Source organism: Saccharothrix stipae (genome assembly GCF_054781895.1).
In genome coordinates this window covers 403,701-461,371 of the sequence record NZ_BAAGTN010000002.1, presented here as the reverse complement: position 1 = coordinate 461,371, position 57,671 = coordinate 403,701, and the positions used below count along the sequence as shown (strand labels likewise).

Genomic DNA, 57,671 nt, shown 5'->3' with positions numbered 1-57,671 from the left:
GTCCGCTACCTCCGCCGTCTCACCGTCGAGATCGTCGATGACCTCGACGTGCCCTGCCGCATCGACCCCGCCACCAACACGATCATGCTCAGCCTCGGACGCGACGACGACTTCGACCAGTACCTCCGAGCGGCGATACATCAGCTGCTCGACGGCCGGACCGTGGTCGAGTACCCGGACGGCACGATCGGCCTCTCGCCCGGCAGGGTCACCGCGGACGGAGTGGGCATCGTGGACGTGACGACGCCGCCGCGGCTGCGGGTGGTGTGATCCACTCGACTCGGGGAAATAACGAGCACAGCGCAACCCGGTATACTGGCAAAACCAGAGGTCGCACAGCGCATGACACGGGCTGAATGGACCATTCATCCGCCTTGGGGGCGGGGATGGCGTCATCGGGTGTTCGTCCGGGGTTAGGGTTCCGGTGTGGCCATCGCACGTGCCGAACGGCTCGTCAACCTGGTGCTGTGCCTGCTGTCGACCCGGCAGTACCTGACCGCCGAGCGCATCCGCGCCATCGTCCCCGGCTATGCCGACGCACCGACGGACGAGGCGTTCTTCCGCATGTTCGAACGCGACAAGACCGAGCTGCGCGACCTCGGCGTGCCGCTGGAGACCGGCCGCAGCGCGGGCTTCGACGCGATCGACGGGTACCGCATCGCCCGCCGGGACTACGAGCTCGGCGACATCGACCTGGAACCGGACGAGGCCGCCGCCGTGGCGCTGGCCGCCCGGCTGTGGGACTCGCCGCAGTTCACCGGCGCCGCGCACGGAGCCCTGATCAAGCTCCGCGCCGCGGGCGTCGACGTCGACCAGGACGTGCACGTGCCGGTCGAGCCCAAGGTCCGCACCAGCGAACCCGCGTTCCCGCCGCTGCTGGGCGCCGTGCAGGAAGGGCGCGTGGTCGAGTTCGACTATCGCCGCCCGGTGCCGGTCGAGGTGCGCACTCGCACCGTGGAGCCGTGGGGCGTGGTCGCCTGGCGCGGCCGGTGGTACCTCGTCGGGCACGACCGGGACCGCGACGCGCCGCGCTGCTTCCGGCTGTCGCGGATCGTCGGCGACGTCCGCGTGCTCGGCAAGCCCGGCGCGGTGCAGCGGCCCGACCAGGTCGACCTGCTGTCGTTCGTGGCCCGCACCCAACCCGACGCCGACCAGGTGCCGGCCACGGCCAGGCTGTGGGTCGCCCGGGGCCGGGCGCAGGGCGTGCGCAGGCGGGCGAGGGTCGTCGGCGCGCGGGACTTCGACGGCGAGCCGGGCGACGTGCTGGAGATCGAGTTGAGGTTCCCCGACTCGGCCGCGGCGTGGATCGCCGGTTTCGGCCCGGACGTCGCGGTGCTGGAGCCGGAGTTGCTGGCCAAGACCGTGCGGGAGAAGCTGCTGGGCGCGCTGCGCGGCGCGGGGGTGCGCGCGTGAACGCCGCCACCGACCGGCTGCCCCGGCTGCTCGCCCTGGTGCCCTACCTGCTGGCCCGCCCCGGCATCCCGATCGACGAGGTCGCCGAGGACTTCGAGGTCACGCCCAAGCAGGTGCGCAAGGACCTGGAACTGCTGTGGATGTGCGGGCTGCCCGGCTACGGACCGGGCGACCTGATCGACCTGTCGTTCGAGGGCGACACGGTCACCGTCACGTTCGACGCGGGCATGAGCCGCCCGTTGCGGCTGACCGCGGCGGAGGCGACGTCGCTGCTGGTGGCGCTGCGCGCGCTGGCCGAGACGCCCGGCGTGGTCGACCAGGACGCGGTGCAGCGCGCCGTGGCCAAGATCGAGGTCGCGGTCGGGCAGGCCCAACCCGCGGGCGTGGCCGTCGGCTTGGCCCTGCGCGAGGCGCCGGAGACCGCACGCGTGCGTGACGCGGTGTCCGACGGGGTGCTGCGCGGGCGTGCGCTGAACCTGCGCTACTACACCCCGTCACGGGACGAGATCACCGAACGGGTCGTCGACCCGATGCGGATGCTGCTGGTGGAGGGCCGCGGCTACCTGGAGGCGTGGTGCCGCGCGGCGGACGGCGTGCGGCTGTTCCGGCTCGACCGGATCGACGCCGTCGACGTGCTGGCCGAGCCCGCCGCCCCGCCGCCGCACGCCACCCCCACCGATACGTCGGAGGGGTTGTTCCAGCCCGACCCGTCGCAGCGGACGGCCGTGCTGGTCCTCGAACCGGACGCCCGCTGGGTGGCCGAGTACTACCCGACCGACGGCCTGGTCGAGCTGGGCGAGGGGCGGGCCAGGGTGCTCATGAGGTACGCCGACACCGCGTGGATGGTGCGGCTGCTGCTCGGGTTGGGCGGTGAGGTGCACGTCGAGCAACCGCCCGACCTGGTGTCCGAGGTCGCCCGGCAGGCGGAGGCGGCGTTGCGCCGGGCGGATCACCTCCCGTCAACCTAGGGCAAGTACGGTGGTGGCGTGCCGTACTTGCCGATCCTGGCGCTGATCGTCCTCGGGGTGGTCGTGCTCGTCGTGACCGTGCTCCGAGTCATCGGACCCTTGCGCCGCTTCCGCGCCGCAAGCACTCTGGTGGGTGACAGGGTCGGCGATGGCGTCGGTCTGCTGCGGGCGCGGTACGCCGCGCTGGCGGTGGCCGTGGCCGAACGGCGTCCGGACCACGCCCGTGAGGGCAAGCCCCGCGTACCATCGGTGGACCGGGGGAGACAGGAGGACAACGGTGCCTAACCTCGGACCAACCGAGCTGATCATCATCGCCGTGGTGATCATCCTGCTCTTCGGAGCGAAGAAGCTGCCCGACATGGCCCGTTCCATCGGCCGCTCCGCGAAGATCCTCAAGGCGGAGACCAAGGGGCTGCGCAGCGAGGACGACCCGCAGCAGCAGGCCCAGCCGGGCACCACGGCCCAGCAGGTGCCGGCGCCGCAGCAGCTGCCGCCCGCCCAGCCGCAGGTGGTCCAGCCGCCCCAGGTCGTGCAGCCCGTGGCCCAGCCCGTCGCGCCGCCGCAGCCGGTGCAGCCGCAGGTCGCGCCGCCCATCGAGCAGTCCGCGCAGAACCTGCAGAACAAGCAGAACACCAACTAGAGCCGCGTCAACGAGAGCCGAAGGACGGTCCGCACGGTGGGGGCAAGTCCGGTCCGGTGGTGGTCCCAGCGCCGGGAGCGCCGCAAGGTCACGAGTCGTCGGGGCAACCCCGACGGCACCATGTCGTTGAAGGACCACCTCTACGACCTCCGGCACCGGCTGGGGTTGGCGTTGCTGTTCATCGCGTGCGGCGCGATCTTCGGCTTCATCTGGTGGGGTTGGCGCATCTTCGGCCTGCCCAGCCTCGGTGACATCGTCATCGCCCCCTACTGCGGCATCCCGGAGACCCAGCGGCTCACCCAGCAGGGGCAGGGTTGCCAGCTGTTGCAGACCAAGCCGTTCGAGGTCTTCATGATCCGGCTGAAGGTCGGCACCGGCGCGGGCATGGCGTTGACCGCGCCGCTGTGGCTCTACCAGGTGTGGCGGTTCATCTCGCCCGGCCTGTACGCCAAGGAGCGGCGCTTCGCCGTGGTCTTCGTGGCCTGCGCGTCGGTGCTGTTCGCCGCGGGCGCCACCCTGGCGTTCTACGTCGTGCCGCAGGGCCTGTCGGTGCTGGTGGGCTTCGGCGACGAGCAGTTCATCACCGCGTTGACCGCCGGCGAGTACGTCAGCTTCGTGCTGGCGCTGCTGCTCATCTTCGGGGTGAGCTTCGAGCTGCCGCTCATCGTGGTGATGCTCAACCAGGTCGGCGTGGTCAGCTACGAGAAGCTGCACAAGTGGCGGCGCGGCATCGTGTTCGGCCTGTTCATCTTCGCCGCGATCGCGACACCGGGCACCGACCCGATCTCGATGGTCGCGCTGGCCGTGGCGCTCGTGCTGCTGTTCGAGCTGGCCATCCAGCTCGCCCGGGTGCACGACCGGCGGGTCGAGCGCAAACGCAAGGCCGAGGGCCTGGACGAGATACCGGACGACGAGGCCGCACCGTTCGAGTACACGCCGACGCCGGTCGAGCAACCGTCACCCGACCCGGTGCCCACGCCGGACCCGACGCCCACGCCCGACTCGCCCGGCCGGGTCCGCTACGACGACGTGACCTGAGCGAGACCACTCGATCGGGTGGAATCTTTGTAGGCTTGCCGACCATGTCGACGTCAACGCGGGCGGCCCTGCTGGTGTGCCCCGCCTCGGGCAAGGGCAGGGCCGCGCGCATGGCGGGCACCGTGGCCGAACGGCTGCGCGCCGTCGTCGACCACCTCGACCTGCACGTGGCGCGCACCGCCGAGGGCACGGCGCAAGCCGCACGCCGGGCGGTCGACGCGGGCGTGGACGTGCTCGTGGTCCTCGGCGGCGACGGCGGCGCGCACCTGGCCGTGCAGGCGTGCGCCGAGTCCGGGACCGCGCTCGCCGTGGTGCCCGCCGGCACCGGGAACGACCTGGCCACCGCGCTGGGCGTCGCCTCGGTGGACGACGTGGTCACCGCGTTGCGCGAGGGCACCCGCGCCCGGTTCGACCTCGGGCGCGTGGAGCACGGCCCGTGGTTCGCCACCGTGCTGTGCGCCGGGTTCGACTCCGCGGTCAACGAACGGGCCAACGCCATGCGCTGGCCCGCCGGACCCCGGCGCTACGACCTGGCGATCCTGGCCGAACTGGCCGTGCTGCGACCGCGGCGGCTGGTCGTGGAGACCGAGGACGACGTGCTGGAGCTGGACGCGCTGCTGGTCGCGGTCGGCAACACGACCAGCTACGGCGGCGGCATCCCGGTGTGCCCGGACGCCTCGCCGACCGACGGCCTGTTCGACCTGACCGTGGTGCGGGCCGCGCCGCGGCGGACCCTGCTGCGGATGCTGCCCACGCTGCGCACCGGGCGGCACGTCGACCACCCGGCGGTGCGCACGTTGCGGGCGCGTTCCGCGCGGCTGTCCGGGCCTTCCTGGGTGGCCTACGCCGACGGTGAGCGGCTGAGCGACGTGCCGTTGACGACGACCTGCGTGCCCGGCGCCCTCACCGCCGTCACCGCGGCCGGGGTCACCGGGGCGGCCGTCACCGGTGCCGGCTGAGCACGTCGCGCCTGCGCCACGAGCCGTGCGGCTCGGTCGTGCCCCGCTCGAACAGCCACCCGGCGAACGCCAGCACCCCGTTGGCGGCGTCCAACGGGGTGTCGTGCGCCGACTCGACGGTCTCGATCTCGTGCCTGCCGCAGTCCTGGATCGCGTCGCAGCGGACCGAGATCTCGCCCTCCACCTGCCACGGCGGTGGCGGCGTGAGCACGTGGCGGTGCGGATCGCGCGGCAGCGACACGTGCACGCGGAACGCGACCTCCTCCACCTCGGCGAGGGCGGAGAGCCCCGCGTAGGGCGCGCCGGGCAGGTGGTCGAACACCAGGCCGGTGCCCGGTCCGCCCAGGTGACCGGCCAGCCGCTCGACCCGCGCGGCGGCCAGCCGCAGCACGTCGAGCACCGGGCCCACGTCGACCAGGTCCGGGAACACCCACCGGAGGTCGCCCTCCACCAACGGAATCGCCTCCACGGCACACGAGTGTGCCGCACGGACCACTGTTGGTGGTCTTTATAACTTCAGTGTTGATTAAATGCGGTGTTCCGGGGTCCGCTGCGGATCTGAAGCGATTTTGTCGGTGGCGTGTGACAGCCTGGACAGGTGTCAAGCACTTCGCGGTCCCCGGCCGACTCCTACGCGGACTTCCGCCGCCGCTCCTCCCGGCCCAAGCTCGCCGACTTCCTGGGGGTCATCTCGTTCGAACTCGACCCGTTCCAGGAACGCGCCTGCGAGGCGCTGGAGGACGGGCACGGCGTGCTGGTCTGCGCCCCCACCGGCGCGGGCAAGACCGTCGTCGGCGAGTTCGCCGTGCACCTGGCCCTGTCCGAGGGCCGCAAGTGCTTCTACACCACGCCGATCAAGGCCCTGTCGAACCAGAAGTACGCCGACCTCGTCGCCCGCTACGGCGCGCGGAAGGTCGGCCTGCTCACCGGCGACACCTCGGTCAACGGCGACGCGCCCATCGTCGTGATGACCACCGAAGTGCTGCGCAACATGCTGTACGCGGGCTCCTCGACGCTGACCAGCCTGGCCTACGTGGTGATGGACGAGATCCACTACCTGGCCGACCGGTTCCGCGGCCCGGTGTGGGAGGAGGTGATCCTCCACCTGCCCGAATCCGTGCGGCTGGTCGGCCTGTCCGCCACGGTCAGCAACGCCGAGGAGTTCGGCGAGTGGCTGGTCGAGGTGCGCGGCGACACCACCGTCGTGGTCGACGAGCACCGACCGGTGCCGCTGTGGCAGCACATGATGGCGGGCGGCCGGATGCTCGACCTGTTCGCGGGCGACGGCCCCGACGGGCACGCCCGGATCAACCCGCAGCTCCTGCGGCACACCGACGACCTGGCCCGCTTCCACGTGCCGTGGAGCCGCAACCGCAACAACAAGGACCAGCGGGGCAGGCCACCGCGGGCGTCGGGGTTCAAGCCGCCGTCACGGGTGGACATCGTGCAACGGCTGGACGGCGCCGGCCTGCTGCCCGCGATCGACTTCGTGTTCAGCCGCGCCGGCTGCGACGCGGCCGTGCTCCAGTGCGTGCGGGCCGGGCTGCGGCTCAACTCGCAGGACGAGGTCGAGCAGATCCGCGAGGTCATCGAGGCCAAGACCAAGGACCTGCCGCAGGGCGACCTGATGGTGCTGGGCTACTGGGAGTGGCGCGAGGCGCTGGAGCGCGGCATCGCCAGCCACCACGCCGGCCTGCTGCCCGCGTTCAAGGAAACCGTGGAGGAGCTGTTCGTCCGCGGCCTGGTGAAGGTCGTCTTCGCCACCGAGACGCTGGCGCTGGGCATCAACATGCCCGCCCGCACCGTCGTGCTGGAGAAACTGGTCAAGTACAACGGCGAGGCGCACGTCGACCTCACCCCCGGCGAGTACACGCAGCTCACCGGACGCGCCGGGCGGCGCGGCATCGACGTCGAGGGCCACGCCGTGGTGGTGTGGCAGCCCGGCGTCGACCCGAAGGCCGTCGGCGGCCTCGCGTCCACCCGCACCTACCCGCTGCGGTCCTCGTTCCGGCCCGGCTACAACATGGCCGTCAACCTGGTCAACCAGCTGGGCGCGGCGGCGGCACGCGAGATCCTGGAGCAGTCGTTCGCCCAGTTCCAGGCCGACCGGTCGGTCGTCGGGCTGGCCCGGCGCATCGAGCGCAACCGGGAGGCGCTCGGCGGTTACGCCGAGGCGATGACCTGCCACCTCGGCGACTTCACCGAGTACGCGTCGCTGCGCCGCCGGGTCGCCGAGCGGGAGAAGGCGTTGGCGCGGCAGAACACCTCGGCGAAGCGGGCCGAGGCGGCGCAGTCGTTGGAACGCCTGCGCAAGGGCGACGTCATCGCGGTGCCGTCCGGACGGCGGTCCGGGCTGGCCGTGGTGATCGACCCGGGCCTGGAACCGCTCGGCGAGGCGCGCCCGTTCGTGGTCACCGAAGACCGGTGGGCGGGCCGGCTGTCGTCCGCGGACTTCCCCATGCCGGTCGAGGTGCTGGGCAAGATGCGGCTGCCCAAGCAGGTCGACACCCGCTCGCCGAAGTCACGCCGCGACCTGGCGGCGTCGTTGCGCGCCACCGGGATCGTCGCGCCCGCGATGCGCAAGCGCCGCTCGAACGCCGACGACGACGCGGAACTGGCCACGTTGCGGCGGGCGTTGCGCGCGCACCCGTGCCACGGCTGCGAGAAGCGCGAGGAGCACGCCCGCTGGGGCGAGCGGTACCACCGGCTGCTGGCCGAGACCGACCAGGTCGAGCGCAAGGTCGCCGCGACCACGCACTCGTTGGCGCGCGAGTTCGACCGGATCCGCGGCCTGCTGCGCGAACGCGGATACCTGCACGCCGAGGAGAACGGGCCCGGCGAGGAGGTCACCGAGCACGGCAAGCGGTTGACCAGGCTCTACAGCGAATCCGACCTGCTGGCCGCGGAATGCCTCCGGCACGGCGTGTGGCGCGACCTCGACCACGCGGAACTGGCCGCGGTCGTGTCGGCGCTGGTGTACGAGGCGCGCCGGGACGGCCCGCTGGAGGCGCGGCTGCCACCGGGCAAGGTCTCCGACGCGTTGACCGCCACCGCCCGGCTGTGGGCCGAGTTGGAGGACGACGAGCGCAGGCACCGGCTCGACCGCACCCGCCAGCCCGATCCCGGGTTCGCGTGGGCGGTGTACCGGTGGGCGCGCGGCGAGTCGCTGGAGAAGGTGCTGTCGGCGGCCGAGGAGAACGGCGCCGAACTGGGCGCGGGCGACTTCGTCCGGTGGTGCCGCCAGGTGATCGACTTCCTGGACCAGATCCGCGACGTCGTCGGCGGCGGCGACCCGGTGGGAGCGGCCGCCCGAAAGGCCGTGGACGCGTTGCGCCGCGGGGTGGTGGCGATGGCCACCGTTTGACAAAGCTTTGCGGGGTGGGTGGGTACCCTCCGCACAGCTGTGGTTTGATCGCGCCCGCAAGCCTTGAACAGCTTCACCACCACCGTTCCAGACCTACCGTCGGAGGCCGAGCATGACCAGTCCGTACGGACCGTCCGGAGGGAACGACCCGCAGCCGCAGTGGGGCCAGCAGCAACAGCCCTACGGTGGTGGGTACCCCGGCACGCCGTCGGGTGGTTTCCCCGCTCAGCAGCCCAACCCCTACGGGCAGCCGGACCCGTCGCAGCAGCCCAACCCGTACGGGCAGCCGGACCCCTCGCAGCAGCAGTGGGGCCAGCCGCAGCAGCCCCAGCAGCCGTACACCCAGCAGTACCCCGCCGGGTACGACCCGAACAACCCGCAGTCGAACCCGTACGGGCAGCCGCAGCAGGGTCAGTACGGGCAGCCCGGCCAGTACGGCCAGCCGGGTCAGCCCGGCCAGTACGGGCAGCAGCCGGGCCAGTACGGCCAGCCGGGCCAGTACGGGCAGCCCGGGCAGCAGCCGCCGAAGAAGTCCAGCGCGGTGCTGTGGGTCGTGGTGGCGCTGGTCGTGCTGGTGGTCGCGGCCGTCGGCATCACCGGATTCGTGACGCCGGGCTTCTTCAACACCAAGGTCTTCGACCAGGCGGCCGTGCAGAACGGCGTCGTGGGTGTGCTGAAGGACGACTACAAGATCTCCGACGTGGAGAGCGCGACCTGCCCGGCCGAGCAGGAGGTCAAGCCGAACACGACCTTCGAGTGCAAGGTGAAGGTCGGCGGCAAGGACAAGACGGTCAAGATCACGGTCAAGACGGAAGACGGCGAGTACGAGGTCGGCCAGCCCGCCGGCTGATCGCGCTTCGCTGTTCGCTCGCCCGGGGCCACTTCCGCGTTCGTCGCGGGAGTGGCCCCGGTGCTTGTGGCCTGCGGCCTGTGACTTGTAGCTCGTGGTCTGTGGCTAGTGGCCGGCCCCACGGTGAAAGTCGTTAGCGTTGCGAGCGACTCCTCCGGCACCATGCGGTGGTGACCGACCACGACGTCCGCGTGCTGGACGACTCCCAGTACCGAACCGCGCACTCCCTGTTCCGCGGCACGCTGCACCACACGCCCGCGCCGGACGACCAGTGGAAGTTCGCGCAGGAGTCGTACCAGCCCGGCCGCGCGCTCGGGGCGTTCGCCGACGGGGAGATGATCGGCACGGTCCAGTCGTTCCCGTCGCGGCTCGCCGTGCCGGGAGGGGCCGTGCTGCCGCACGGGGCCGTCAGCCGGGTCGGGGTGCGGGCGGACTGGACGCGCCGGGGTGTGCTGAGCGCGTTGCAGCGGGCGCAGCTGCGGGCGATGCGGGCGGAAGGTGACGTCGTCGCGACGCTGCGTGCGTCGGAAACCGCGATCTACGGCCAGTACGGCTACGGCGTGGCGACGCGGTACCGGTTCCTGCGGATCGACCGGCGGCGGGCCGCGCCGCGCACGCGCCCGGTCGGTCGGGTGCGGCTGGTCGAGGGTGAGGCGGGGGAGCGGATCGCGCACGGGTTGTTCGAGGAGCTGTCGCCGCGGCGTGCGGGCACGATCTCCCGGTGGCCCGCGTGGTGGGGGCTGAACGTCCGGCGCGTGGCGGCCGAGGAGAACATCAAGATCGCGGTCCGGTCCGGCGCCTCCTGTGGTTCCAGTGGCTCAGGTGGTTCCGGTGCCTCCGGTGACGACGGCTACGTGGTGTTCAAGGTGGTGCCCGGCGGGCACGGCTCCGACGACGAGAAGCCGACCACGCTCACCGTCCTGGACCTGTGGGCGCGGGACGCGGAGGCGTGGGCCGACCTGTGGCTGTTCGTGCTCGGCGTCGACCTCGTCGCCGAGGTGGCGGCGTTCGGCAGGCCGGTGGACGAGCCGGTGCAGTGGTTGCTGGGTGACCGGCGCGCGTGCCGGGTGGCGGACGAGGACGACGAGACGTGGCTGCGCCTGCTCGACGTCCAGGCCGCCCTGTCGGCGCGGACGTACCGGTCGGGCGAGCCGGTGGTGATCGGTGTGCGCGACACGTACCTGCCGGACAACTCCGGGTCGTACCGGGTTGCGGCGGACGGCGTGACGCGGGTCGACGACGAGCCCGAGTTGGTGCTGGACGTGGACGCGCTTGCCTCCACCTACCTGGGTGACGTGTCGTTCTCGACCCTGGCGGCGACGCGCCGGTTGGACGTGGTCGAGTCGGGTGCGCTCGCGCGTGCCGACGCGCTGTTCGCAACGTCCGAGATTCCTTGGTGCGGCTCGTACTTCTGACCGCACCGGGTTCTCACCTCCTCACCTGATCTTCACCTCTTCACCTGATCGGGCGAAGCCGCTGCACCTTCGACAGGTCACCGCGCAGGAGGTCGTCACGCGCGAGGACGAAGTCACCGTTGGGCGCGGGTTCGTGCGCGACGCGCATCCCGATCACCCGATCAGGCAGGAACTCGCGCAGCTTGTGACGCATCCTGCTGCCGTGCTCGACCGGGTGGCCCCAATCCGGGCTCACCTCGCCCGTCCCGCCGCCGCCGATGCCGTAGACCAACCAGTGATCCGGACGGACCCACGCATCGAGATCCGGAACCGCGCCGGTGTGGCTGTCCAACGCGGGCAGCACCAAGCGCTCCGGGTCGGTCGGGCGGTACCAGAGCAGCAGCGGCTTGGCCCACCGCGCTTCGGCGTTGTCGAAGCAGCACAACACGATCGTGTGACCAGGAAACACATCGGCGTAGAACTGGAACAACTCCGGCCGCAGCCGAGGGCGCTTGTGCGGCGGCACCTGTTCGAGCGCTTGCGGGACGCGCGTCGGGTCCGCCGCCAACAAGACGGTGTAGACGTCGTGCTCGAACACCTCCACGTCGTCGCCCGTCCAGTCCATCGTCGCCGGCCCGTCGCCCGCCGCGGCGTACGCGCCGACGGCGTCCACCATCCGGGTGAGCACGGCACCGTCGCGCCCCGCGGCCAGGAAGTTCCCGCGCGTGACGCCGACCGCGGGCACGTGCAAGATCATCGAGTTCGGCCCGTCGGCCAGGTTCACCACGCTGTTCTGGTACCCGAGCACCTCGACGCGCCCGTGCAACCGATGATCACACCGGCCCGCGTAGAGGATCGTGCCGCGAAACTCGGCGTCGTCCGTCGAGACACACATGCGGCGCACGCTACAACTCGCCACCGCAACGCCACTCCCGCCGATCGCGCGGTCGGCACCGCGCCACCCTGGCCGTTGCTCGACGCCCCGCCCCGCTCGACGCGACGGCCCAGCCCGTCTTGACGCGTCCACCAAGCCCGGTTGGACGCGGCGGCCAAGCTCTACTCGACGGCCCAGCCCTTCTCGGCGCATCCGCCAAGCTCTGCAGGCCGCGTCCGCCAAGGCCTGCTCGACGCGTCGGCGGCGCGGGGCTCGACCCGTGGGAACGGCCCTGCTCGACGCGTCGGCAACGCGCCCCATGCGGGCTCGTCTGCTGCGGGCTCTAGCGGGCTCTAGTGGATTCGTCGATGGGCCTCCCCGTCGGGCAGAACTAGCGGCGTTCGAGGGCGGTCAGGAGTCGGGGTAGGGAGCTGCCCAGGCCCCAGCGCCGGGTCAGCTCGGCTACGCGGTCCGGGTCGACCGGCGCGGCGGGCACGGGGTCCGGGCGGTCCATGACGATCTTCGCGTCGGTCGCCACGTCGACCACGGTCGGTGCGACGGCGAGGTAGTCCTGGGCGTTGAGCAACGCGGTGCGGGCGCGGGTGGTGAGTTTGCGGTCGCGGCCGTCGTGCACGGCGTCGAGCACGGCTTGCAGCGAGCCGAACTCGCTGATCAGCTTCGCCGCCGTCTTCTCGCCGATGCCCGCGACGCCGGGCAGGCCGTCCGACGGGTCACCGCGCAGCACGGCCATGCCGGCGTACGCGCGCCCGGCGTCGTGCACCGGCAGCGCGTACTTGGCGGCCAGCTCCTCCGGCCCGAGCAGCTCCGCCTTCGCCCACCCGCGGCCGAGGTAGAGGACTCGCACCGGGGTCGGCTCGTCGCGCACGACCTGGAACAGGTCGCGGTCGCCGGTGATCACCTCGACCGGGTCGGTGGTCTCGCGCGCGGCCAGGGTGCCGATCACGTCGTCGGCCTCGTAGCCGGCGGCCTCGGCGGTCGCGATGCCGACCGCGTCCAGCACGTCGAGGATGATCGGCACCTGCGGGGTGAGGGTGTCGGGCACCTCCTCCTCGCCGTCGACGGCGCTCTCGGCGACGCGGTGGGCCTTGTACGACGGGAGCGCGGCGACGCGGAACTCCGGCCGCCAGTCGGCGTCCAGGCAGGCCACCAGGCGGCTCGCCTTCCGCTCGGTGATGACCTTGGCGATCGTGTCGACGAACCCGCGCACCGCGTTGACCGGTGTGCCGTCCGGTGCGGTCATCGACTCGGGCAGCGCGTAGAACGCCCGGAAGTACAGGCTGGCGGCGTCCATCAGGACCAGCGGGTTGCTCACCCGGGACAGCTTGCCAGAGAGCACCGACATCGTTGATCGCCCCGCTCATCCCTGTGGATAACTCCATCCCCATCCCGTGGGGGTGGGTCGGGCTGCCGGCAGATGGTGGGCGGTGAGTGAGTGGGAGAGAGGAGAGGTGGGTGAGTGGGAGGGGAGGGGCGGGGAGTGAGGGCGGGGAGCGGAGGGGCGGGTTTGCGGTCGGGAGGTGGTTGGCGCGGCCTCGTTGTTCCAACCGACGTTCGAGGTTGCGGATAACGCCGTTTCGGTTCATGGTTTTTTGTCGAACTCGTGAGGATCACCCGATCGTGGAGCAGGCGAGGGCGGTTCCGCGCTCGGCGGGCCGGGTGGCGCGGGCGGCTTGTTGGCGTGCGCACGGCCGCGCACCACTAGGCTCCTTCCCATGTCGACCCAAGTTGGGCCCGTCGACGTCGACGCCCTGCGCGCGCGCCTCGACCGGGCAACTGCCGCGGCTTCCATCGCGGGCGTGGACGGGTTGCTCGTCTCGCCCGGCTCGGACCTGCGCTACCTCATCGGCGCCGGCGGGGAGTCGTTCGAGCGGTTGACCTGCCTCGTGCTGCCGGTCGGTGGGACACCGGTGCTGGTGGTGCCCAAGCTGGAACAGCCCGGCTACGCCGACGTGCCCACGGGCGAACTGGGCGTCGAGGTGGCCACCTGGGTCGACGGCGAGGACCCGTACGCCCTGGTCAAGCGGGCGTTGAAGGGTGACCGGACGGCGGTCTCCGACATGATGCCCGCCCTGCACGTGCTGCGGTTGCGCGATGTCGTCGGCGGCGAGCAGGTGCCGGCCGGCCCGGTGATGCGCGAGCTGCGGATGCGCAAGGACGCCGCCGAGGTGGCCGCGTTGCGCCAGGCCGGCGCGGCGATCGACCGGGTCCACGCGCGGATGGCCGAGTGGGTCCGCCCCGGCCGCACCGAGGCCGAGGTGGGCGCCGACATCGCCGCGGCGATCGTCGCCGAGGGCCACTCGCTGGCCGAGTTCGTCATCGTCGGCTCCGGGCCGAACAGCGCCTCGCCGCACCACGACGTGTCCGACCGGGTGATCGAGGCCGGTGACGTGGTCCTGGTCGACATCGGCGGCCCGGTGGCCGAGGGCTACAACTCCGACTCCACCCGCACCTACGTGCTGGGCGAGCCGCGTGACGCCGACGTGTGGGAGACCTACGCGGTGCTCCAGGCCGCGCAGCGGGCGGCCGTCGAGGCGGTCCGGCCGGGCGTCACGTGCGAGGAGGTCGACGCGGCGGCGCGCGGCATCATCGCCGACGCCGGCTTCGGCGAGCACTTCGTGCACCGCACCGGCCACGGCATCGGGCTGGACGTGCACGAGGACCCCTACATCGTCACCGGCAACGACCTGCCGCTGGAGCCGGGCATGGCGTTCAGCGTCGAACCCGGCATCTACCTGCCCGGACGGTGGGGCGCGCGGATCGAGGACATCGTCATCGTCACCGCCGACGGCGCGGAGAGCGTCAACAACCGACCGCACGAGCTGGTGGTGCTGCCCGCGTGACGAACCTGGAGCCGATAGACCGGGCGATCCTGCGCGAGCTGGCCGCCGACGGCCGGTGCAGCTTCACCGACCTCGCCGAGCGGGTGGGGTTGAGCGTGTCGGCCGTGCACCAGCGGGTGCGGCGGCTGGAGCAGCGCGGCGTGGTCCGCGGCTACGCGGCGCGGCTGGACGGCGACGAGGTCGGCCTGCCGCTGACCGCGTTCATCTCGCTGACCCCGATCGACCCGGCGGCTCCGGACGACTACCCGAAACGGCTGGAGCACCTGCCGCAGATCGAGGCGTGCTACTCCGTCGCCGGCGACGCCTCGTACGTGCTGCGGGTGCGGGTGGCGTCGCCGCACGCGTTGGAGGAGCTGCTCCGGCAGATCCGCGAGGTGGCGAACGTGTCCACCCGCACCACCGTGGTGCTGTCCACGCCGTACGAGGACCGGCCGCCCGCCGTCTGAGCGCTCAGAACAGGCCGCGCCACGTGCGCGCGAACCGGGCGAGCACGTCGCGGTCCGGCCGGCCGGGGTCCCGCGGCAGGAGGCGCTCGACCTCGTCGTCGGTCGCGGGCCGCACCGACAGCACGAACTCGCGTGCCGCCGAGACGTCCGCCGCGTCGGACACCACGGCCACCGCCTCCACGTCGCCCATCCGCCGCACGACCACGTGGTCGGTGGTGGTGGGCTGGTCCACCAGCCCGGCGGTCTCGACGGTCGCGGGCCGCACCACCAGCCGTGGGAACGCGTGCAGCTCGCCGACCGGGCCGGACGGGGAGTAGTCCAGGGTGGCCCGGCCGTCGGTGATGGTCAGCCGCGGGAAGTCGTAGCCCTCCGGCGTGGCGATCAGCAGCACGCCGCCGGGCGCCTTCGCGTGGGCGATCCGGGACGCCGCGTCGTCACCCGGCATGGTGGTCGGCAGCCAGATCCCGAACGCCACCGCCGCGCCGGTCACGCCGACGGACACCAGCCGCACCGCCAAACCGTCCGCCAGCATCGCCGCGACCAGCGCGAACGGCACGCCGACGCCCGCGATGCCCAGCCACGGCGGCGGTTGCGCCGGCCCGCTCGCCTCCAGCACCGACGTGTAGAGCACCGCGCCGACCAACCCGAGCACCGTCACCGCCGCCGTCCAGCCGACCCGACGCCCCGCCGTGGCCGTCAACGGGCTCGCGCGGGCGGTGAGCGTGCCGACCAGGAAGAACAGCACGAACGGGCCGATCATGGCCACCGCCACCAGCACGGCGCTGCCGAGGAAGAACCCGAAGATCACCAACCAGCCGACGGTCGCGCCGGACAGCGTGCCGACCAGCCACACCGCGGCGATCTGCACGGGCACTCGTAAGTCGATCACCGGCACACGATCTCGTGCGCCCGCCGCGGCCGACATCGGTGGATCTACTCAACCGGGTCGGCGGGGATCGCGTCGTAGGCGGCCTGGACCCGGCCCAACGCCGCGACCTGGTCGAACGTGACGTCGTCGATCCGCGACACCCCGACCACGCCGACGGAGTTGGTCAGGAACGCGCCCCGGTAGCGACCGACGTCGGCCAACCGCACCACCTCCCGGCGGGCCGGCAACGCCCGCTCCAGCAGCTGCATGGTGACGCCGTGCAGCCAGTCGGCCCGGGGCCACACGACCGCGCCGTCGTCGTCGAAGAACGCGATGTTGGCGATCGCGCCTTCGACCACCAGGCCGTCGGCGGTGAGCAGGGCGTCGTCGTAGCCCGCCTGCCGGGCGAGGTTGCCGTGGTGGAGCTGACCGAACCCGCCGAGGTGCTTCACGTGCGGCAGCGGCCGCGTGTAGGTCGTCGACATCAGGCGTCGTGGTGTGGCCGGGGGAAGGACCGGCGGGCGCACGGCGACCATCACCGACGGCACGCCGACACCGAACACGACGACCCGCACGGCGGCGTCGCGCACGTCGTCGCCCAGCGCGTGGGAGATCAGGGCGCGGACGTGCTCCCCGTCCAGCCCGGCGCCGTACAGCTCCCGGTTGGCCAGGTCCAGGCGGCGCAGGTGCAGGTCTAGCCCCTTCACCCGGCGGTCCCGGACCTGCAGCGCGGTGAAGTGCCCGTAGTTGGCCAGCAGGCCGGCGGCCAGCGCCTCGGTGCTCGGCGGCCCGCCGTCGATCTCGATCCTCAACACGGGGCAGGACCGTAGCGTGGCAGGAATCGAGGGTCGCCGGTCGTTGCCGCCGTCCCGGGCGGCGGAGAGGGTGGACGGTGTGGAACGCGAGGTCCTGGTGGTCGGGTACGAGGGTGCGGCGCTGACCGACATCGCGGGCCCGGCGGACGTCTTCGACGGGGCCAACCGGGTGCGTGGCGGCTACCGGGTGCGGCTGGCGGCCGTCGGCGGCGGGTTCGGCGTCACCGGCGGGCTGCGGGTGGAGGCCGAGGACCTGCGGGAGGTGTCCGGCGGGGTGGACACGGTCCTGGTCGTCGGCGGGTTCACGTTCGCCGCGGCGGCCCGTGACGCCGAGCTGCGGCACCACCTGCGGCGGGTCGCGGACGGCGCGCGGCGGGTGGGCAGCGTGTGCACGGGCGCGTTCGTGCTGGCGGCGGCCGGCCTGTTGGACGGCGCCCGGGCCACGACGCACTGGGCGTACTGCGACCGGCTCGCCGCCGAGCACCCGTCGGTGGACGTGGTGCCGGACGCGATCTACGTGCAGGACCGGCGGCTGGTCACGTCCGCAGGCGTCACCGCGGGCATCGACCTGGCGTTGGCGCTGGTCGAGAGCGACCACGACGCCGCGCTGGCCAGGCTGATCGCCCGGTGGATGGTGGTGTTCCTGCAACGGCCCGGCGGGCAGTCGCAGTTCAGCGTGCGGTCGCGGGTGCCGCCGGTGCGCGAGCCGGGGTTGCGGGCCGTGCTCGACGCGGTCGTCGACGACCCGGCGGCCGCGTGGACGGTCGAGGGGATGGCCCGCCGCGCCGCGATGAGTCCGCGGCACTTCGCCCGGGTGTTCCCGCGCCGGGTCGGCGTGTCGCCCGCCCGGTACGTGGAGCGGGTCCGGGTCGAAGCGGCGGCGGGGGTGTTGGAGTCCGGCGACGAAGGGCTGGACGTCGTGGCCAGGCGTTGTGGTTTCGGCTCGGCGGAGACGCTGCGCCGGGCGTTCCTGCGGGTGCTCGGGGTGCCGCCGGGTGGTTACCGCGACAGGTTCCGCACCACCGGCGCGGCATGAGGCCACCGGGATTCGGGTGCAGAGAAATTCGGTGCAGGGGATCGGATGTCACAGGAGGAACGGATGTCAGAGGGGGACCGGATGGACGTCGCTTTCGTGCTCTACCCGCGGATGACCGCGTTGGACCTGGTCGGGCCGTACGAGGTGCTGGGGCACCAGCCGGAGGTGACGGCGCACTTCGTGGCCGCGGCACCCGAGCCGGTGCGCACCGACGCGGGGTTGACGATCGTGCCGACGACCACGTTCGACGCGCTGGACCGCGCCGACGTGATCGTCGTGCCGGGCGGCGCCGGCTGGGCGGAGGTGTTGGCGGAGGGGGTGGTCGCCGCGTGGCTGCGCGAGGTGCACCCGACCGCGACCTGGACCACGTCGGTGTGCAGCGGGTCGACGTTGCTGGCGCAGGCGGGCATCCTCGACGGCCGTCCGGCGACCACGCACTGGGCGTTGCGCGACGAGTTGGCCGCCCTCGGCGCGGAGGTGCGCACCGAGCGGGTGGTGGTCGACGGGTCCGTGGTCACCGGCGCCGGGGTGTCCGCCGGGATCGACATGGCGCTCACCCTCGTCGGCCGGATCTGGGGCGACGAGCGGGCCCGGTTCACCCAGCTGGTGATCGAGTACGACCCCGACCCGCCCTACCGGACCGGTTCGCCCGAGCGGGCGCCCGCCGAACTCGTCGCCTTCGCCCGCGGCCTGTTCGCGGCGGGTTGACCGGGTGACCGCGGCCAGCACGGCGGGCTGCCCGCCGTGCTGGCGCAGCACCCGGAGCGGCAACCCGGCCAACGCCAGCACCGACCCCTCCTCGAACAGCTCGCCGTCCAGGTCGAGCGTGCCGCTGAGCACGATCACCAGCGCGTCCCGCCACTCCCGCGGGTCGTACGGGCCGGTGCCCGCCACGGTCACCAGCCGGACGTCGAAGCTCACAGCGTCGCGGGGAGGCCGAAGAGCGGGAACCGGTCGGACGGGAACGTGATGATCTGCGCGATCTCGCCGTCCTCGATCCGCAGCACGTCCAGCGCCACCGGCCGGAAGTGCTCCTCGCCGGGCTTGCGGGCGTAGGCGGCGATGGCGGGCTGCCGGTTCGCCCTGGTCTCCAGCGTCTTCCACTCGCCGAACGCCTCCGGACCCACCATCACCGGCGTCCAGAGCTCCATCACGGCGTCGCGGCCGAGGTACCACTCGGGCTGCGGCGGCATCGTCCAGGTGATGTCCTCGCGCAACGTCGAGGCCATCAGCTCCACGTCGCAGCGCTCGGTGGCCTCCACGAGCCTGCGGACGACCGCCTTCTCCCGCGGGTTCGAGTCGCCGGACCAGTCGGCACGCCGTTGCGGCAGGTGCTTGCGCATGGTCACGCGGGCGCGTTGCAGCGCGCTGTTCACCGCGGGCACGGTGTCCTCCAGCAACGCCGCCGTCTCGCTCGCGGGCCAGCCGAGCACGTCCCGCAGCACCAGCACCGCCCGCTGCTTGGCGGGTAGGTGCTGCACCGCGGCCAGGAACGCCAGCTCGATCGTCTCCCGCGCCACCACCTCCTCGTCCGGCTCGGCGTCCAGCAGGGCGTCCGGGAACGGCTGCAACCACGGCACGTCGGCCGCGGGCATGTCCTCGGTCGTGGCCTGCGCGGGCCGGCGGTTGATCACGTCGAAGCACGCGTTCGTGGCGATCCGGTAGAGCCACGCGCGGAACGACGACCGCCCCTCGAAGGTGTCCCTGGAGCGCCACGCCTTGAGGAACGTTTCCTGCACCAGGTCCTCGGCCTCGTCGAACGAGCCGAGCAGCCGGTAGCAGTGCACCCGCAGCTCGTGCCGGTACCGCTCCGCTTCCCGCGTGAAGTCAACCGTCATCTGCGCAACCTCGCTCATGGCCACCCTCCGGACTTGTACGGTGACGTGCCGGTCGCACGTCGCACAACATGTGACCCGGCAGGCCCGGAGAACTCATCGGTCGCGTGGGGACCGGTCGCGTCGGATCGGGGGAGCGGTTGGTCGGGGGCACGGGGTTCCGCGCGGTGTTCGCGGTGCCGGAGTTCCGGGTGCTGTGGTCGGCGGCGGTGCTGTCGACGGTCGGCGACCAGCTGGCCCGGGTGGCGTTGTCGGTGCTGGTGTTCCAGCGCACCGGGTCGGCGGCGTGGACGGCGTTGACCTACGCGTTGACGATGCTGCCCGCGCTGGTGTCCGGGGTGCTGCTGACGGGCCTGGCCGACCGGTACCCGCGGCGGACCGTGATGGTGGTCGCCGACGTGGTGCGGGCCGTGCTGCTGGCCGTGATGGCGGTGCCGGGCGTGCCGCTGCCGCTGGTGGCGGCGCTGTTGGTGGTCGCGCAGCTGGCCGAGCCGCCGTTCGCCGCCGCGCAGGGCGCGCTGCTGCCGTCCGTGCTGGGCGAGCGGTACGAGGCCGGGCAGTCGGTGCACCTGATCACCCACCAGGCCGGCCTGCTGCTCGGGTTCGTCGGCGGCGGCTTGGTGGTGGCGTGGCTGGGCACCTCCGGTGCGCTGCTGGCCGACGCGGTGACGTTCGCGGTGTCGGCGTTGCTGCTGCGCTTCGGCCTGCGCGCGCGGCCGGCGCCCGCGTTCGTGCCCGCCGCGCACGTGCGGATCCGGGCCGGTGCGGCGCTGGTGTGGCGGGACCGGCGGCTGCGGCTGCTGGTGGCGCTGGGGTGGCTGGCGCTGTTCACCGTGGTGCCGGAAGGGCTGGCCGCGCCGTTCTCGGCGGAGGTCGGCGCGGGCGCGGCCGGTGTCGGCCTGCTGCTGGCCGCCGACCCGGCCGGGATGGTGCTGGGCACGGTGCTGCTGCGCTTCCTGCCCGCGTCGCTGCGGGTGCGGCTGCTCGGGCTGCTGGCCGTGGCCACCGCGTTGCCCCTGGTCGGTTACCTGTTCGCACCGAACCTGGTGGGCGCGGTGGCGCTGCTGGCGTTGAGCGGGGTGTTCAGCGCCTACCAGGTGACGGCGGGCGCCACGTTCGTCCGCCTCGTCCCGGACGAGCAGCGCGGCCAGGCGTTGGGCTTCGCCCGCAGCGGCCTGGTCGCCGCGCAGGGCATCGGCGTGGCCGCGGGCGGTCTGCTGGCCTCCGCGACGGGCTCCCCGACCACCGCCATCGCCGTGGCGGGCGTCGCGGGCACCGTCCTGGCCGTCACCGCCACCGCCGCGTGGTCCCGCGTGGCGCCCGCCGCGGTGGCCTGACCGTCACCCGGGCCGGGGGACGTCGTCGGGCCACGGCAGGGCCGGCGAGTAGCGGCCCACCAGCGCCGCCAGGAACGAGCCGGCGTGCACCGTCGCCGGGTGGTCGGGGCCGCGGACGTCCCGCAGCAGCGTCCGCGTGCGGCGCAGCGTGCGCACGGCCCACCGGGGTCGGACGGCCTCCTGCCGGGCCAGGGCCAGGCGGCCCACGGCGTAGGCGTGCAGTTGCCGGGCCAGCAGGGCGTCGGGGTGGCGGCGCCCCAGGTGCCGCGCCCGTTCGGCGACGAGCTCGTCGAACTCCGCCGCCGCCTCGGCCCACTTCCCCTGCCAGGCCAGCGCCTTGCCCAGGCTCTCCCGCGTGTCCAGGGTGTCGGGGTGGTCCGCGCCGATCAGCACCGTCCGCTCGGCCAGCACCACGCGGTAGCCGTGCTCCGCCTCGGTCCAGCGGCCCTGCATGCCCACGCTCCAGCACAACATGCACCGGGTGTGCAGGACGTCGATGTCGTCGTGGTCCAGGCCCGACCGGGCGCGGCGCCGGTCGCGGACCTCGCGCAGCTCGCGTTCGGCGCGGGCCCAGTCGCCCCGCCGCCCCGTGGTCCACGCGAGGTCGTGGCGGGTGCGCAGGGTGTCGGGGCGGTCCGGACCGCCGGGCAACGCGGTCTGCGCCGCCAGCACGTCCCGCAGGACCTCCTCGGCCCCGGCGTGGTCGCCCTGCTCGCGCAGCGCCCAACCCTGGACGTGCCGCAGCCGCAGGTAGGCCGGGTCCGCGTGGCAGCCCAGCTCGCGGGCCACGGCCATGGCCCGCACGACGAGGTCCTCGGCCCGCCGCTCGGCGCGACTCCACAGGTAGGCGGTCGCGCACGCGGTCACGCAGTCGAGCAGCCGCACCCGGTCCCGGTGGTCGAGCCGGGGGCCGACCTGCGCGAGCAGGTGGTGCACGTGCGGGGTGAGCAGGTGCGACCGCGGCCAGTCCGCCGCGGCGCCGACCCGCAGCGCGTCGACCGCGGCGCCGACCGCGGCGACCGCCGCCCGACGCGTCCGCCCGGGCCTGGGGTCGTCGGGCGGCAGCGCGTCCAGCACCGCGCCGGTGACCTCGGCGATGAACGGGTGCACCTCCACCGCCGGGATGTCGCCCCCGGACCTCGGGCGTTGCGCCAAGCCGACCGACGCCAGGCCGCGCAGGCACCGGAGGATCGCCTCCAGGTCGCCGGCCGGGGACGGCCCGAGGTCCAGCAGGCGGGTGAGCAGCCGCCGTCCCGGTTCCTCCGGCACCACCGCCGTGATCAGCTCCTCCGGCACGGGCGCGCCGGGCGCGTAGCAGGCCAGCAGCCACAGCAGCGCCCTGGCGTGCGGCAGGCCGTTGCGCGCCAGGGCGTCCAGCGACAGCTCCCAGGTCTGGCCGACCAGGTCGCGGCGGTCCCGGTGCCGGGAGACGTCGAAGACGCCCGCCACGCCGGCGACGTCGAGCGCCTGCCGGTACCGGTCGAAGGTCGGCCACGCCACGAAGTCGCCGCCCAGGTACAGCCCCGCCAGCCGCAGCGCCAGCGGCAGGCCGCCGAGCCGGTCGGCCAGCGCGCCCGCCGACCACTCGTCGCCCGCCCGCGGCGCGAGGTCCAGCAGCACGCGGGCGCCCGCGGCCCGGTCCAGCGGGCCGATCGGGGTCGCCTCCACGTGCCCCGGCCAGCTCGACCGGTCGTGCCGGCGGGTCGTCACCAGCACCAGCCCCGTCGCCGACTCGCGGATCCACCCGGTGCCCTCGGGCGGGCCGAGCAGCTCCGGCACGTCGGCGTTGTCGACGACGAGCAGCCACCCCGGCTCGACGCCCGCCAACCGCCGCCAGACGAGGTCGGCGACGTCGCCGAGGCCCGCGACCCGGTGCGTGCGGATCGCCTCCTGGTGGGCCGCGCCCAGCCCGAGGTCACGGGCCAGGCCGACCAGCCCGCCCGACAGGTGCTCCTCGGTGGCGGCGTTGATCCACCAGACCCGCCGCCCGTGCTCCTGCTCCGCCCGCCGGGCGACGATCCGCGCCACGGTCGACTTGCCCATGCCGCCCGCGCCGAACAGCAACCGCGGTCCGCCGGGGCGCGGGCTCACCACCCGGTCGAGCAGGTCGGCCACGAGCACGTCCCGGCCGTGCGCCACCGGCGGACCGGGTTCGGTCGGCACCGCGGTCGAGATCCCGGTGACGACCCAGGTGTCCGGGGCCGGGGCGCCCGTCCCGTGCACGTGCACCTCGCCGATGCTGCCCGCCTGCACCGCTGTCCCGGTCACCGCACCGGACAGCGAGTTGGCGGTCGTCGCGCCCCGGCGGGACGAGTCGGGTTCGTGCTCCATCGGCGCCCCCTCCGCGGCGGTCCCAGGATCATGATGCCGTGCTCAGGCGGAACCGGTCGTTCCTGTTGTTGTGGGTGGGCCAGTCGGTGTCGCTGGTCGGGTCGCAGGTGACGGTGGTCGCGGTGCCGTTGGTGGCCGCGCTGACGTTGGGCGCGGGGCCGTGGGGGATCGGGGTGGTGGCGGCGTGCGCGCGGTTGCCGTACCTGGTGTTCGGGCTGCCGGCCGGGGTGTGGGTGGACCGGTTGCCGCGGCGGTTGGTGGCCGGGGTGTGCGCGCTCGGACAGGCGGCGAGCCTGGCGGTGGTGCCGGTCGCGGCGGGGCTCGGGGTGTTGTCGGTGGGGTTGTTGGCCGCGGTGGCGGCGGTGGCGGGGACGTTCGCCGTGTTCGGGGACATCGCGGGCCTGGCGCTGGTGCCGATGGTGGTGCCCCGGGAGCAGTTGACGCGGGCGCAGGGGGTCGTGGAGGTGGGGCAGGCCACGGCGCAGGTCGCCGGACCCGCGCTGGGCGGGTGGCTGGTCGGCGCGATCACGGCGGCGGGCGCGCTGGCGGCGGACGCGGTGAGCTTCCTCGTCGCGGCGGTCACGTTGTTGTGGGTGCGGGTGGTGGAACGGCCGCAGGTGGGCGCGGGGATGTGGGCCGGGGTGCGGGCCGTCTTCGGCCACCAGGGGTTGCGGCGGGTCACGCTGTGCACCGCGACGCACGTCTTCTGGTTCAACGCCTTCACCGTCGTGGTCGTGCTGCACCTGGTGACGGCGTTGGGGCTGTCGGCGGCGCGGGTGGGGTTGACGCTGTCCGCCGGAGCGGTCGGCGGGCTGCTCGGCGCACTGGTCGCGGCGCGGTTGGGCGAACGGTGGGGGCGCCGCCGGACGATGGTCGCCGCCGTCCTGGCCACCGGGGGAGGGCAGGCGCTGGTCGCGGTGGACCAGCTGGTGATCGGCGCGGTGGCGGTGATGTGGTTCGCCCTCCAGGTCTACAACGTCCACCAGGTGCCGGTGCGCTACGAGGTCACGCCGGCCGCTCTGCACGGGCGCGTCAACGCGACCATCCGCACCGCGGTCTGGGGCACCGCGCCCGCCGGCGCCCTGGTGGGCGGGCTGCTCGGCGACCTGGTCGGCCCGCGGGCGACGCTCGTGCTCAGCGGCCTGGGCGCCGCGACGGCGTGCCTGTGGCTGGTCCGGGCACGGGTCGACTGACCGCACGCCGGCCGCGGGAGTGGGGAGCGCTCGCCGCGGCCCGCGCCTGACCTCGGGTTTCGCCGTTCACGGTGGTTCGTGGCTCCGGTCTTCACCAGATCTTGTCGCGCATGGCGGCGCACCTCCCTCGACGTGGTTGTCGGCGCGGATCGCGATATCCGGGGGTTCACCAGATCTTGTCGCGCACGACGACACCTCCGTCCTGTCTCGATTGGCTCCGACCAGCGGTTTCACCAGATCTTGTCGCGCACCGCGCTCACCTCCGGTGGGGTGGGTCACCCCGGTAGCGGCTGACACCGACACAGGTCACCATTACTGTGACCCTCCGTCCGGACGCCATGACAGTCCGGGGCAGACAGTCGTGAGGAACCATGGGCAGAGCGCGTTCGACGTCGTCGGGCGATCGACGCTGGTCACTATGGTCCCTGCCGAGGCAGGCCCTGGTGTACGTGCTGTCGGTGGATCTGCTCGCGGTCGTCGGGGCCGCCGCGACCACCGCGTGGCCCGTGCCCGCCGGCTCGTGGACCACGTTCGCGGTCCTGGCCGGCTGCGCCGCGCTGCACCTGCACTGCTCGCGCTGGATCGAGCGCATCCGCCGCGACCACAGCCACCTGCCGCACGTCGACCTGTGCAGCATCTGGATCCTGGCCGGCGCGCTCGTGCTGCCGCCGTCGCTCGCGGTCGCCCTCGTCGTGCTGGTGTACGCGCACCGCTGGTGGGTCGTCGGCCGCTGGGACGCCTCACGCCCACCGCACCGGTGCGTGTTCACCACGGCGATGATGGTGCTGGCCACGCTCGCCGCGAGCGCCGTGTCCGGTCTCACCGGCCTGCGCGAGCACCTCCAGGCCGGTCGACCCGGCGGCGCGCTCGACCTCGTCGGCCTGGCGGGCGCGGGCGCCGCGCAGTGGCTGGTCAACACCGTGCTGGTGGCCGCGGTGATCCTGCTGACCGTCCGGCCCCGCTCGGTGCGGGACTCGATCGGCAGCGCCGCGGACAACCTGCTCGAAGCCGGTCAGCTGGCGATGGGCGGGTTCGTCGCCCTCGCCGTGGCGTGGTGGCCCGGGTTCGCGCTGCCGATGGTCGTCGCGGCCGTCGCCCTGCACCGCACCGTGCTCATCCACCAGCTGGAGCTGGCCGCCCGCACCGACACCAAGACCGGCCTGCTCAACGCCGAGGCCTGGCACCTGCAGGCCAAGCTGGAGCTGGAACGCACCCGCCGGCAGCCACCGGGCGCGCGCGTCGGCCTGTTCATGATCGACGTCGACCACTTCAAGGACATCAACGACACCCACGGCCACCAGACCGGCGACCTGGTGCTGCGGCGCATCGCGGCGGCGCTGGAGAGCACGGTGCGGCGCGGTGACGCGGTGGGCCGCTTCGGCGGCGAGGAGTTCGCCGTGCTGCTGCCCGGCGTGGAGCACGAGGAGGCGGTGGCGGTCGCCGAGCGGATGCGCTCGGAGGTCCACCGGGTGCTCGTGGACGTCGGCGACGGCGGCACGGTGGCGGGCCTCACGGTCAGCATCGGCATCGCGGTGTGGCCGGAGGTCGCCGAGGACACCGTGGAGGGGCTCCTCGCGGCGGCGGACGCGGCCTTGTACGAGGCGAAGCGGCTCGGTCGCGACCAGGTGCAGGCGGCGGGCGGGCAGCGCCGCTCCCGGTGGACGCCCGCGGCCCGCTCCGAGCGGCCCGGCGTGTAACGAGCGCGACTACCTGCCGGATCTCCTACAGGTCGGGGCGTCGGTGGCGTAGTTTCTGCCCGCCACCTCCGACACGGTGGTCTCCTCTCCTCGCTTGCAAGGGTCGTGAGCCAGTGGACCTCGGTGCCCCGCACGGAATCCGCTTCCGCTTCGAAGCGGGGCTGCTGCGTGCCGTCCTGCTCGACGTGCACCGCAAACCGCCCGTCGACGCGGTCGAGGAGCTGACCGCCGAGGCGGGCGCCCGCGACCTGCTGGTCGACGAGACCCGTGACGGGCACGTGCGCGCGGTGCTGCGGCACCGCTTCGACCTGCCCGCGCCCGCCCGCTGGCGGCTCGCCGTCGACGCGCCCGCCACCGAGACCGCGCACGGCGTGTCGTTCGTCCTGCCCGACGGGGTGTCGCTGCTGGTGTCCGGCTCGTCGCCGTGCGCGGTCGAGGACGGCGGCGTGTCCGTCCAGCTGCCCGCGGGCGAGTCGGAGCTGAGCGTCACGGTGATCAGCGAGCCGGTGTTCGAGGTCGGCGACACGGTCGTGGTGTGCCGCCCGGACCAGGTGCGCGAGGCCGCCGTGGTGGTGTCGTGCCTGCCACCGGACCGCGTCACGCCCGTCGTCGCGCTGAGACCGGCGGACTCCTCGTCGCACCGGCACGACCGGCTGGTCGCCCACCTGCTCGACGCCGTGGGCGTGCGGCGGGTGGTGTTCCTCGCCGAACCGGACGAGGAGTTGTTCGGCGACCTGCCCGAACGCCTGCACCTGCCGTGCGGGGACCACCCCGGTGTCGGGGACGTCGCGGCGCTCACCGGCAAGGCGTGGGAGCTGCTGCGCGGCGGCGAGCCCGACCGCACCCTCGACGTGGCGCCGGACGCCGATCTCGTCGCCGCCCTGTTCACCGCCCTGCGCACCGGCGCGGCGCTGCGCGTGGTGGAGGGCGCGCCGCCCGTGCCGCTCGCCGAGTGCAACCCGGACGACGGCGACGAGGCCGTGCTGGTCGAGCGCACCGGCGAGGTGGACGACCTGGCCGCCGCCGGCTACGCGCACCACCGCGGCGCCCGGCTGGTGATCACGCCGAAGCCGGACCTGGTCGAGGTGGGCCGGGTGGTGGCCGAGGAGCAGGAGCGGGTCACCGCGGCGGCGGGCGCGATCGGCGACGCGGTCAAGGGCATCGGGTTCGTCGAGGCGCTGTGGCGGTACCTGTCCACCGGCGGGCACGACCCGTACGCGGCGGTCGAGGCCGTGGTCACCGCGCAGGTGCCCGCCGAGGCGGTCGCGGAGGTAGGCGACCGGCGGCTGACCGCGTTCACCACCGGGCTGCCGTACTCGTTCGTGCACACCGAGGACGTGAACTGGGCGCGCAAGCCGATCGGGCACGTGGTGGCCGACCCGGCGCTGGTCGTGCTGACCGAGCTGCACCGGGCGGGCGTGGCGCGCGAGCCCGGCGCGTTCAGCCTGGTGTTCGACTCCGGGGCGTTCCGGGAGCTGCCGGAGACGATCGCGTCGTTGGGCCACCACACCCACCCGATCGTGCTGTCCGAGCAGGACGCCTCGCCGGACGTGCTGCGCGACCTCGTCGTGGACCTGCCGGTCGAGCTGGTGTTCTTCAACTGCCACGACGCCGACGACGCGATCGTGCTGGACGGCCGCACCCTGCCCGACGACGACATCCCGGTGACGCTGCGGCACCGGCCGATCGTGTTCAACAACTCGTGCCGGTCCTGGACGCGGCTGGGCCGCGAGTTCGTCCGCGCCGGCGCCCGCGGCTACATCGGCACGCTGTGGACCATCCCGCCGAACCTGGCCGCCGGGTTCGCCCGCACCGTCGTGCGGCGGCTCACCGCCGAGGAGACGCCCGCCGCGCGGGCCATCGTCAACACCGGCACACCGGGCGGCATCGAGCGGTCCTACCTGTACGTCGGCACGGTCAACGGCAGGCTGGACGAGTGGCGCGACCGGTCCACCACCGACGCGGAGGCGGCGCTGACCGGGTGCGAGCTGCTGGCCGCCGCCGCGCGCGACGGCGCGGGCACCCTGTCGCCGGTGCTGCACCGGGAGATCACCGCGCTGCGCGAGGTGGCCGAGGCGGGCGGGCTGACCGACACCGCGTCCTACGCCGACGTGCTGCTGGCCGAGCTGAAGCTGGACGACGACGACGAGCGGGCCGCGGCGCTGGTGGAGCGGGTCGACGCGCTGCTGGCCGGACTGGACCTGCCCGACGACGAGCTCGAAGCCCTCTGGGCGACCAGGTTCGAGCTCACCGGCGCACGGTCCGAGCGGCGCGGGGAATACGGGGCCGCGCTCGCGGACTTCGAACGGTGTGTGGGGTTGGGCGACGCGTGCCGCGACCGAGCGGACGTCCTGCTGCGGATGGCGAGGCTGCTGATGCGCGAAGGCAGAACCGACGAAGCCGGACAGGCGGCGCGGTTGGCGTACGAGGAGCACCTCGGGCGCGGGGACGGACCGGGACAGCTGGAGTCGATCACCGTGCTGGACGACCTCGGCGACGCCGACACCGAGACCGCCCTGGGCTACGCCGTCGAGGGCCACGACCTGGCCGAGGAGCTGGGCGACCGGGCCCGGCAGGCCGCGTTCAAGCTCGCCGAGTGCGACCGGCGCCGTGAGACCGGCGACCTCGCCGGGGCGATCGAGGCCGGGTCGCGCGCCGTGGAGCTGTTCCGCGACCTGGGCGACGACCGGCAGGAGCTGGCCGCGTTGCGCCGGCTCGGCGCGTGCCACCGCGACCGGGGCGACCTGGAGACCGCGCAACACTACGCCGCGGTCGGCCTGGCTCGCGCCGAGCAGGTGGGCGCGGCGGCCGAGGTGGCGTCGTTCCACGACGACCTGGGCGGCGTGTTGACCGCGCGCGGCGAGCACGGCAAGGCGCTGGGGCACTACCGGCACGCGGTGGAGAAGCTGGTCGCGACCGGCGCGTGGGAGCGCGGCGCGGAACTGCTGCCGCACCTGGCGGTCGGCGCGGTCCGGGCGGGCGACCCGGAGGCGCTGTGGACCGCGGCCCTGTGCGGCGGCCTGATCTGCGAGGTCGCGCCGCGCGAGGTGTGGGCGTCGCTCGTGCCGCTGGTGGTGGACACGATGAAGCGGGCGATCGAGACCGGGCCGCTGCCGCTGACCGAGCGCGGGATGACCGACTTCGCCAGCGCGGTGACCGCGGGCAAGCGCGAGGACATGCCGTTCCAGGTGGGTCTGCTCGCCGACGTGGTGGTCGTGCTGCTGGCCTGGTTGATGGACCGCGCCGACGCGGGCATCCTCGCGTTCGCCCGCGAGCTGGACCGCACCAGCGGCGGGGTGATCGACCTGGTCGGCTACCTGTCCGTGCCCTACCCCGAACGCGCCCGCGACCCGGGGGTCGGCCGGCTGCGGACTACCAGTGGCGACCCTCGCTGAGGTCGTCCAGCTCGGGCCGTGACAGGTGCGGCACCCGGAACCGGACGTCGGTGCCGGTGCCGGTGTCGGTGCCGGTGTCGGTGTCGGTGTCGGGCGCGGTGCGCCACAGGCTGAAGTGCACCAGCTCCCAGTGCCGCGGGTCGATCGCCAACGCGGTGCAGTGCAGGTCGGGGTGGTCCTTGAGCCGCTGGAGCTCGTCGAGGGCCTGGTCGATCGCCTCGGTCGGCTCGGCGTCGGCGGGCAGGCGCCACGTGCGCTTGGTGGCGGCGGTGGCGTCCTCGGCCGTGCCGCGCGCGAAGGCCAGACCGGTCCAGTGCTGCACGGTCGGGCGGCCGAAGTCGGCGCTCAGGCCGCGGAAGCCCGGTCCCCACAGGAAACCGTTCATGCCCTCGGCGGTGCGCCACAGGTAGAACGGGGCGTACTGGTTGACCGGCGAGCCGTCGACACCGCGTTCGCGCACGCAGTAGGCCTTGAGCCCCAGGCCGGGGAACGCGTCCATCGCCGAGCCGCGGGTGGCGACGCGGGTGCGGATGACGTCCATGTCGTAGTCGGCGGGCAGGGTGATCTCGTAGTGCATCGCGTGCATGGTCAGGTCCCCCGGTAGGCGGCTGCGGTGCGCGGGTAGAGCTCGCGGTAGGCCGCGAGGTGGCCCCAGGACGTGGTGACGGACTCCGCTCGGAGCAGGCCGTGCACCAGGGCCCGGGCGAAGACCTCCCTGGCCGCGGCGAGGACCCGGCCGGGATCGGCGTCGTGGGTGCCGGTCGAGGCGGCGAAGGCGGTGTCGCCGTCGGTGAGGCCGTGGGCCGGGCGGACGGCGGTCGCCAGCCCGTCCTGCGCGGCGTTGGCCAGGGCGAACGGGTGCGGCAGGCGGGCGTTGGTGGCGATCACGCCGATGACCGTGTTGAACGGCTGCGCGTGACCCGCGATCCGGGCCGCGTCGAGGTCGTCGCCCTGGTGGGCGGGGAACTCGCCGGGCAGGCCCAGGTGCGCGGCGAACGGCAGGCCGGTGTCGAGGTCGACCGACGGGCCGACCGCGTTGAGGACCGCGATCGCGCCCACGACCACCCCACCGGGCAGTGCGACGCTCGCGGTGCCCACCCCGCCTTTCAGGGTGGCGTTGAGCGCGCCCGTGCCCGCGCCGACGTTGCCCTGCGCGACCTCGACGCCCGCGTTGCGCACCGCCTCCGCGCCCTCCGCCGGCCCCGGGCGGGCGTGGAAGTCACCGCCGCGGCCCAGGTCGAACAACGCGGCGGCGGGCACGAACGAGCCCAGCTCCCGCGCCGCCCCGTCGGCCGCGGCCAGCCCGTACGCGCTGCCGCCGGTGAGCACGACACCGCCCACTTCCCGGCCGCCGTAACGGGGGTCGAGCGCGGCGGTGTCCCTGGTCGCGGGCGCGCCACCCCGAACGTCCACAGTGGACAACGTGCCGGGTGGGAACAGCACGGCCGTCGTGCCGGTCAACGCGCCGCCACCGATCCGCGTGGCGTGCCCGACCAGCACGCCCGGCACATCGGTGATCGCGTTCCGCACGCCGCCGATGCTACTTGTCGGCCGGCCGCGGCTCCGGGCGATGCGCGCGCGGGTCACGGGACGCGAGCAGGCGGCCACCGAGCTCGCGGACCACCGATGCCAGGAGGTCGATGTCGTCCGCGGTGGTCCGCCAGTTCACGATCGCGGGCCGCAGCGCCACCATGCCCCGGTAGACGGTCGTGCCCGCGTACACCCGGCCGTCCTCGACCAGGGCCTCGCCCAGCTCGCGGTTGAGGGCGTCCAGGTCTTCGGTCGGCACGCCCGGCGGGCGGTAGCGGAAGCAGACGACGAACACGGTGATCGGGGCGAGCAGCTCCAGGTCCGGGGCTTCCTCGATGCGGCGGCCCAGGCGCAGCGCCAGGTCCTGGTGGCGTTCGACCATCGCCCGGTGACCGTCGCGGCCGTAGGCGCGCAGCGTCGCCCAGATCGGGAAGGCGCGTGCCCGGCGCGAGGACTCGGGGCCCAGGTTGTTGTAGTTGACGAACTCCTCGTCCGGGGCGGGCAGGTACGCGGCGTTCCAGCTGCCGAAGGCGCGTCCCTGGACCATCCGGTCCCGCACGAACGCGACGCCGCTCTCGTACGGCACGTTCAACCACTTGTGGCAGTCCGCGGCCACCGAATCGGCGCGCTCCACACCCCTCACGAAGCCGGCTGTGCGCGGGGACAGGGCGGCGAACAGCCCGAACGCGCCGTCCACGTGCAGCCACGCGCCGTGCCGCTCGGCCAGGTCCGCCAGCTCGTCGATCGGGTCGAAGTCGCCGGCGTTGACCTCGCCCGCGTTGCCGATCAGCACCGCGGGCCCGGACGAGGCCAGCTCCCGGTCCAGGGCGTCGACGTCGAGCCTGCCCGCGTCGTCACGGGTCAGCGTCCGCACCGAGTCGCGGCCCAGCCCCAGCAGCTGCAAGGCCCTGCGACTGCTCGGGTGCACGTACCCGCTGGAGAACACCGGCAGCCGCGGCAACCCGACCAGGCCGGCCGCGGTCACGTCCACCCCGTGCTGCTGCGCCCACCACTGGCGCGCGCACGCCAACCCGGTCAGGTTCGCGAACGTCGCGCTCGGCGTGAGCACGCCACCGTGCGACGCGGGCAGCCCAAACGCCTCCTTCAGCCACCGCAGCACCACCGTCTCGGCCCGCGCGGCCAACGGCGAGGTCACCCACAGCCCGGCGTTCTGGTCCAGCAGCGAGGTCACCCAGTCCGCCGCCTGCGCGGCCGGTGTCGCGCCGCCGACCACGAAGTGGAAGAACCGCGGCCCGGACGAGTGCGTGGCGGCCCGCGTGCCGATCCGCAACAGGTCCGCGACCGCGGCGATGGTGCCGTCACCGGACTCCGGCAGCGGACCGTCCAGGTCCTCGACCAGGTGGGCGTGCGTGGCGTCGCGCACCGGCAGGTGCGGCAGCGCGTCGAGGTACGGCCCGGCGGCACGCGCGACCATCCCCAACGCCTCGGCGGCGTCCTCGCGAGCGTTCAGCGGATCACCCATCGTGGCAGGGTATGCCGTGATGACACGACGTGGACAGTTCAGGGGCCGGGCGGTCGACGCCGAAGTGGACGCGTTCCTCGGCATCCGGTACGCGGAACCGCCGTTCGGGGCGCGCCGGTTCGCCGCGCCCGTGCCCGCCGACCCCTCCGGGGACTGCCTGGAGTTCGGGCCGATCGCGCCGCAGTCCGCGCGGTTGCCCGGCGCGCCGGTGTGGCGGCCGGGCGACGAGGACGTGTTGACGCTCAACGTGTGGACCCCGTCCACATCGGACGGGCCGTGGCCGGTGCTGTTCTACGTGCACGGCGGCGCTTACACGTTCGGGTCGTCGGCTCAGCCCGACTACGACGGCACGGCGTTGGCGCGGGCCGGGCTGGTCGTGGTGACGTGCAACTACCGCCTGGGGTTCGAGGGGTTCGGGCACGTGGACGGGCGGCCGGACAACCGCGGGTTGCTCGACCAGCGGGCCGCGCTGCGGTGGGTGCGGGAGAACATCGCGGTGTTCGGGGGCGACCCCGGCGCCATCACCGTCGGCGGGCAGTCGGCGGGCGCGGGGTCGGCGTTGTTCCTGGCGGCGTGGGAGCCGGTGCGGCGGGTCATCGCGCACAGCGTGCCGAGCCGCTGCTACACGCGGGGGTTCGCGCGCCGGGTCGCGGCGTGGATCGACACCGCGACGCCGGAGTCCGCGGTGGCCTCGGCGGACGCGCTGGTGGCCGCGCAGCGCGAGGGACCGTTGAGCTGGGACCCGGTGCTGTTCGGTCCGGTCGCCGACGCGCTGCCCGCGCTGGACCCGGCGGTCGACGCCCTGCTGTGCCACACCGACGTCGAGTACGCCCTGTTCGAGGCGGTCGGTACGTTCCGACCGCCCGCCGACCTGCGCGCGTTCGGCCGCGGTTGGGGCGTCCCGGACCACGTGGTGGCGGCGTACGAGCACTTCGAGGACGCGCACGTGCGGCTCGCCGGCGACCTCGTGTTCGCCGAACCCACCACGAGGCTGGCCGAGGCGCACGGGCGGGCGTCGCTAGCGAGGTTCACCCGGCCACCCGCCTGGCACACGGCGGACGTGCCGTTCTCGTTCGGCAACCTGGACGGCGCCGACTTCTTGATCGGTGGCCCGGCCGGCGACGACGAACGCGCGCTGTCCCGTCGGATGCTCCAGTCGTGGGTGGACTTCTGCACCACCGGCGATCCCGGGTGGACCGGCGTGCGGCACTGGGGCGACGAAGTGGAGGCGCGGCGCGAGCCGTGGCGGGGCGTGGACGTCTTCGCGCCCGTCGACCACCCCGTCGAGCCCCTCACCTGAGCACCGCGCCGACACCGTCAACGGGGGTCGTCGCGCTCCCGGCGCACGGTGACCTTGCGGCCCTTGATGGTGGCGCCCCGCAGCGACGCGATGACCTGCTGCGCCGCCGAGTCCGGCACCTCCACCAGGGAGAACCGGTCGGCGATCTCGATCGCGCCGATGTCGCGGCCGTTGAGCCGCGCCTCGCCCGCGATCGCGCCGACCAGGTCCTGCGGCCGGATGCCCGAGCTGCGGCCCGCGCCGACGAACAGCCTGGTCATGCCCGCGGACGGGCGGCGCGGCTTGCGCGGTTCACGGCGTTCGCCGCCGCCCTCGCGACCGCGGCGCTCACCGGACGGCCCGGACCTCGGCACGTACTCCGGGATCTCCTCCTCGTCCGCCGCCGCGCCGGTGGCCTCGTGCGCGAGCTTGACCGCCGCCAGCGCCACCTCCATGACGTCGAACTGGTCGGTCAGCGTCTCCACCACGACCCGGAAGCTGTCCAGGTCGTCCTCCAGCAGGCTCTCGTGCAGCGCGGCGCGGGTCAGCTCCAGCTTGCGCGCGCGCAGGTCCGCGATCGTGGGGACCTTCTCCATGTGGATGCGCTGCTTGGTGACGCGCTCGATGGTCTTGAGCATGCCGTGCTCGCGCGGCTCGGCCAGGGTGATCGCCACGCCCTCGCGGCCCGCCCGCCCGATCCGGCCGATGCGGTGCACGTACGACTCCGGCGCGGACGGCACGTTGTAGTTGACGACGTGCGTCAGCTGCTCGATGTCCAGGCCGCGGGCGGCGACGTCGGTGGCCACCAGCAGGTCGGCCGTGCCGTTGCGCAGCCGCGTCATCACGCGGTCGCGCTGCTCCTGGCTGATGCCGCCGTGCAGCGACTCGGCCCGGTAGCCCCGCCCGTTCAGCGTCTCGGTGAGCTGGTCGACCTCGTCGCGGGTGCGGCAGAACACGATCGCCGCGGTCGGCGCCTCGACGTCCAGCACCCGGCCCAGCGCGGCGGGCTTGTGCGCGCGCGGCACGACGTACGCGCTCTGCCGCACCTTCGGCGCCTCGCCCGGCTCGGCCTGCTCGCGGCCGATGGTGATGCGCACCGGGTCGGACAGGTGCTGGCGGGCCAGCCGGTCGATGCGGCCGGGCATGGTCGCGGAGAACAGCACGGTCTGCCGCCGCGCCGGCGTCTCGGCCAGGATCGTGTCGAGGTCCTCGGCGAAACCCATGTCGAGCATCTCGTCGGCCTCGTCGAGCACGACGACTTCCAGGTGCTCCAGCTTCAGCGTGCCCCGGCTGAGGTGGTCGACCGCGCGGCCCGGCGTGGCCACCACGACGTCCACGCCCTGCTCCAGCACCCGCAGCTGCCGCCCGATGGGCTGGCCGCCGTAGATCGGCAGCACCCGCGCGCCCAGCTCCCGGCCGTACCGGTGCACCGCTTCGGAAACCTGCACCGCCAGCTCGCGCGTGGGCACCAGCACGAGCGCGAACGGCGCCCGCTGGTCGCGCTCGCTCGCCGCCAGTCGCTCCAGCACGGGCAGCGCGAACGCGGCCGTCTTGCCGGTGCCGGTCGCGGCCTGCCCGAGCAGGTCACGGCCTCCGGTCAACGGCGGGATCGCCTCGCGTTGGATGGGGGTGGGCTCCTCGTAGCCGAGGCCGGACAGCGCCCGGAGCAGTTCGGGGCGCAACCCGAGGTCGGCGAAGCTGGTCCGGTCGTCGGGCTCGTCGTTCATACCCTCAAGTCTCGCTGATCGCCCTCGAACCGCTCGGTGAGGGGGGTCGCCGGGCGCGTGCCGCCACGCGGCGACCCGCACCGACCCACCAAGATCCACTCGCGGGAACCGCGCCGCCGGGTTTCGCCCGAAGGCCGTGGTGCGCACATCCGGCCCGTCACGTGCGACGTCAACAGTTGACCCACCGGAATTTGTGCGAATTGACGGTTAACGGTCGGTGCGGCAACGCCGGGCGGGCCGGTGAACGAATCGGAAATCACCCTGCGACGGTGACGTGAAGTATTTTCGGGAGGGCGAACCCGAAGGTGTGGGTCGGCCGGTCGGGCGAACGCCGGTGCGCCGGACGCCGGCCATCGGAACCGGGGATTTACCCGCAGGCAACACTGGGGCCGCCCGCTATACCTCTCCTATACTTCGCGATCGGCATCCCCTTCATGGTCAACTCACCGGTAGCGTGCCGCGGGTCAATACCGAGCGTGAGTATTCGACCCGAGGGGTGGTGGGCGTGGCGGTGGACGACCTGGACGGGCACACCGGGCACGACGTCCGGCCGGTCTCGTTCGGCCTCGACGGGGTGTGGTTCGAGATCCGCCTCGGCGCCGCCAACGCGGCCCGGCTGCGTGCCGTGCTCGACCGGTTCGTGCGCGCCGCGCGCCGCCTTCCCGGTACCACGCCCGTACCGGTACGCAGCGTCGATGCCCAGGAGGCGCGGACCGTGCGGCACTGGGCGCGCGAGCACGGGTACCGCGTCTGCGACCGCGGCCGGATCTCCGCCATCGTGCTGGAGGCCTACGGGCGGGCGCACCCCGACCGCGGGCCCGGTTCCGGCCCGCGGGACGCTCCGGATCACCCGAAGTGGCTAGGCGGTCGTGACGCGCTGTAGCCGTGACCGCCGTCAGGTCCAAGTTCGCCGATCATGGCAATAGCAGCCGGAGTCCGGCGCTGGCCCGATCGGCCGCATACCTCGGCGGCACGTTCCCGGTGGTCCAAATGATATTTCCCCCCAACGAGTCGGGCTGGGCAACATGTCAACCGCTTTAGCTGGACGTTTTGGGTTCACCGGCCGGTTGGAGCGCGCTCTGCGTCGTCTAGAGACTGGGGGTCGTGACCATGCAGGTGCAGATTCTCGGTGCTGTCGCCCTCGCACGTGAGGATCGTCGGATGGGTGTCGCCGCTCGTCAGGTGCGCACCCTGCTCGCGCTGCTGGCGCTTTCACCGGGCACCCCCGTTCCGTTCGACCAGCTGGTCGAGGAATTGTGGGCGGGTAAACAGATGGGAAACGCCCGCAACGCGCTCCAGGCGAATGTGGTCCGGCTGCGCAAACTGCTGGAGCAGTTCGCCGACGTGCCGGGCGACTGCCTGGTCCGCACGGTGAGCAGCGGGTACGTGCTCGACCTGCCCGCCGAGGCGGTCGACGCGCACCTGTTCCGCGACCTGGCCGACCGCGGTTCCGCGCTCGTGCTGCAACGCCCGGACGAAGCGATCGACCTGCTGGAACGCGCGCTGCGGCTGTGGCACGGGCCGGCGCTGTTCGACGTCAGCGACGGCCTGCGGTTCCGGATCGAGGCCGCCCGGCTCGACGAGCGCAGGCTCAGCGCCCGGGAGGACCTCATCGCCGCCAAGCTCGCCAACGGCGAGGACCGCGGTGTCGTGTCCGAGCTCAAGCAGCTCGCGGCCGAGTACCCGGAGCGGGAGCGGTTCAGCGAGCAGCTGATGGTCGCGCTGTACCGCAACGGCAGGCAGACGGAGGCGCTCGACGTCTTCCACCACACGCGCAGGCGCCTGGCGAGCGAGCTCGGGTTGGAGCCCGGCCGCGCGATGCGACGGCTCTACCAGGCGATCCTCGTCCACGACCAGGTACTGCTGTAGGAGGCGAAGTGCTGGAGTTCCGGGTCTTGGGGCCGGTCGAGGTGCACCACGACGGGCAGGAGGTGCCGCTGGACGGGTCGAAACCGCGCACCGTGCTGACCGCGCTGCTGCTCGCCGACAACGGCGCTGTCTCCGACACCCAGATGAGCGATTTCCTGTGGGGCGACCACCCGCCCGCCACGTTCAACGCGCAGATCTACACCTACGTCTCGCGGTTGCGCAAAACGCTGCGCGGCGAGGTCGGCATCACCCGCCGGTCCCGCGGTTACGAATTGCGGCTCACCGAGTGCGCGTTCGACCTCCGGGAATTCGAGGAGCAGGCGGCGCAGGGCCAGTCCGCGCTCGCCGCGGGTCGGTACGAGGACGCGGCACGGCTGCTGCGCTCGGCGTTGCGGCTGTGGCACGGCCCCGCGTTGACCGGGGTGTCGGAGCACCTGGCCGACGCCGAGGCGCCGCGGCTGGAGGAGGCGCGCATCGCCGCGCTGGAGAGCCGCATCGAGGCCGACCTGGCGTTGGGCAGGCACGCCCAGCTGCTGCCCGAGCTGACCAAGCTCGTGCACCAGTACCCGTTGCAGGAGCGGTTCCGCGCCCAGCTCATGACCACGTTCTACCGCTGCGACCGGCAGGCCGACGCGCTCGTGCTGTACGAGGAGGGCCGCCGCATGCTCGCCGACGAGCTGGGCATCGACCCGGGATCGCTGCTGCGCGAGGTGCACCTGGCGATCCTCACCGCCGACCCCGTGCTGGCCTCGCCGCGCCGCGTGGCGGTGTAGCGCGGGCGGGCGGCCGTATAGCCCGCCGCATAGGCCGGATATAGCCGCGAAAAGCATTCTGGGCACCGGTAGCGCAGAAACCCGTGTTCTCGGAGGTGCTCGGTGACCAGTTCGGTGCAGATCGACGCGGACGGCAAGGCGAAGATCAAGGACATCGTGTCGGAAATCCTCGAGATCGACCCGGAGGAGATGACCGACACGAGCCTTTTCAAGGAGGACCACGACGCGGACTCGCTCGGCGCCATCGAGATCCTGTCCGCGTTGGAGCGCACCTTCGGCGTGGAGATCGACCAGGCCGAGCTGACCCGGATGGTCAACCTGGAGGGCGTCATCGCGGTCGTCGCCGAAGCCCAGGCCGCCAAGTAGCCCCGCACCCGTCGAGCGGTCCGGCACCGGACTTGGAGGACACGATGCACGACGGAGGGCGGCAGCCGCGCCGGGTGGTGATCACGGGTCTCGGGGTGGTCACCAGCATCGGCATCGGCGTCAGCGAGTTCCTGGCCGGCCTGCGCGAGGGCCGCAGCGGGATCAAGCCCATCACCTCGTTCGACACCACCGGCTTCAGCCACGCCAACGGCGCCGAGGTCACCGACTTCGACCCGGCCGCGTGGCTGGAGCGGGTGGACCCCGACGAGCTCGGCCGGGCCGGGCAGTTCTCCGCCGCCGCGGCGCGGATGGCCGTCGGCGACGCGGGCATGACGTTGGACGAGCTGCGCGGCAAGCGGGCACTGGTGTCCGTCGGCACGACCGACGCCGAGTCCCGCGATCTGGACAACCTCGTCGCGCAGCAGATCGAGCACGGCCCCGAGTCGTGGAACCCGGTGGTCGCGCGCCGGTCCACGGCCGGGCGGCTGTCGTCCAGCATCGTGCGCGAGCTGGCGCTGACCGACGTGGAGGCGGTGACCATCCCCACCGCGTGCGCCGCGGGCAACTACGCCATCGGCAACGGCTTCGACGCCATCCGCGAGGGCGAGGTCGACGTCGCGCTGGTCGGCGGCGCGGACGCGGTGTGCCGCAAGACGTTCACCGGCTTCTACCGGCTGGGCACCATCGCGCCGGAGGTGTGCGCGCCGTTCGACAAGGACCGCAAGGGCATCCTCACCGGCGAGGGCGGCGGCATCCTGGTGCTGGAGTCGCTGGAGTCCGCGCTGGCCCGCGGCGCCCGGATCTACGCCGAGGTGCTGGGCTACGGCCTCAACTGCGACGCCAACCACCCCGTGGCGCCGGACCGGGACAGCCTGGCCCGGTGCATCGAGCTGGCGCACCGCAACGCGGGCGTCAAGCCCGAGGACGTCGACTTCATCTCCGCGCACGGCACCGGCACCAAGGCCAACGACGTCACCGAGTCCGGCGCGATCCGGCAGGTGTTCGACGCGCCGCCGCCCACCGTGTCGATCAAGTCGATGCTCGGCCACTCGATGGGCGCGGCGTCGGCGCTGGCCTCGGCGGCGTGCGCGCTGGCGATCACCGAGGGCTTCATCCCGCCCACCATCAACCACACCGAGACCGACCCCGAGGTCGGGCTGGACTGCGTGCCCAACCAGGCGCGGCCGGCCACGCTGAACGTGGTGCAGAACAACGCGCTGGCGTTCGCGGGCAACAACTCGGTGCTGATCCTGGGCCGGTACCGGGACACCGTGTGATGGTCGACGCCCAGCAGGCCCGGCGGGAGGGGGCCCGGCAGGTTCGAGCGCTGTTCCTGCACGGCCTGGCGGGCAAGGCGGCGGTGTGGGACGCCCTGGCCCTGCCGCCCCGCTTCGCCGCCGGCAAGCCGGACCTGCCGTGGCACGGCATGGCCGACCCGGCGTGGAGCCACGGGCCCGACCCCGGCCGGCTCGTGGTGGACGTCGTCTCGGCCTCCCACGACGTCGTGGTGGCGCACTCGATGGGGGCGAACCTGCTGCTGGAGTGCTACGCCGACGGCCGCGTGCCGCCACGCCCGACGGTGCTGGTGTGCCCGTTCTACCGGCCGGAGCCCGCCGACTTCGACTGGCCCACGATCTCGTACTACCTCAACGACTTCCACCGCACGTTCACCGAGGCGCTGCGCGTCGGCGAGACCGCCCGCTTCCCCGAGGCCAAGCGCGAGTGGCTGGCCAGGGCGTTGCGCGACCAGGTCGGCCCGTACGGCTGGACGCGGTGGTTCCAGACCTACCTGCGCACCCCGTTCCTGGACCTGTCCCGGGTGGACGCGCCGGTGCTCGTGGTGAGCGGCGTGGACGACATCGCCGCCCGCCCCGACGACGGCCGCGCCCTGGCCAAAGCCCTGCCCCGCGGCCGGTTCGAGCTGCTGGACGGCTGCGGCCACTTCCCGATGATCGAACAGCCCGACCGCCTCGCGGCCCTGGTCCGCGACTTCTTCGACGAACACCTGGAGCTGACGTGACCACCACGACCGTCTCGCTGCGGCCCCGCTACGAGGGCTCGAACATCTGCACCTGGATCGGCTTCAAGCACGTCAACTACATGGTCGAGGAGGCGGTGCTCGACCACCTGCGGCAGAGCGGGTTCCCGGCGGGCGCGCTCTACGAGCGGTTCGGGCTGTGCACCGACATCACCGACCTCGACACCAAGATCCTCACCGCGTTCCACATCGACGACCTCGCGCAGGCCACCGTGCGGCGCCTTGACGGGGACGGGTCGCTCAAGCTCGTCGTGGAACTCACCGTGGAGCGCGACGGCAAGGCCGTGAAGGCGGTCAAGTCGAAGGTCGCGGTGTCGTTCCGGCTCGACCCGCACGGCTTCGACGCCGAGCCCGTGCCCGCCGAGCTGCTGCCGCACGTGGTGGACGCGATCGGCGCGCCCGAGCACGCGGTGCTGGAGAAGGTCGGCGCCCTGGAGCCGGTCCCGGTCGGTGACGCCGACCCGTTGGACCTGCTCACGGCCGGCAAGAACGCCTTCGCCTGGGCGTGGCGGATCCCCTACTTCTACTGCCACTTCACCGAGCGCGTGCAGATGTCGGGCTACCTCCGTCAGATGGAGGAGATCCTGGACCTGTTCGTCGAGGACCGCGGCGCGTCGATCAAGACGCTGCTGGACGAGCAGAACTGGATCCCGGTGGTGCCGAAGTCGCGGATCACGTTCCTCGGCGAGGCGAACATGGAGGAGACGCTCTACACGGTGTTCACCGTGGAGGAGGTCTTCAAGCGGTACACCTTCACCGCCCGGATGGACTGCTACGTGCTGCGCGACGGCGAGCTGGTGCCGACCGCGACCGGTCGCATCACGCACGGCTGGGCGGTGATCGAGAACCGCAAGGACTGGAGCCTGGTCGACTTCGACGACCGCCTCATCGGCGCCATCACCGGCAAGGCCGGGTCGCTGAGCGGGCGTGGCGTGTCGTGACGGCTTCTATTGTGGACGGTCTGGTGATCTCGGCGTGGTCGGCCGTGTCGCCGTTCGGGATGGGCTCGGAGGCGTTCGCCGGCGGTGTGCGGGCGGGCGTCCCGGCGCTCGCCGCGGCGCCCGGCGGCCCGTTCGAGCGGGCGGCGCTGGTGCCGGACTTCAGCGCGGCGGGCGCGTTGGGCAAGAAGGGCACGCGCACCATGGACCGCGTCACGGCGCTGGCCGTAAGCACGGTCGGCCGGCTGCTGGAGGAGTGCGGGCCGGAGTTGCTGGAGCAGCCCGAACGGGTAGGCGTGGTGCTGGGCACCGGGTCCGGCAGCGTGCAGTCCATCATGGACTTCACGCGGGACGGGCTCACCGGTGACAAGCCCTACCACGTCGACCCGGCGTTGTTCCCGAACACGGTGATGAACCGCGCGGCCGGGCAGAGCGCGATCTGGCACAAGATCAAGGGGCCCAACACGACCATCGCGGGCGGCGCGCTGACCGGGCTGCTGGCGTTGAACTACGCGGCACGGCTGCTGCGCGGCGGGCACGCGGACCGGGTGCTGGTCGGCGCGGCCGAGGAGTACTCCGAGCAGCGCGCGTGGCTGGAGTGGCGCGGCAGCGAGGGCACGGCCGGGCCGCTCGGCGAGGGCGGCGCGGTGGTGCTGCTGGAGCGCGAGTCGACCCGGGCGGGACGGCCGGTGCTGGCCCGCGTGGTGACGACCCGGTTCCGCGGGTTCTTCGAGCCCGGCGGCGCGGCGGAGGCGTTGCGCGAGTGCGTGCGCACCGCGTTGGCCGAGGCCGCCGTGGACCCGGCGGACGTCGTGCTCGTCTCCACCGACGGCGCCGAGGAGTCGGCCGTGGTGGCGGCGCTGGGTCGCACGCCCGAGTGGTTGCGGTGCGTGCCCCTGGTGGGCGACACGTCGGCCGCGGTGGCGAGCTTCCAGCTCGCGGCTGCGGTCGCGTCCGGCCGGTCGGGCACCGTGCTGGTGACCGGCGTCGAACGCGACGGCACGGTCGGCTGCGTCGTGCTGGACCTGCCGTGAGCGCCGTGTACGTGGACCCGGCGGACCCCGTGTTCGCCGGGCACTACCCGGGCTTCCCGATCATGCCGGGGCTGTTCGTGCTCGACCACGTGCGGGCGGCGCTGCCCGGCCACCGGGTGGTCGCGCTGGACCGGGCGAAGTTCCTGCGGCCGGTGTTCCCCGGCGACACGCTGACCGTCGAGACGGTGCTGACGACGGAGGAGGACCAGGTGCGGTGCGCGGCGACGGTGTCCACGGGCGCGGGTCCGGTGGCGGAGTTCAAGCTGCGGCTGGTGACGTCGTGACCGGGTTGGCCGGCATCCGCCGGATCATCCCGCACCGGTTCCCGGTGCTGCTGGTGGACCGGGTGTCCGAAGTGGACCCCGGTAGCAGCATCGTGACGCTGAAGGCGGTCAGCGGCCGCGAGCCGTGCTACGCCGGGGTCGACGTCGAGGACGCCTACCCGTTGGGGTTGCTGATGGAGTCGTGGGCGCAGTCCGCGGTGCTGCTGACCCGGTGGGACAACCCGAACCCGGACGTCCTGGCCGACAAGGTCGAGCTGATCAGCGGTATCCGCGACGTCGTCGTGCACGGCGACGTGGTGCCCGGCGACGTGGTGGAGCACCACGTCCGGCTGGTCCGGGAGGTGGCCGACGCGGCGATCCTCGCGGGCCACAGCCTGGTCGCCGGGCGCAAGGTGCTGGAGGTCGGCTCGTTCACGATGGCACGGCGCAGGGCGGAGGAACTGGCATGAGGCGCGTGGCGCTGGTGACCGGCGGGTCGCGGGGCATCGGGCACCAGGTGGTGGCCCGGCTCGCGCGGGACGGGTTCGACGTGGCGTTCTGCTACCAGTCGAACCGCGACGCCGCCGAGGTGGTGGAGAAGGAGGCCGCCGCGGCGGGCGCGGCCGTGTTCACCGCGCAGGTGGACGTGGCCGAGAAGCGCGAGGTGGACCGGTTCGTCAAGGACGCCGAGCGCGCGCTGGGACCGTTGCACGCGGTGGTGTCGTGCGCGGGGATCGTGCGCGACAACCCGTTGGTGCTGTTGAAGGAAGAAGACTGGCAGCGGGTGCTGCGGGTCAACCTCGACGGCACGTTCCACGTGGCCAAGGCCGCGGTGTTCGCGATGATGAAGCGCAAGGCGGGCTCGGTGGTGACGCTGTCGTCGGTGGCCGGCGTGTACGGCAACGCGACGCAGACGAACTACTCCGCGTCCAAGGCGGGGATCATCGGGTTCAGCAAGGCGTTGGCCAAGGAGGTCGGCAAGTACGGCATCCGGGTGAACGCGGTGGCGCCGGGGTTCATCGAGACCGACATGGTCGCGGGGCTGGGCGAGGAGTTCGCCGACCGGATGGCGGCGCAGATACCGCTGGGGCGGTTCGGCCGGCCCGAGGAGGTGGCCGACCTGGTGTCGTTCCTGGTGTCGGACCAGGCGTCCTACGTGACGGGCCAGGTGTTCGGGGTCGACGGCGGGTTGGTGGTCTGAGGTGGCGCGCACCCCGCGGTTCTACTTCTCGCTGCGCAGCCCGTACTCCTGGCTGGCCTACCACGACCTGCTGCGCGAGTACCCGGACGTGGCGGAGGCGGTCGAGTGGGCGCCGTTCTGGGAGCCCGACGAGCGCAACGAGCGGGCGTTGGGCGAACGCGGCGAGCAGTTCCCGTACACCGCGATGTCCCGGGCGAAGCACTTCTACATCCTCCAGGACGTGGCCCGGCTGGCGGCGGCGCGCGGGTTGGCGCTGAAGTGGCCGGTGGACCGCGAGCCGGTGTGGGAGATCCCGCACCTGGGTTACGTGGTGGCGCTGCGCGAGGGCTTGGGGCGCGAGTACATCGCGGCGGCGTACCGGGCGCGGTGGGAGCAGGGGCGTGACATCTGCTCCCGCGAGACGGTCGCCGGGATCGCGCTGGAGCTGGGGCTCGACCCGGGCGAGGTGTCGGGTGCGAGCGAGGACCCGGAGCTGCGGGCGCGTGGTGTCGAGCTGCTGATGGACGTCTGCAAGGACGGCGCGTTCGGCGTGCCGTTCTTCGTGCACAGGTTCACCCGGTTCTGGGGGGTGGACCGGTTGCCCGACTTCGTCGCGCACGTGCGGTCCAAGCTCGTGCCGGCCGCGGCGATGCCGGCCTCGTCCAGCGCGGTGGGGTTGGGGCGGTCCACGGACGAGGGCCACGCGGGCGGGTGCGGCTGACACCGAACGCGGTCAGCGCGGGTAGGTGAGCACGTCCGGCGGACGCCGAGCGTGGTCAGCGCGCGCAGGCGAGCACGTCGGGTGGCTGGGTGCCCACGTGGCGCCGCCACTCGTCGGCGGTCAGGTCGCGCCCGGCCGCGGCGCACGCGGCGCGTGTCCACTCCCGTTCGGCGAGGTGCCAGCGGGTCAGCTCGCCGCCCGGCTCGGCGGTGAGCAGGTGGCTCGCGTCGGTGCCCGGCGCCACGGCGGTCAACCGTGACACCCCCTGGGAGGGGTGTGCCAACGGGATCGTGCCCAAGGTCTCGCCCGAGCCCAGGTCGGTCAGCACCAGCACGTGGTCGGCGCGGACGCGGGCGGCCACGCGACCGTCTGGCGTGGCGGCCAGGCCGGGGATCCACCGCCCGGTGGACGGGATCGAGCGGATCAACGTCGTGCCGTCGCGGTCCCACACCTCGACCGCGGTCGCACGCTCCACCAGCAGGTGCCCCTCGGTGTGGTGCACGGAGGTGGCGGGGCCGCCGGCCAACTCCCGCGTCGTGCCCGCGGCGACGTCGACCAGCACCACGCCGGCCGCCCCCGACACCGCCACCCGCCCGCCGTCAGGGCTGACCGAGGCGCGGTCGGCCTGCACGGGTCGGTTGAGCAGCGAGGTGTCGACGCCGGTCTCGACCACGTCCAGCACCTCGCCGGTTGAGCTGTCGAGCACGTGCACCCGACCGTCCTGGTCGACCAGCACCAGCCGGGCCCCGTCGGCCGACGCACGGGCGGCCATGAGGTCCGACACCCCGGGCACGGCGGGCCACTGGTCGAGCAGCTCGCGGCCATCGCGGTCGTAGACGTCCACGGTCGCGCTCGGCATCGACAGCACCAGCAGGCGTTCGCCGTCCGCACTCCACACCGGTACCGCGTCGTAGTCGTCCACCCTCGTGTCGTCGAACCCGGTGGAGACGCCGTCGTCGGTCGTCACCATGACCCTCTGCTGCGCGACCACGGCGATCCGGTCGGGTGACGTCACCAGCCACGGCGCGCGACAGGCCCGGCAGGTGACGGGGACGTCGCCGTGCACCGGCTCGCCGACGCGGGTGTTGCGGGTCAGGTCCCACAGCACGAGGGCGTCGTCGGTGCCGGACACCAGGTGGTCGGCGTCGCCCACGAACGCGAGCGCGTCGGCCCGGCTGTTGTTGCCCGGCAGCCGCCACCTCCGGCCCTGGTCCGCGCCGGAGGTCTCCAGCACCTGCAGGACACCGGTGTGGCCGGCGGCGACCCGGGCACCGTCCGGGCTCACGGCGAGCGACTCGGGGTCGGGTTCGCCGATCGGCAACCGGACGTCCGCCGTGTCGTAGTGCGCCGCCGCGACCCCGTCGGTGCGCCACTGCCAGGTCTCGCCGTCCCGCGTCCAGGCGAAGTGGGCGCCGTCGGGGGAGTACCCGACGGCGTGCCCGCCGTCCGCGGGCAGCACGGACACCGGGACGGACCGGCGCACGGCCAGGTCCGCCACCGAGCGCAGCTGCCACTCGGTGGAGGCGAGCACCGCGAGTTCCTCGTCGGACCTCAGCGCCACCTTCTCCGGCCAGTTCCGCGCCGAGGACTCGGCGGACCGCCCGGTGCGCCGGTCGTGCACGACCACCCGGCCCCCGGGATCGCGGGTGTCACCCGGTTCGAGGCGGTGCGACAGGAAGGCGACGACCTCGCCGGACGGGGAGATCGCCGCGCTGCCGCGGTTGTGGCCCGCCGGCACCTCGACCTCGGTGACCGCGTCCCGGCCGTCCCAGCGCACCGCGCGACCCTCGGCGAGCACGGCCGCCGCGTCGCCGTCGGCGTCGACCGAGATGTCGACCACCGGGTGGTCCAGCGCGAGTTCGGTCTTGGTGCCGCCGACGAGGTCCCACCGCACCACGCGGCCGGTCGCGGTGCCCGCCACGGCGACGCGGCCGTCACGTGACGCCGCGACCGAGGTGACGCGGGAGCCCACGTGCAGGTAGCGCTCCAGCCGCGGGCTCGCGGTCAGCACCTGGAACAGCACCGACCTGGTCACCGGCTGCGGGTCGGTCCGGTACGCCTCCACCGCGAGCAGGTGCGCCAGGTCGAGCCGGGTGTCGACGTTGGCCAAAGCGGCGGACGCCAGGCCGCGCGCGGTCGCGATCCGCGCCTCGGTGCGCGCGTTGTCCCGCTGCACGACCGCCACCACCGCGCCGACCACGGCCAGCACGGCGAGCAGCGCCAACGCCACCGCGGCGCCGCGCGCCAGGCGCAGGGTCGTGCGGTGACGGCGGATGTCCTCGCCGACCAGGTCGTCCTTCGGCACGCCGCGCACGGTCGCGGCGATGTCGGCGACGCAGTCGCGGAAGCGGGCATCGGTCTGGTCGACGCGCTCGGCGTCGCGCAGCCACCGCAGGTCCACCCAGCGCGGCTCGGTGGCCATCGCGGCCCGCAGCGGGGGCGGCAGCGCCGTGGACTCGTGGTCGGGGTCCAGCTCGCCGTCGGTCAGCACCACCAGGAGGCGGTCCGCGGACCGGTTGGCCAGCCACCACTCGACCTCGCGGGCCACCCACACCGACCGGGCCGCCTCGACCGAGGCCATCAGCACCAGCCACCGCGAGGAAGCCAGCGCCCGCTCGATCGAACCCCACAGGTCCGGGTCGGCCGACAGGCTCGCGTCGTCGAGGAACACCCGCATCGCGCGCGGCCGGTACCACGGCTTGGCCAGGCGCTGGAGCCCGGTGCGCAGCGCGGGGCCCGACCGCCCGTCACGCGCGTGGCTGTAACTGATGAACGCGTCGTACTCCGTCCGGTCCGTCACTTCCACCCCCGTGGGTCGTCCGCGTCCGATGATCGGCTCACCGAGGAGGAGGAGCTACCCGACAGTGCGGATACAACCGGGACGTGTCCGCACGGCGTGGCGGACCGACCGCCTCTCGGTCGCGGGCCGGGCGGGTTAAGCGATTAAGCTCCGGCTGTGAAGCCGCTGCGCTGGGGTGTGCTCGGGGCCACCGCCCACATCGCGAGCCGGGTCGTGCCCGCCATCCACCGCACGCCGGGCAACGCGGTGGTGGCGGTGGCCGGTCGTCAGGGGAGGCGTGCCGCCGCCGAGGAGGTGGCGCGGCCGTTCGGGGCACGCGTGCACGACGGGTACGACGAGCTGTTGGCCGACCCGGACGTCGACGCGGTGTACATCGCGCTGCCGAACAGCCTGCACGTGCCGTGGACGTTGCGCTCGCTCGAAGCGGGCAAGCACGTGCTGGTGGAGAAGCCCATGGCGCTGTCCGAACAGGACTGCGTGCGGGTCGAACGCGCCGCCGCCGACCTCGTGGTCATGGAGGCGTACATGTACCGCTTCCACCCCCAGCAGGCGCGGGCCGCCGAGCTGCTCGCGTCCGGCGAGATCGGTGAGCTGCGGGTGGTGCGGTCGGCGTTCGCGTACCCGACCGCGGTCGAGGGCAACATCCGGTTCGACGCGGCCCTGGGCGGCGGCGCGACGTGGGACGTGGGCTGCTACGCGTTCGACGTGCCGCTGTGGGCGTTCGACGCGGAGCCGCGCTCGGTGCGGGCGCGGTTCCACCCGCACTCCCGGGCGGTCGACCTGAGCGCCGTGGCCACGCTCGACTTCGGCGACGGCCGCTGGGCGGTGCTCGACTACGGCCTCGACTACGGGCCGCGCGCCGCCTACGAGTTCCAGGGCACGCGCGGCTCGATCGCCGTGCGCAACGCGTGGACCCGTCCCGACGAGGAAGGCCTGATCACCGTCGTCACGCTCGACGGCGTGCGGGACGAGGTCGTACCCGCGTCCGACGCCTACGAACACCAGGCCGCCGCGTTCGCCGAAGCCGTGCGGGAGAAGGTCACGCCACTGGTGTCGCCCGCCCACTCGGCGCGCACGGCCCGGGTGGGCGAGGCGTTGGTGCGGTCGGCCGCGACCGGCGCCGAGGTGGACCTCCGGCGCCGGCCGTGACACACCTCAGTCCAGCGCCGCCGCCGCTTCCACCGGCGGGGTGCGCAGCACGTACGCCGTGGACAGCAGGGTCGACAGCAGCGTCAGTCCGGTCGCCGAGCCCACCACGACCAGGTAGATCCCGATCGGCCCCTGCGGCCAGTACGTGCCGTTCAACGCGATGGCGAACGGGATGAGCGTCACCGCGGACACGATCGCGCCCAGGATGATGCCGCCCAACGAGATCACCACCGACTCGACGCCGACCATGCGCAGGATCTGCCCGTGCGTGGCGCCGATCAGCCTTTGCAGCGCGAACTCGCGCCGCCGTTCACCGGTCGCGATCACCAGGGTGTTCACCAGCGAGATCACCGTGTACGCCAGGATCATGCCGACCAGCAGGTAGTTCACCCACGCGCCGGTCTGCTCACCGCCGCCGCCCGCGGCCAGCGCCCGCTCGCGGTCGGCGACCTCCAGGTCCGGGTTCCGCTCGGTCAACGGCGCCAGCGCCGATTCCGGGCCCTTCACCAGGATCTGCGCCGCCTGACCGCCGGTGGTGTGCGCGACGACCAGCTCCGCGGGCATCAGCGCCGCGTCGAACGCGCCCGTGTGGAGGGCGGCGACCTCCAGGTCCACCACCGAGCCGTCACCGAGCTTCATCCGCACCGAGTCGCCGACGGCGGCGTTCAACGACTCCGCCCAGCCGGTCGGCAACGCGACCGCGTCGCCGCGCAGGTCGTCCAACGACCCGGCGGTGACGTCCACGCCCATGGTCCGCGTGACACCGCTGGGCGTCACGCCGAGCACGGTGATCTCCTCGTCGCCGTCCTCGTGGTCGGGGAAGTAGGCCTCGGTGTCGACCACGGCCGACGCCGCTTCCACGCCGGGCAGGGCGCGCACCTCGTCCACCAGCTCCAGCGGCATCCCGCCGGTCGAGCTGGTGATCACGGCGTCGGCCCGCAAGCTCTCGGCGAACGCCCCCGACGCCGCGTTCGCCTGCGTGGTCTGCAGGTAGATCAGCGCGGTCGCCAGGCCCGTCGCGAGCATGACCGGCGTGATGGCGCCGGCCACCCGCACCCGCCGTGCCCCGGTGTTGAGCACCGCCAGGTACCCGGCCAGCCCGGACAAGGCGCGCACCGGCCAGCGCAGGATCGCGATCAGCACCCGCGCGGCGGCGGGGGAGAGCAGCGCGATGCCCGACGCCCACAGCATCGCCGTGGGACCGGCCGTGCTGGCCGCCACCGGACCGTCCATGACCAGGGCGGTGATGATGCTCAACGCCGTGCCGCCGCCCAGGCACAGCAGCGCGAACACCAGCCGCGGCACGCTGAACCAGCGGTTCTGCAGGCTGGCCGCCATCAACGCCTCGGTCGGCCTGGTCACCGCCGCGCCGCGGCCCGCGACGAACGCCGCGATCAAGGCGCTGAGCAACGAGATGCCGACACCGGCCAGCACCGGCACCCAGCCCTGCCGGTAGACCATCGCCCCGGGCGCCACGCCCGCGCCGGACAGCTGGGTCAACAGCCACTCGCCGAGGTAGCCGCTCACCGGCCAGCCCAGCAGGGTCGCGAGCACCGCGACGACCGTCGTCTCGCCCAGCACCAGCCTGCGCAGCTGGCCCGGCGTGGTGCCGATCGCCCGCAACAGCGCCATTTCCCGGTACCGCTGCTGCACCGACAGCCCGAGCGTGCCCGCCACGACGAACATCGCGACCATGATCGCCAGACCGCCGAAGACGGCGGACAACGTGATGATCGCCTCGCCGCCGCCCCGGGTGTCGGGGAACTCCGCGAGACCGCGTTCGTCGCCCGCGAGCACGGTCACGTGGCGGCTGGCCACCGCGGCCGTGAGGCCTTCGCGCACGCCGTCCACGGTCGCGCCCGGTTCGAGCAGCACGCCGATCAGGTCGACCTTGCCCGGCTTGGCGTACAGCCGGCGTGCCTCGTCGTCGGCGAAGAACACCGCCGCCGCGTCGACCGGGGCCTCGGCGATGCCGACCACCCGGTAGTCGACCTCGGTCGAGCCGACGCGCAGCGCGACGGTGCCGTCCAGCGGCGCGTCGGACCCGGTGACCACCACGACCTCGCCCGGACCCTGCGGCGCACGGCCCTGGTCCAACGTGTAGGGCGCGAGGCGCGCGCCGGACCACGTGTGGCCGGTCGCCTCCGCGCCGTCGGGCAGGGTCACCGGGAACGCCACGTCCGACACGACCTCGGCGACGCCGTCGACGCCGGCGGCCTCGGCGGCCAGCGAGGCGTCGATCGGCGCGCGTTCCAGGTAGGACGGGTCGCCGGTGACGACCAGGGGCGCGGCCGCGAGCCGTTGCGGCGGCACGGCCTCGCGGATGCCGGTCTCCATCAGGCCGCCGCACGCCATCACGATCGCCGCGCCCAGGAACAGCGCGATGAACGAGGCGGTGAAGCCGCCGATCCGGTAGCGCAGGGTGCGCAGGGCGAGGCGCAGCATCAGCGCACCCCGCCGGCCAGGTCGCCCGCGGGCACGTCGGCCCAGGCGCCCAGCTGCGTCATCCGCTCGCTGACCGCGTGCGCGGTCGGGGACGTGAGCTCGCCCGCGATCTGGCCGTCGGCGAGGAAGACGACGCGGTCGGCGTGCGCGGCGGCCACCGGGTCGTGGGTCACGATCACCACGGTCTGGCCGACGTCGCGCACGGCCTGGCGCAGCAGGGCGAGGACTTCCAGCGCCGTGCGGGTGTCGAGGGCGCCGGTCGGCTCGTCACCGAAGATCACCGCCGGCTCGGTGATCAGCGCGCGGGCGATGGCCACCCGTTGCTGCTGGCCGCCGGACAGCTCGCCGGGGCGGTGCCTGCGGCGGTCGGCGAGCCCGACGCGGGCGATCACGTCGTCCACCTGGGCCCGCTTGGGCCGCCGGCCCGCCAGTCGCAGCGGCAGCTGGACGTTCTCCACCACGGTCAGCGCCGGCAGCAGGTTGAAGGACTGGAAGACGAAGCCGATGCGCTCCCGGCGCAACCTGGTCAGCTCGCGCTCGCTCAGGCCGGTGATCTCCTGGCCGTCGAGCAGCACGGAACCCGACGTCGGCCGGTCGAGGCCGGCGGCGCAGTGCAGCGCGGTGCTCTTGCCCGACCCGGAAGGGCCCATCACGGCGGTGAAGGTGCCACGCGCGATGCCGAGCGTGACTCCATCAAGGGCCACTACGCCGTTCCGCTCGTTGCCGTAAACCTTGCGGACGGAATGCAGTCGGACGACGTCATCCGTGCCTTGAATCGGAGATAGATTCACGTTCTTGCTCCCCACGTGGGACCTATCGGTGTGTGCACGCGCCGCAGACCATACGGATGCGATCAAGCGGGCGGCACTGGTGCTGCCCCCCGCATCGGCGGTCGGGTCTGCCGGTGGCGGTCGGCGTCCGCACTGGTGCGGACCCGCGTGCAACCGACTTTCGAGTAGGTACGTGCCGGCGATCGTAGCCACCGTTTCCATAATTTCTGTTGAGAAGTCAACGAATAGTTGGCGGTCGCGTGAACTCCTCCTCTCGTGTTCACCGGTGGGGTAGGTTGGAACGGCCGCCCGGCACGAACGAGGTGGAGCCGGGAAATCCCCGAACTCCGCCGTAGTTAGTGGACCCCGAGTAACGACGCGAAGGGGTTGGATGCATGCACCTGGAGATACGTCACGCCAGGGTGGTCACCACCCTTGCCGAGGCCGGCAGCATCTCGAAGGCCGCCGCGAAGCTGTCCCTGCCCCAACCGAGCCTGACCGCCCAATTGAGACGGATCGAGAAGGCGGTTGGCGGCGACCTGTTCGTGCGTTCGGCCTTCGGGATTACTCCGACACCCCTCGGAGAACGATTAATCCCGATGCTGGCCGATCTCGCCACCCGGGCGGACGCGGTGGTCGCGGAGGCGTCCTCGCTGTCGTCCGGAATTCTCCGCATCGGCAACGCCGAATGGACCCCGGTGACGCTGCGGCGGGCGCTGCAGTCGTCGTTGCCCTCGGTCGAGGTGCAGACGGTGACGCTGAACCCCGATCTGGGGGTGGACGCGGTCAGCCGCGGCGAGCTCACCGCGGCGCTCGTGCCCAGCCCGGAGGCGGTGGACGGCGTGCGGGAGCTGGACCCGGCGCTGGCCAAGGAGATCATCGTGCGCGAGCCGATCTGGCTGGCGCTGCCCCGTGATCACGCGCTCGCGCGCAGGACTACGGTGAGCCGAAGGCACATGATGTCCCTGAGCTGGGTGCACCACGTGCCGGGGCACTGGTTCCACACCGTCGAGGAGCACCTGTTCCGCAAGCTCGACCACCCCACGCCGGAGGTCCTGCACTACGCGGGCGGGCACGCCGAGGCGATGAGCTGGGTGCGTGACGCGGGCGCGGCGGCGTTGGCCACGCCCACCGGGTCCACGTCGGACGTGAGCCTGGTGGCGATGACCGAGCCGTTGCGCAGCCGGCTGCTGCTGGTGTGGCGGCCGGGGTCGATCCACCCGAACACCCTGCGGCAGCTGATCGACGCGTTGCGCCGGTACTACTGCGACTACGCCCGCACGATCCCGCGCTACTGGAACTGGATGACCGAGCGTCCCACGGACTTCCCGGAGCTGGCCGCGTTCCTGCCCCGGCCGAGCCGGTGGTGGCCGCGCGACTCGGCCGGGGACCAGCAACCGGGGGCGAGCTCGCGCACCGCCGCCACCTGAACGTCCACTGGGGAAGAAGGGCCACCTCGACCACGGTCGAGGTGGCCTTCGCCTTCCCCCGCATCACCCCCACCCCCCCGAGAGTCCTACCTCCACCCCCCGAGAGTCCTACGTTCGCGCCCCGAGAGTCCTACGTTCAGGTCCCGAGAGTCCTACGTTCGCGACCCCCGAGTTCAACGCTCAGGCACCCCGCGCCCCGGACCTGAGCGTTGAATTCAGGGGTCCTGAGCGTAGGACTCTCGCGACGTGGACGTAGGACTCTCGCGACGTGAAGGTAGGACTCTCGGGGTTTGGGGGTTGGCGGTCAGCCGAGTGTCAGCACGGTGTCAGCGGTGCTTGCGAACCTTGATCCGGCAACGGACCAGGGCGAGCGAGGAGGACACATGACGGCGTTGGTGGCGGTGTCGAGTCACCTGCCGGAGACGGTGGCCGTCGCGGACCTGCAGGAGTCGTTGGGCCTCGACGAGCAGCAGGTGCGCCGGTTCACCCGGCTCTACGGCCTGGACCGGATCTGCAAGACCGACCTGCCCGAGGCGGAGCTGCTGATCGCGGCGGCGGAGAAGCTGGACGGGCTGCGCGGCCAGGAGGAGCGGGTTCGCTACCTCATCCGCGCCAAGGGCATGCGCACCACCGCGCCCTACCCGACCAGCCCCCTGCACGAGGTCCGCGAGGCGCTGAACCTGCGCCACGCCACGACGCTCGCGGTCGCCGACCACGGCTGCGCCACCGGCCTGCTCGCCATGGACGTGGCCGGCACGCTGCTGGCCGCCGACGGCGACCCGGACGCGCTGGCGCTGATCCTGGCCGGCGACAAGACGTTCACGCCGTTCAACCAGTGGGTGCGCGACACGTCGATCATGGGCGAGGGCATGGCCGCGATCCTGGTGGCCGCCGACGGCGACCGCGACCTGGTGCGCGGCTACGCCAGCCACATCCACGGCCGCGACGACGGCGTGATCGACATGACCCCGGAGATCGCCAAGGACGCGCGCCGCATCTACCAGGACACCCTGGCCGAGATCATCGGCGCGGCCACCGAGGAGGCGGGCATCGCCGTCGCCGACCTCGACCTGGTGCTGCCGCACAACGTCAACCGCGTGTCGTGGACGGTCGCGGCGAAGAACCTGGGCCTGCCCAACGACCGGTTCTTCCTGGACAACGTGGGCCGGACCGGCCACTGCTTCTGCGCCGACCCGTTCATCAACTACCAGACGGTGACCGAGCTCGGCTTGCTCAAGCCGGGCGACAAGTACCTGATGACGGCCGTGGGCCTGGGTCAGACGTTCGCCGCGATGGTCCTGGAGCACTGAGATGTCCCGGAGCGCAGACATGGACGAACCCGACTTCACCCGCAGGCTCAAGACGGCGCTGCTCGGCACACCGGACGCCTCCCTCGCGTTCCTCGGCAACTTCGAGGTGGAGGAGCGGTGGGCGCTGGGCGAGCACACCCTGCCCCGCCTGTCGGCCGAGAGCGGCGCGGCCGTGGTCAACCACATGGACGAGTTCGCGCTGCTGCTGGCCGGCGGCGACGACCACGTCGTGCTCAAGGCCGCGCCCGACCCCGTCTACCTGGCCTACCTCACCGACCTGGGCATCGACCTGCCGACCGTGCACGTGGTGGCCGACTCCGACCCCCGCCGCACGGTCACCGCCGACGCCCTCGCCGACCCGGCCACCCTCGCCGCGTTGGCCGGGCTCGCGGAACGCGGCGTGCGGCTGACCGCGCACGGCGTGTCCGACCTGGAGGTCGAGCTCGCCGAGCGCACCGGCATGGCGTTGGCCGCACCGGACGACGTGACGTGCAAAGCGGTCAACAGCAAGGTCTACAGCAGGCGTGCGGCCGACGAGCTGGGCCTGCGCCAACCCACCGGGTGGGCCTGCGAGACGGTGGACGAGCTGCGCGAGGCGTTCGACCGGGCACGTCCGCTGGTCGCGGAGGGCCGCAAGGTCGTGGTGAAGGAGGCGTTGGGCGTCTCCGGCAAGGGCATCGCGGTGCTGGAGAGCGAACGCCGGATGGACCGGCTGCTCGGCATGGTCGCCAAGCAGGTGGAGAAGTCCGGGCAGCCCCGGCTCGCGTTCGTGGTGGAGGAGTGGGTCGCCAAGCGCGCCGACCTCAACTACCAGTTCACCGTGGCACGCGACGGCGACGTGCGGTTCGACTTCGTCAAGGAGCTGCACACCGAGGGCGGTGTCCACAAGGGACACCGGATGCCCGCCAGGCTCTCCACCGGCCAGGTCGCCGAGCTCGCCGAGACCGCGCACCGCCTGGGCAAGAAGCTCGCCGCGGACGGCTACTTCGGCGTGGTCGGCGTGGACGCGATGGTCGACCCCGACGACGGGCTCTACCCGGTCATCGAGATCAACGCCCGCAACAACATGTCCACCTACCAGGCCCGCGTGCAGGAGCGGTTCGTCGGCGCCGGGCAGATCGCGCTGGCGCGGCACTACCCCGTGCGGCTGCACCACAGGTTGCCGTTCGCCGAGGTCCGCGACCTGCTGCGCGGCCTGCTGCTCGACCGGGCCGGCGGCACCGGCCTGCTGGTCAACAACTTCGCCACGGTCAACGCGGGCCACCGCACCGACTCGGCGTTCGACGGGCGGCTCTACGGCCTGCTCGTCGCGTCGTCGGACGACGAGCTGCGTGCCGTGGACGACGACATCACCGCCCGATTGGAGACGCGACCGTGAGCGCTGAGTTCGAGGTCCAGGGCATCGGGATCACCGAGATCGCCGAGCGGTACGGCACCCCGCTGTACCTCTACGACGGCGAGGAGCTGGAGTCCCGGGTGGACGGGCTCAAGGAGCTGATGCACCCGCGGTTGGAGTTCTTCTTCTCCCTCAAGTCGAACCCCAACATCGGCGTGCTGTCCGTGCTGCACGCACGGGGCGCCCGCGCCGAGGTGTCGTCCATGGCCGAGCTGGTCACCGCGCGCCGAGCGGGCGTCGACCCGGCCGACATCATCTTCCTCGGTCCGGGCAAGAGCGCCGACGAGCTGGCCGCCTGCCTGGACGAGGGCCTCTACGCGATCGTGTGCGAGTCGTTCGGCGAACTTGCGCTGATCGACGAGTTCGCCGGGCTGCGCGGGTTGCGCGCCCCGGTCGCGCTGCGGGTCAACCCCAGCTTCTCGGTGAAGGGCTCCGGCCTCACCATGGGCGGCAAGCCGCGCCAGTTCGGCATCGACGAGTCCCAGCTGTTCGCGTCCGACGACCTGGTGGCACGGCACCCGAACGTCCGGTTCATGGGCGTGCAGGTCTACATGGGCACCCGCATCCTGTCCGAGGAGGCGGTCGCCGAGAACACCGAGCGGATCTTCGAGCTGGCCGACCGGCTGGCCGACCACCTCGGCATCCCGCTGGACCTGGTCGACATCGGCGGCGGCCTCGGCGTGGCCTACTTCGACGGCGAGCGCGACCTCGACCTCGGCCTGCTCGCGGCCAGGGTGAACCCGATCATCGGCGAGTTCGCCGACCGGCACCCCGAGACGCGGCTGGTGATGGAACTCGGCCGCTACCTCACCGCCACGTCCGGCACGTACGTCGTGCGGGTGCGGTACGTGAAGGAGTCGATGGGGGAGCGGTTCGCGGTGGCCGACGGCGGCACCAACCACCACATGGCGGCGGTGGGCATCGGCTCGTTCGTCAAGCGGAACTTCCCCATGCGGGTGCTCAACCGCGTGGACGAGCCCGCCACCGAGAGCTGGCACGTCACCGGCCCGCTGTGCACGCCCAACGACACCCTCGGCAAGAAGGTCGACCTGCCGCCCGTGCGGCCCGGCGACCTCGTCGGTGTGCTGCGCTCCGGCGCGTACGGCCCGACCGCCTCGCCGGTGCTGTTCCTCAGCCACGGCTACCCGGCGGAAGTGCTCGTCCACGGCGGCCGCGCGCACCTGGTGCGCTCCCGCGACGAGACCGAGGACCTGCTGCGCCACCAACACCTCCCCGACCGCGCCGCCGCCACGGCACTCACCGAAGGAACCGCATCATGAGCGAATCCACCACCGTCGCCTCGCGCGAGCGGATCGTCGGCGCCATCACCGCCGTCCTGGCCCAGGTGCTGGACTACGAGCTGCCGGAGCTGACCGAGCAGTCGCGGCTGTTCGACGAGCTCGGCCTGGACTCGACCGGCGTCTTCGAGCTGCTGATGCAGCTGGAGGAGGCGCTGGAGGTCGAGTTCGACACCGACAACCTGGAGATGGCGCACTTCGAGACGGTCCGCTCGCTGGCCGACTTCGTCGCCGCGGAAATGGACCGCTAGCCGTGTACCGGACCACGGCGCCGACCCTGTCGGGGCGGACCTCGGCCGGGGGCGCGTCGTCCCGGCCGGGCACGCGGACGTTGGGCGTGGCGCGGGTCGTGCGGACCCGGGCCACCCCCGACCGCGTGCTCGACGACGAGTTCTCCTCGCGCCACTTCGCCGACCTCACCTCCGGGTTCGGCGTCGCGGTGCGGCCGGACCTGCTCGCCTCGCCGGGCACCACGTTCACCGCGCTGACGCGGTCGCTGCACCACGCGTTGGAGCCCCTGGGGCCGGTGGAGCTGGCGATCGTGGCCCACGCGACGCC

General features: G+C 73.1%; 52 protein-coding genes (2 of these 52 cut by a window edge). 38 read left to right on the top strand and 14 right to left on the bottom strand.

The features are described 5' to 3' along the window. The 7 genes from ACYVLT_RS04885 to ACYVLT_RS04855 all read left to right on the top strand — a co-directional run. A protein-coding gene (locus tag ACYVLT_RS04885; RefSeq protein WP_461118877.1) for a hypothetical protein crosses the window boundary here: on the top strand, positions 1–270 show its 3' portion. Its footprint begins 48 nt before the window's first position; 270 of the gene's 318 nt are visible here — the last part of the coding sequence; its start codon lies beyond the left edge, outside the window; the stop codon is at positions 268–270. A gap of 156 nt (positions 271–426) precedes the next feature. After that, positions 427–1,413 carry a helix-turn-helix transcriptional regulator gene (locus ACYVLT_RS04880; RefSeq protein ID WP_461118876.1) on the top strand — a complete coding sequence of 329 codons (987 nt, stop codon included), beginning with the start codon at positions 427–429 and terminating at the stop codon, positions 1,411–1,413. Continuing rightward, a complete protein-coding gene (locus tag ACYVLT_RS04875) occupies positions 1,410–2,381 on the top strand; it encodes a helix-turn-helix transcriptional regulator (RefSeq protein WP_461118875.1) in 972 nt (323 codons plus the stop codon). Before ACYVLT_RS04880 ends, ACYVLT_RS04875 begins: the two co-directional genes overlap by 4 nt. Positions 2,382–2,399: 18 nt before the next feature. Beyond that, positions 2,400–2,666 (top strand): bacteriophage holin, encoded by a 267-nt coding sequence (locus tag ACYVLT_RS04870; RefSeq protein ID WP_461118874.1) that lies wholly within the window; start codon positions 2,400–2,402, stop codon positions 2,664–2,666. Beyond that, on the top strand, positions 2,659–3,021 hold the full coding sequence (tatA, locus tag ACYVLT_RS04865; RefSeq protein ID WP_360447733.1) for a Sec-independent protein translocase subunit TatA: 363 nt from the start codon (positions 2,659–2,661) through the stop codon (positions 3,019–3,021). Before ACYVLT_RS04870 ends, tatA begins: the two co-directional genes overlap by 8 nt. A 120-nt stretch (positions 3,022–3,141) precedes the next feature. After that, on the top strand, positions 3,142–4,059 hold the full coding sequence (gene tatC / locus ACYVLT_RS04860) for a twin-arginine translocase subunit TatC (RefSeq protein ID WP_461119244.1): 918 nt from the start codon (positions 3,142–3,144) through the stop codon (positions 4,057–4,059). A 44-nt stretch (positions 4,060–4,103) separates the two neighbouring features. Beyond that, positions 4,104–5,018: a diacylglycerol/lipid kinase family protein gene (locus ACYVLT_RS04855; protein WP_461118873.1), complete on the top strand. Its 915-nt coding sequence runs from the start codon at positions 4,104–4,106 to the stop codon at positions 5,016–5,018. On the opposite strand, the gene ACYVLT_RS04850 is transcribed toward ACYVLT_RS04855, so the two are convergent. Then, positions 5,002–5,487, bottom strand: a complete 486-nt coding sequence (locus ACYVLT_RS04850; protein WP_461118872.1) for a hypothetical protein — start codon at positions 5,485–5,487, stop codon at positions 5,002–5,004. The two genes, ACYVLT_RS04855 and ACYVLT_RS04850, sit on opposite strands and share 17 nt — an antisense overlap. 129 nt (positions 5,488–5,616) lie before the next feature. Here ACYVLT_RS04850 and ACYVLT_RS04845 point away from each other — a divergent pair, with 129 nt between their 5' ends. The 3 genes from ACYVLT_RS04845 (at position 5,617) to ACYVLT_RS04835 (ending at position 10,647) form a co-directional block, all read left to right on the top strand. Beyond that, positions 5,617–8,382 (top strand): DEAD/DEAH box helicase, encoded by a 2,766-nt coding sequence (locus tag ACYVLT_RS04845; RefSeq protein ID WP_461118871.1) that lies wholly within the window; start codon positions 5,617–5,619, stop codon positions 8,380–8,382. A gap of 112 nt (positions 8,383–8,494) precedes the next feature. Beyond that, positions 8,495–9,232, top strand: a complete 738-nt coding sequence (locus ACYVLT_RS04840; protein ID WP_461118870.1) for a DUF4333 domain-containing protein — start codon at positions 8,495–8,497, stop codon at positions 9,230–9,232. Positions 9,233–9,402: 170 nt separating this feature from the next. Further along, on the top strand, positions 9,403–10,647 hold the full coding sequence (locus tag ACYVLT_RS04835) for a GNAT family N-acetyltransferase (protein ID WP_461118869.1): 1,245 nt from the start codon (positions 9,403–9,405) through the stop codon (positions 10,645–10,647). Positions 10,648–10,687: 40 nt separating this feature from the next. On the opposite strand, the gene ACYVLT_RS04830 is transcribed toward ACYVLT_RS04835, so the two are convergent. Then, positions 10,688–11,521 (bottom strand): hypothetical protein, encoded by an 834-nt coding sequence (locus tag ACYVLT_RS04830; RefSeq protein WP_461118868.1) that lies wholly within the window; start codon positions 11,519–11,521, stop codon positions 10,688–10,690. 370 nt (positions 11,522–11,891) lie between these two features. Beyond that, positions 11,892–12,833, bottom strand: coding sequence for a 5'-3' exonuclease (locus ACYVLT_RS04825; RefSeq protein ID WP_461119243.1), 942 nt, complete (start codon positions 12,831–12,833; stop codon positions 11,892–11,894). 400 nt (positions 12,834–13,233) lie between these two features. On the opposite strand from ACYVLT_RS04825, the gene ACYVLT_RS04820 reads away from it, so the two are divergent. Then, positions 13,234–14,361: a M24 family metallopeptidase gene (locus tag ACYVLT_RS04820; RefSeq protein ID WP_461118867.1), complete on the top strand. Its 1,128-nt coding sequence runs from the start codon at positions 13,234–13,236 to the stop codon at positions 14,359–14,361. After that, positions 14,358–14,807 carry an Lrp/AsnC family transcriptional regulator gene (locus tag ACYVLT_RS04815; RefSeq protein ID WP_197289421.1) on the top strand — a complete coding sequence of 150 codons (450 nt, stop codon included), beginning with the start codon at positions 14,358–14,360 and terminating at the stop codon, positions 14,805–14,807. Before ACYVLT_RS04820 ends, ACYVLT_RS04815 begins: the two co-directional genes overlap by 4 nt. A gap of 4 nt (positions 14,808–14,811) precedes the next feature. On the opposite strand, the gene ACYVLT_RS04810 is transcribed toward ACYVLT_RS04815, so the two are convergent. Further along, complete coding sequence (locus tag ACYVLT_RS04810; protein ID WP_461118866.1) at positions 14,812–15,696, bottom strand: hypothetical protein; 885 nt, start codon at positions 15,694–15,696, stop codon at positions 14,812–14,814. A gap of 44 nt (positions 15,697–15,740) precedes the next feature. Next, entirely contained in the window at positions 15,741–16,490 is a 750-nt protein-coding gene (locus ACYVLT_RS04805) for an aminotransferase class IV (RefSeq protein WP_461118865.1), read from the bottom strand. A 25-nt stretch (positions 16,491–16,515) separates the two neighbouring features. Here ACYVLT_RS04805 and ACYVLT_RS04800 point away from each other — a divergent pair, with 25 nt between their 5' ends. Then, positions 16,516–17,526 (top strand): GlxA family transcriptional regulator, encoded by a 1,011-nt coding sequence (locus ACYVLT_RS04800; protein WP_461119242.1) that lies wholly within the window; start codon positions 16,516–16,518, stop codon positions 17,524–17,526. A gap of 63 nt (positions 17,527–17,589) precedes the next feature. Beyond that, complete coding sequence (locus ACYVLT_RS04795; protein ID WP_461118864.1) at positions 17,590–18,234, top strand: DJ-1/PfpI family protein; 645 nt, start codon at positions 17,590–17,592, stop codon at positions 18,232–18,234. A 209-nt stretch (positions 18,235–18,443) separates the two neighbouring features. Here the strand turns inward: ACYVLT_RS04795 and ACYVLT_RS04790 are convergent, their stop codons facing one another. After that, a complete protein-coding gene (locus ACYVLT_RS04790; protein WP_461118863.1) occupies positions 18,444–19,382 on the bottom strand; it encodes an RNA polymerase subunit sigma-70 in 939 nt (312 codons plus the stop codon). An 86-nt stretch (positions 19,383–19,468) separates the two neighbouring features. Here ACYVLT_RS04790 and ACYVLT_RS04785 point away from each other — a divergent pair, with 86 nt between their 5' ends. After that, complete coding sequence (locus ACYVLT_RS04785; protein WP_461118862.1) at positions 19,469–20,698, top strand: MFS transporter; 1,230 nt, start codon at positions 19,469–19,471, stop codon at positions 20,696–20,698. Positions 20,699–20,701: 3 nt separating this feature from the next. On the opposite strand, the gene ACYVLT_RS04780 is transcribed toward ACYVLT_RS04785, so the two are convergent. Then, positions 20,702–23,029: a tetratricopeptide repeat protein gene (locus tag ACYVLT_RS04780; RefSeq protein WP_461118861.1), complete on the bottom strand. Its 2,328-nt coding sequence runs from the start codon at positions 23,027–23,029 to the stop codon at positions 20,702–20,704. A 38-nt stretch (positions 23,030–23,067) separates the two neighbouring features. Here ACYVLT_RS04780 and ACYVLT_RS04775 point away from each other — a divergent pair, with 38 nt between their 5' ends. From ACYVLT_RS04775 to ACYVLT_RS04765, 3 genes are all read left to right on the top strand, one after another. Continuing rightward, entirely contained in the window at positions 23,068–24,222 is a 1,155-nt protein-coding gene (locus tag ACYVLT_RS04775; protein ID WP_461118860.1) for an MFS transporter, read from the top strand. A 371-nt stretch (positions 24,223–24,593) separates the two neighbouring features. Then, complete coding sequence (locus tag ACYVLT_RS04770) at positions 24,594–25,919, top strand: GGDEF domain-containing protein (protein WP_461118859.1); 1,326 nt, start codon at positions 24,594–24,596, stop codon at positions 25,917–25,919. Positions 25,920–26,032: 113 nt separating this feature from the next. Next, positions 26,033–29,314, top strand: a complete 3,282-nt coding sequence (locus ACYVLT_RS04765) for a tetratricopeptide repeat protein (protein ID WP_461118858.1) — start codon at positions 26,033–26,035, stop codon at positions 29,312–29,314. On the opposite strand, the gene ACYVLT_RS04760 is transcribed toward ACYVLT_RS04765, so the two are convergent. Genes ACYVLT_RS04760 through ACYVLT_RS04750 form a run of 3 tightly spaced genes read right to left on the bottom strand, consistent with a single transcriptional unit; the run spans position 29,292 to position 32,327 of the window. Next, positions 29,292–29,900, bottom strand: a complete 609-nt coding sequence (locus ACYVLT_RS04760) for a DUF4865 family protein (protein ID WP_461118857.1) — start codon at positions 29,898–29,900, stop codon at positions 29,292–29,294. The genes ACYVLT_RS04765 and ACYVLT_RS04760 overlap by 23 nt on opposite strands. 2 nt (positions 29,901–29,902) lie before the next feature. Then, positions 29,903–30,844 carry a P1 family peptidase gene (locus ACYVLT_RS04755; RefSeq protein WP_461118856.1) on the bottom strand — a complete coding sequence of 314 codons (942 nt, stop codon included), beginning with the start codon at positions 30,842–30,844 and terminating at the stop codon, positions 29,903–29,905. 10 nt (positions 30,845–30,854) lie between these two features. Next, positions 30,855–32,327 carry a pyridoxal phosphate-dependent decarboxylase family protein gene (locus tag ACYVLT_RS04750; protein WP_461118855.1) on the bottom strand — a complete coding sequence of 491 codons (1,473 nt, stop codon included), beginning with the start codon at positions 32,325–32,327 and terminating at the stop codon, positions 30,855–30,857. Positions 32,328–32,346: 19 nt separating this feature from the next. On the opposite strand from ACYVLT_RS04750, the gene ACYVLT_RS04745 reads away from it, so the two are divergent. Further along, on the top strand, positions 32,347–33,627 hold the full coding sequence (locus ACYVLT_RS04745; protein WP_461118854.1) for a carboxylesterase family protein: 1,281 nt from the start codon (positions 32,347–32,349) through the stop codon (positions 33,625–33,627). Between the two features lie 17 nt (positions 33,628–33,644). Here the strand turns inward: ACYVLT_RS04745 and ACYVLT_RS04740 are convergent, their stop codons facing one another. Beyond that, positions 33,645–35,333, bottom strand: coding sequence for a DEAD/DEAH box helicase (locus ACYVLT_RS04740; RefSeq protein WP_461118853.1), 1,689 nt, complete (start codon positions 35,331–35,333; stop codon positions 33,645–33,647). 505 nt (positions 35,334–35,838) lie between these two features. Here ACYVLT_RS04740 and ACYVLT_RS04735 point away from each other — a divergent pair. The 12 genes from ACYVLT_RS04735 to ACYVLT_RS04680 all read left to right on the top strand — a co-directional run bounded on the left by ACYVLT_RS04735 (position 35,839) and on the right by ACYVLT_RS04680 (position 44,515). Then, positions 35,839–36,216: a histone-like nucleoid-structuring protein Lsr2 gene (locus ACYVLT_RS04735; protein ID WP_461118852.1), complete on the top strand. Its 378-nt coding sequence runs from the start codon at positions 35,839–35,841 to the stop codon at positions 36,214–36,216. 278 nt (positions 36,217–36,494) lie between these two features. Beyond that, the gene (locus tag ACYVLT_RS04730) at positions 36,495–37,202 is read left to right on the top strand and encodes an AfsR/SARP family transcriptional regulator (RefSeq protein ID WP_360447790.1); all 708 of its coding nucleotides are present in this window, start codon (positions 36,495–36,497) and stop codon (positions 37,200–37,202) included. Positions 37,203–37,210: 8 nt separating this feature from the next. Continuing rightward, positions 37,211–37,975 (top strand): AfsR/SARP family transcriptional regulator, encoded by a 765-nt coding sequence (locus ACYVLT_RS04725; protein WP_360447792.1) that lies wholly within the window; start codon positions 37,211–37,213, stop codon positions 37,973–37,975. Positions 37,976–38,077: 102 nt separating this feature from the next. Beyond that, complete coding sequence (locus ACYVLT_RS04720) at positions 38,078–38,341, top strand: acyl carrier protein (RefSeq protein ID WP_461118851.1); 264 nt, start codon at positions 38,078–38,080, stop codon at positions 38,339–38,341. Positions 38,342–38,385: 44 nt separating this feature from the next. Next, positions 38,386–39,618 (top strand): beta-ketoacyl-[acyl-carrier-protein] synthase family protein, encoded by a 1,233-nt coding sequence (locus tag ACYVLT_RS04715; protein WP_461118850.1) that lies wholly within the window; start codon positions 38,386–38,388, stop codon positions 39,616–39,618. Further along, entirely contained in the window at positions 39,618–40,361 is a 744-nt protein-coding gene (locus tag ACYVLT_RS04710; RefSeq protein WP_461118849.1) for an alpha/beta fold hydrolase, read from the top strand. The genes ACYVLT_RS04715 and ACYVLT_RS04710 overlap by 1 nt, the downstream gene beginning before the upstream one ends. Further along, positions 40,358–41,320, top strand: a complete 963-nt coding sequence (locus tag ACYVLT_RS04705) for a thioesterase family protein (RefSeq protein WP_461118848.1) — start codon at positions 40,358–40,360, stop codon at positions 41,318–41,320. The genes ACYVLT_RS04710 and ACYVLT_RS04705 overlap by 4 nt, the downstream gene beginning before the upstream one ends. Further along, complete coding sequence (locus ACYVLT_RS04700) at positions 41,317–42,351, top strand: beta-ketoacyl synthase N-terminal-like domain-containing protein (protein ID WP_461118847.1); 1,035 nt, start codon at positions 41,317–41,319, stop codon at positions 42,349–42,351. The genes ACYVLT_RS04705 and ACYVLT_RS04700 overlap by 4 nt, the downstream gene beginning before the upstream one ends. Next, positions 42,348–42,635, top strand: a complete 288-nt coding sequence (locus ACYVLT_RS04695; protein WP_461118846.1) for a hypothetical protein — start codon at positions 42,348–42,350, stop codon at positions 42,633–42,635. The genes ACYVLT_RS04700 and ACYVLT_RS04695 overlap by 4 nt, the downstream gene beginning before the upstream one ends. Further along, the gene (locus ACYVLT_RS04690) at positions 42,632–43,084 is read left to right on the top strand and encodes a 3-hydroxyacyl-ACP dehydratase FabZ family protein (RefSeq protein WP_461118845.1); all 453 of its coding nucleotides are present in this window, start codon (positions 42,632–42,634) and stop codon (positions 43,082–43,084) included. The genes ACYVLT_RS04695 and ACYVLT_RS04690 overlap by 4 nt, the downstream gene beginning before the upstream one ends. After that, positions 43,081–43,815 (top strand): 3-oxoacyl-[acyl-carrier-protein] reductase, encoded by a 735-nt coding sequence (gene fabG / locus ACYVLT_RS04685; RefSeq protein WP_461118844.1) that lies wholly within the window; start codon positions 43,081–43,083, stop codon positions 43,813–43,815. The genes ACYVLT_RS04690 and fabG overlap by 4 nt, the downstream gene beginning before the upstream one ends. Before the next feature lies 1 nt (position 43,816). Continuing rightward, complete coding sequence (locus ACYVLT_RS04680; RefSeq protein WP_461118843.1) at positions 43,817–44,515, top strand: DsbA family protein; 699 nt, start codon at positions 43,817–43,819, stop codon at positions 44,513–44,515. A 55-nt stretch (positions 44,516–44,570) separates the two neighbouring features. Here ACYVLT_RS04680 and ACYVLT_RS04675 read toward each other — a convergent pair whose 3' ends face one another. Continuing rightward, on the bottom strand, positions 44,571–47,315 hold the full coding sequence (locus ACYVLT_RS04675; RefSeq protein ID WP_461118842.1) for a hypothetical protein: 2,745 nt from the start codon (positions 47,313–47,315) through the stop codon (positions 44,571–44,573). A gap of 156 nt (positions 47,316–47,471) precedes the next feature. Between ACYVLT_RS04675 and ACYVLT_RS04670 the strand changes: the two genes are divergently transcribed. Further along, entirely contained in the window at positions 47,472–48,464 is a 993-nt protein-coding gene (locus ACYVLT_RS04670) for a Gfo/Idh/MocA family protein (protein WP_461118841.1), read from the top strand. Positions 48,465–48,470: 6 nt separating this feature from the next. On the opposite strand, the gene ACYVLT_RS04665 is transcribed toward ACYVLT_RS04670, so the two are convergent. Continuing rightward, positions 48,471–50,909 carry an FtsX-like permease family protein gene (locus ACYVLT_RS04665; RefSeq protein ID WP_461118840.1) on the bottom strand — a complete coding sequence of 813 codons (2,439 nt, stop codon included), beginning with the start codon at positions 50,907–50,909 and terminating at the stop codon, positions 48,471–48,473. After that, complete coding sequence (locus ACYVLT_RS04660) at positions 50,909–51,700, bottom strand: ABC transporter ATP-binding protein (protein ID WP_461118839.1); 792 nt, start codon at positions 51,698–51,700, stop codon at positions 50,909–50,911. The genes ACYVLT_RS04665 and ACYVLT_RS04660 overlap by 1 nt, the downstream gene beginning before the upstream one ends. A 374-nt stretch (positions 51,701–52,074) precedes the next feature. On the opposite strand from ACYVLT_RS04660, the gene ACYVLT_RS04655 reads away from it, so the two are divergent. The 6 genes from ACYVLT_RS04655 to ACYVLT_RS04630 all read left to right on the top strand — a co-directional run. After that, the gene (locus ACYVLT_RS04655) at positions 52,075–53,109 is read left to right on the top strand and encodes a LysR family transcriptional regulator (RefSeq protein WP_461118838.1); all 1,035 of its coding nucleotides are present in this window, start codon (positions 52,075–52,077) and stop codon (positions 53,107–53,109) included. A gap of 383 nt (positions 53,110–53,492) precedes the next feature. Next, positions 53,493–54,419: a 3-oxoacyl-[acyl-carrier-protein] synthase III C-terminal domain-containing protein gene (locus ACYVLT_RS04650; protein ID WP_461118837.1), complete on the top strand. Its 927-nt coding sequence runs from the start codon at positions 53,493–53,495 to the stop codon at positions 54,417–54,419. A gap of 1 nt (position 54,420) precedes the next feature. After that, a complete protein-coding gene (locus ACYVLT_RS04645) occupies positions 54,421–55,797 on the top strand; it encodes a preATP grasp domain-containing protein (RefSeq protein WP_461118836.1) in 1,377 nt (458 codons plus the stop codon). Next, positions 55,794–57,095, top strand: a complete 1,302-nt coding sequence (locus ACYVLT_RS04640; protein WP_461118835.1) for a type III PLP-dependent enzyme — start codon at positions 55,794–55,796, stop codon at positions 57,093–57,095. Before ACYVLT_RS04645 ends, ACYVLT_RS04640 begins: the two co-directional genes overlap by 4 nt. Then, positions 57,092–57,364, top strand: coding sequence for an acyl carrier protein (locus ACYVLT_RS04635; protein ID WP_461118834.1), 273 nt, complete (start codon positions 57,092–57,094; stop codon positions 57,362–57,364). Before ACYVLT_RS04640 ends, ACYVLT_RS04635 begins: the two co-directional genes overlap by 4 nt. Before the next feature lie 2 nt (positions 57,365–57,366). Then, positions 57,367–57,671, top strand: partial view of a hypothetical protein gene (locus ACYVLT_RS04630; protein WP_461118833.1) — the 5' end (the start) only. It continues 547 nt past the right edge of the window; the window shows 305 of its 852 coding nt (coding positions 1–305); its start codon is at positions 57,367–57,369; its stop codon lies off the right edge, out of view.

What these genes read in the sequence shown, in the direction of transcription:
- fabG (WP_461118844.1), top strand. Translation starts at nt 43,081, where the DNA reads ATGAGGCGCGTGGCGCTGGTGACCGGCGGGTCGCGGGGCATCGGGCAC.
- ACYVLT_RS04830 (WP_461118868.1), bottom strand. Translation starts at nt 11,521, where the DNA reads ATGTGTGTCTCGACGGACGACGCCGAGTTTCGCGGCACGATCCTCTAC.
- ACYVLT_RS04770 (WP_461118859.1), top strand. Translation starts at nt 24,594, where the DNA reads ATGGGCAGAGCGCGTTCGACGTCGTCGGGCGATCGACGCTGGTCACTA.
- ACYVLT_RS04645 (WP_461118836.1), top strand. Translation starts at nt 54,421, where the DNA reads ATGTCCCGGAGCGCAGACATGGACGAACCCGACTTCACCCGCAGGCTC.
- ACYVLT_RS04745 (WP_461118854.1), top strand. Translation starts at nt 32,347, where the DNA reads ATGACACGACGTGGACAGTTCAGGGGCCGGGCGGTCGACGCCGAAGTG.
- ACYVLT_RS04820 (WP_461118867.1), top strand. Translation starts at nt 13,234, where the DNA reads ATGTCGACCCAAGTTGGGCCCGTCGACGTCGACGCCCTGCGCGCGCGC.
- ACYVLT_RS04760 (WP_461118857.1), bottom strand. Translation starts at nt 29,900, where the DNA reads ATGCACGCGATGCACTACGAGATCACCCTGCCCGCCGACTACGACATG.
- ACYVLT_RS04750 (WP_461118855.1), bottom strand. Translation starts at nt 32,327, where the DNA reads ATGGGTGATCCGCTGAACGCTCGCGAGGACGCCGCCGAGGCGTTGGGG.
- tatC (WP_461119244.1), top strand. Translation starts at nt 3,142, where the DNA reads ATGTCGTTGAAGGACCACCTCTACGACCTCCGGCACCGGCTGGGGTTG.
- ACYVLT_RS04795 (WP_461118864.1), top strand. Translation starts at nt 17,590, where the DNA reads ATGTCAGAGGGGGACCGGATGGACGTCGCTTTCGTGCTCTACCCGCGG.
- ACYVLT_RS04730 (WP_360447790.1), top strand. Translation starts at nt 36,495, where the DNA reads ATGGGTGTCGCCGCTCGTCAGGTGCGCACCCTGCTCGCGCTGCTGGCG.
- ACYVLT_RS04650 (WP_461118837.1), top strand. Translation starts at nt 53,493, where the DNA reads ATGACGGCGTTGGTGGCGGTGTCGAGTCACCTGCCGGAGACGGTGGCC.
- ACYVLT_RS04790 (WP_461118863.1), bottom strand. Translation starts at nt 19,382, where the DNA reads ATGAGCGAGGTTGCGCAGATGACGGTTGACTTCACGCGGGAAGCGGAG.
- ACYVLT_RS04715 (WP_461118850.1), top strand. Translation starts at nt 38,386, where the DNA reads ATGCACGACGGAGGGCGGCAGCCGCGCCGGGTGGTGATCACGGGTCTC.
- ACYVLT_RS04740 (WP_461118853.1), bottom strand. Translation starts at nt 35,333, where the DNA reads ATGAACGACGAGCCCGACGACCGGACCAGCTTCGCCGACCTCGGGTTG.
- ACYVLT_RS04855 (WP_461118873.1), top strand. Translation starts at nt 4,104, where the DNA reads ATGTCGACGTCAACGCGGGCGGCCCTGCTGGTGTGCCCCGCCTCGGGC.
- ACYVLT_RS04655 (WP_461118838.1), top strand. Translation starts at nt 52,075, where the DNA reads ATGCACCTGGAGATACGTCACGCCAGGGTGGTCACCACCCTTGCCGAG.
- ACYVLT_RS04840 (WP_461118870.1), top strand. Translation starts at nt 8,495, where the DNA reads ATGACCAGTCCGTACGGACCGTCCGGAGGGAACGACCCGCAGCCGCAG.
- ACYVLT_RS04665 (WP_461118840.1), bottom strand. Translation starts at nt 50,909, where the DNA reads ATGCTGCGCCTCGCCCTGCGCACCCTGCGCTACCGGATCGGCGGCTTC.
- ACYVLT_RS04710 (WP_461118849.1), top strand. Translation starts at nt 39,618, where the DNA reads ATGGTCGACGCCCAGCAGGCCCGGCGGGAGGGGGCCCGGCAGGTTCGA.
- ACYVLT_RS04635 (WP_461118834.1), top strand. Translation starts at nt 57,092, where the DNA reads ATGAGCGAATCCACCACCGTCGCCTCGCGCGAGCGGATCGTCGGCGCC.
- ACYVLT_RS04780 (WP_461118861.1), bottom strand. Translation starts at nt 23,029, where the DNA reads ATGGAGCACGAACCCGACTCGTCCCGCCGGGGCGCGACGACCGCCAAC.